At 57.2% G+C, this 56,243-nt stretch carries 60 protein-coding genes (1 of these 60 running past the window's edge); all 60 read right to left on the bottom strand.

All coding sequences use genetic code 11. The features are described from left to right. On the bottom strand, positions 1-414 hold the 5' portion of the coding sequence (rplM, locus tag HMPREF1985_RS02000; RefSeq protein ID WP_021770761.1) for a 50S ribosomal protein L13. 27 nt of this gene lie to the left of the window's left edge; the window shows 414 of its 441 coding nt (coding positions 1-414); the start codon lies at positions 412-414; its stop codon lies off the left edge, out of view. 366 nt (positions 415-780) lie between these two features. Next, positions 781-2,115 carry an AMP-binding protein gene (locus HMPREF1985_RS01995; RefSeq protein WP_021770759.1) on the bottom strand — a complete coding sequence of 445 codons (1,335 nt, stop codon included), beginning with the start codon at positions 2,113-2,115 and terminating at the stop codon, positions 781-783. Then, entirely contained in the window at positions 2,112-3,254 is a 1,143-nt protein-coding gene (locus tag HMPREF1985_RS01990; RefSeq protein ID WP_040636796.1) for a thiolase family protein, read from the bottom strand. The genes HMPREF1985_RS01995 and HMPREF1985_RS01990 overlap by 4 nt, the downstream gene beginning before the upstream one ends. Before the next feature lies 1 nt (position 3,255). After that, the gene (locus HMPREF1985_RS01985; RefSeq protein WP_021770757.1) at positions 3,256-3,804 is read right to left on the bottom strand and encodes a biotin transporter BioY; all 549 of its coding nucleotides are present in this window, start codon (positions 3,802-3,804) and stop codon (positions 3,256-3,258) included. Between the two features lie 54 nt (positions 3,805-3,858). Further along, a complete protein-coding gene (locus tag HMPREF1985_RS10740) occupies positions 3,859-4,449 on the bottom strand; it encodes a hypothetical protein (RefSeq protein WP_021770756.1) in 591 nt (196 codons plus the stop codon). Between the two features lie 151 nt (positions 4,450-4,600). Beyond that, entirely contained in the window at positions 4,601-5,644 is a 1,044-nt protein-coding gene (gene queA, locus HMPREF1985_RS01975; protein WP_021770755.1) for a tRNA preQ1(34) S-adenosylmethionine ribosyltransferase-isomerase QueA, read from the bottom strand. A 38-nt stretch (positions 5,645-5,682) separates the two neighbouring features. Continuing rightward, positions 5,683-6,864: a SpoIID/LytB domain-containing protein gene (locus HMPREF1985_RS01970; RefSeq protein WP_021770754.1), complete on the bottom strand. Its 1,182-nt coding sequence runs from the start codon at positions 6,862-6,864 to the stop codon at positions 5,683-5,685. 11 nt (positions 6,865-6,875) lie between these two features. Continuing rightward, positions 6,876-7,517, bottom strand: a complete 642-nt coding sequence (locus HMPREF1985_RS01965) for an epoxyqueuosine reductase QueH (RefSeq protein ID WP_021770753.1) — start codon at positions 7,515-7,517, stop codon at positions 6,876-6,878. A gap of 19 nt (positions 7,518-7,536) precedes the next feature. Next, positions 7,537-8,535: a Holliday junction branch migration DNA helicase RuvB gene (gene ruvB / locus HMPREF1985_RS01960; RefSeq protein WP_021770752.1), complete on the bottom strand. Its 999-nt coding sequence runs from the start codon at positions 8,533-8,535 to the stop codon at positions 7,537-7,539. A gap of 61 nt (positions 8,536-8,596) precedes the next feature. Then, complete coding sequence (gene ruvA, locus HMPREF1985_RS01955) at positions 8,597-9,193, bottom strand: Holliday junction branch migration protein RuvA (protein WP_040636795.1); 597 nt, start codon at positions 9,191-9,193, stop codon at positions 8,597-8,599. After that, the gene (gene ruvC / locus HMPREF1985_RS01950; RefSeq protein WP_021770750.1) at positions 9,190-9,684 is read right to left on the bottom strand and encodes a crossover junction endodeoxyribonuclease RuvC; all 495 of its coding nucleotides are present in this window, start codon (positions 9,682-9,684) and stop codon (positions 9,190-9,192) included. Before ruvC ends, ruvA begins: the two co-directional genes overlap by 4 nt. Before the next feature lie 91 nt (positions 9,685-9,775). Further along, positions 9,776-10,507 carry a YebC/PmpR family DNA-binding transcriptional regulator gene (locus HMPREF1985_RS01945; protein ID WP_021770749.1) on the bottom strand — a complete coding sequence of 244 codons (732 nt, stop codon included), beginning with the start codon at positions 10,505-10,507 and terminating at the stop codon, positions 9,776-9,778. 67 nt (positions 10,508-10,574) lie between these two features. Continuing rightward, complete coding sequence (gene tyrS, locus HMPREF1985_RS01940; protein WP_040636794.1) at positions 10,575-11,783, bottom strand: tyrosine--tRNA ligase; 1,209 nt, start codon at positions 11,781-11,783, stop codon at positions 10,575-10,577. Positions 11,784-11,814: 31 nt separating this feature from the next. Then, positions 11,815-13,947, bottom strand: a complete 2,133-nt coding sequence (locus HMPREF1985_RS01935; protein ID WP_021770747.1) for a transglycosylase domain-containing protein — start codon at positions 13,945-13,947, stop codon at positions 11,815-11,817. 62 nt (positions 13,948-14,009) lie between these two features. Beyond that, the gene (locus HMPREF1985_RS01930) at positions 14,010-16,382 is read right to left on the bottom strand and encodes an endonuclease MutS2 (protein WP_021770746.1); all 2,373 of its coding nucleotides are present in this window, start codon (positions 16,380-16,382) and stop codon (positions 14,010-14,012) included. 28 nt (positions 16,383-16,410) lie between these two features. Beyond that, positions 16,411-18,891: a DUF3656 domain-containing U32 family peptidase gene (locus tag HMPREF1985_RS01925; protein ID WP_040636793.1), complete on the bottom strand. Its 2,481-nt coding sequence runs from the start codon at positions 18,889-18,891 to the stop codon at positions 16,411-16,413. Positions 18,892-18,947: 56 nt separating this feature from the next. After that, positions 18,948-19,556 carry an SMC-Scp complex subunit ScpB gene (gene scpB / locus HMPREF1985_RS01920; protein WP_051349032.1) on the bottom strand — a complete coding sequence of 203 codons (609 nt, stop codon included), beginning with the start codon at positions 19,554-19,556 and terminating at the stop codon, positions 18,948-18,950. A 2-nt stretch (positions 19,557-19,558) separates the two neighbouring features. After that, entirely contained in the window at positions 19,559-20,269 is a 711-nt protein-coding gene (locus HMPREF1985_RS01915; RefSeq protein ID WP_021770743.1) for a segregation and condensation protein A, read from the bottom strand. A gap of 3 nt (positions 20,270-20,272) precedes the next feature. Then, positions 20,273-20,896 carry a site-2 protease family protein gene (locus tag HMPREF1985_RS01910; protein WP_021770742.1) on the bottom strand — a complete coding sequence of 208 codons (624 nt, stop codon included), beginning with the start codon at positions 20,894-20,896 and terminating at the stop codon, positions 20,273-20,275. 20 nt (positions 20,897-20,916) lie between these two features. Beyond that, complete coding sequence (locus HMPREF1985_RS01905) at positions 20,917-21,468, bottom strand: NUDIX domain-containing protein (protein ID WP_040636792.1); 552 nt, start codon at positions 21,466-21,468, stop codon at positions 20,917-20,919. Positions 21,469-21,489: 21 nt separating this feature from the next. Next, a complete protein-coding gene (gene aroB / locus HMPREF1985_RS01900; RefSeq protein WP_021770740.1) occupies positions 21,490-22,581 on the bottom strand; it encodes a 3-dehydroquinate synthase in 1,092 nt (363 codons plus the stop codon). Then, entirely contained in the window at positions 22,565-23,104 is a 540-nt protein-coding gene (locus HMPREF1985_RS01895; protein WP_021770739.1) for a shikimate kinase, read from the bottom strand. Before HMPREF1985_RS01895 ends, aroB begins: the two co-directional genes overlap by 17 nt. A gap of 3 nt (positions 23,105-23,107) precedes the next feature. Then, positions 23,108-24,265 (bottom strand): chorismate synthase, encoded by a 1,158-nt coding sequence (gene aroC / locus HMPREF1985_RS01890; RefSeq protein WP_021770738.1) that lies wholly within the window; start codon positions 24,263-24,265, stop codon positions 23,108-23,110. A gap of 50 nt (positions 24,266-24,315) precedes the next feature. Next, the gene (locus tag HMPREF1985_RS01885; protein ID WP_021770737.1) at positions 24,316-24,915 is read right to left on the bottom strand and encodes a type 4a pilus biogenesis protein PilO; all 600 of its coding nucleotides are present in this window, start codon (positions 24,913-24,915) and stop codon (positions 24,316-24,318) included. 10 nt (positions 24,916-24,925) lie between these two features. Beyond that, positions 24,926-26,113, bottom strand: a complete 1,188-nt coding sequence (locus tag HMPREF1985_RS01880) for a general secretion pathway protein GspL (protein WP_021770736.1) — start codon at positions 26,111-26,113, stop codon at positions 24,926-24,928. Beyond that, positions 26,079-26,546: a hypothetical protein gene (locus HMPREF1985_RS01875; RefSeq protein WP_021770735.1), complete on the bottom strand. Its 468-nt coding sequence runs from the start codon at positions 26,544-26,546 to the stop codon at positions 26,079-26,081. The genes HMPREF1985_RS01880 and HMPREF1985_RS01875 overlap by 35 nt, the downstream gene beginning before the upstream one ends. After that, positions 26,543-27,052: a hypothetical protein gene (locus tag HMPREF1985_RS01870; protein ID WP_021770734.1), complete on the bottom strand. Its 510-nt coding sequence runs from the start codon at positions 27,050-27,052 to the stop codon at positions 26,543-26,545. Before HMPREF1985_RS01870 ends, HMPREF1985_RS01875 begins: the two co-directional genes overlap by 4 nt. Next, complete coding sequence (locus HMPREF1985_RS01865; protein ID WP_040636791.1) at positions 27,042-27,440, bottom strand: hypothetical protein; 399 nt, start codon at positions 27,438-27,440, stop codon at positions 27,042-27,044. Before HMPREF1985_RS01865 ends, HMPREF1985_RS01870 begins: the two co-directional genes overlap by 11 nt. Beyond that, on the bottom strand, positions 27,421-27,942 hold the full coding sequence (locus HMPREF1985_RS01860; RefSeq protein ID WP_021770732.1) for a hypothetical protein: 522 nt from the start codon (positions 27,940-27,942) through the stop codon (positions 27,421-27,423). Before HMPREF1985_RS01860 ends, HMPREF1985_RS01865 begins: the two co-directional genes overlap by 20 nt. Further along, positions 27,939-28,505 (bottom strand): prepilin peptidase, encoded by a 567-nt coding sequence (locus HMPREF1985_RS01855; RefSeq protein WP_021770731.1) that lies wholly within the window; start codon positions 28,503-28,505, stop codon positions 27,939-27,941. Before HMPREF1985_RS01855 ends, HMPREF1985_RS01860 begins: the two co-directional genes overlap by 4 nt. Further along, the gene (locus tag HMPREF1985_RS01850) at positions 28,502-28,894 is read right to left on the bottom strand and encodes a prepilin-type N-terminal cleavage/methylation domain-containing protein (RefSeq protein ID WP_021770730.1); all 393 of its coding nucleotides are present in this window, start codon (positions 28,892-28,894) and stop codon (positions 28,502-28,504) included. Before HMPREF1985_RS01850 ends, HMPREF1985_RS01855 begins: the two co-directional genes overlap by 4 nt. 168 nt (positions 28,895-29,062) lie before the next feature. Continuing rightward, a complete protein-coding gene (locus HMPREF1985_RS01845) occupies positions 29,063-30,031 on the bottom strand; it encodes a malate dehydrogenase (RefSeq protein WP_021770729.1) in 969 nt (322 codons plus the stop codon). A 149-nt stretch (positions 30,032-30,180) separates the two neighbouring features. Then, the gene (gene cbiB, locus HMPREF1985_RS01840) at positions 30,181-31,137 is read right to left on the bottom strand and encodes an adenosylcobinamide-phosphate synthase CbiB (RefSeq protein WP_021770728.1); all 957 of its coding nucleotides are present in this window, start codon (positions 31,135-31,137) and stop codon (positions 30,181-30,183) included. Further along, complete coding sequence (locus HMPREF1985_RS01835) at positions 31,131-32,660, bottom strand: cobyric acid synthase (RefSeq protein WP_021770727.1); 1,530 nt, start codon at positions 32,658-32,660, stop codon at positions 31,131-31,133. The genes cbiB and HMPREF1985_RS01835 overlap by 7 nt, the downstream gene beginning before the upstream one ends. 15 nt (positions 32,661-32,675) lie before the next feature. Next, a complete protein-coding gene (gene cobU, locus HMPREF1985_RS01830; protein WP_021770726.1) occupies positions 32,676-33,221 on the bottom strand; it encodes a bifunctional adenosylcobinamide kinase/adenosylcobinamide-phosphate guanylyltransferase in 546 nt (181 codons plus the stop codon). Then, a complete protein-coding gene (locus tag HMPREF1985_RS01825; protein ID WP_021770725.1) occupies positions 33,209-34,570 on the bottom strand; it encodes a cobyrinate a,c-diamide synthase in 1,362 nt (453 codons plus the stop codon). The genes cobU and HMPREF1985_RS01825 overlap by 13 nt, the downstream gene beginning before the upstream one ends. A gap of 50 nt (positions 34,571-34,620) precedes the next feature. Further along, positions 34,621-35,256: a precorrin-8X methylmutase gene (locus tag HMPREF1985_RS01820; protein WP_021770724.1), complete on the bottom strand. Its 636-nt coding sequence runs from the start codon at positions 35,254-35,256 to the stop codon at positions 34,621-34,623. Continuing rightward, on the bottom strand, positions 35,256-36,020 hold the full coding sequence (gene cobK, locus HMPREF1985_RS01815) for a precorrin-6A reductase (RefSeq protein WP_021770723.1): 765 nt from the start codon (positions 36,018-36,020) through the stop codon (positions 35,256-35,258). The genes HMPREF1985_RS01820 and cobK overlap by 1 nt, the downstream gene beginning before the upstream one ends. Then, entirely contained in the window at positions 36,017-36,775 is a 759-nt protein-coding gene (cobJ, locus tag HMPREF1985_RS01810) for a precorrin-3B C(17)-methyltransferase (RefSeq protein WP_021770722.1), read from the bottom strand. The genes cobK and cobJ overlap by 4 nt, the downstream gene beginning before the upstream one ends. After that, complete coding sequence (locus HMPREF1985_RS01805; protein ID WP_021770721.1) at positions 36,763-37,854, bottom strand: cobalt-precorrin 5A hydrolase; 1,092 nt, start codon at positions 37,852-37,854, stop codon at positions 36,763-36,765. Before HMPREF1985_RS01805 ends, cobJ begins: the two co-directional genes overlap by 13 nt. A 9-nt stretch (positions 37,855-37,863) precedes the next feature. Continuing rightward, a complete protein-coding gene (gene cobM, locus HMPREF1985_RS01800; RefSeq protein WP_021770720.1) occupies positions 37,864-38,631 on the bottom strand; it encodes a precorrin-4 C(11)-methyltransferase in 768 nt (255 codons plus the stop codon). Beyond that, complete coding sequence (gene cbiT, locus HMPREF1985_RS01795) at positions 38,631-39,218, bottom strand: precorrin-6Y C5,15-methyltransferase (decarboxylating) subunit CbiT (protein ID WP_021770719.1); 588 nt, start codon at positions 39,216-39,218, stop codon at positions 38,631-38,633. Before cbiT ends, cobM begins: the two co-directional genes overlap by 1 nt. Then, positions 39,218-39,886 (bottom strand): precorrin-6y C5,15-methyltransferase (decarboxylating) subunit CbiE, encoded by a 669-nt coding sequence (cbiE, locus tag HMPREF1985_RS01790; protein ID WP_040636790.1) that lies wholly within the window; start codon positions 39,884-39,886, stop codon positions 39,218-39,220. The genes cbiT and cbiE overlap by 1 nt, the downstream gene beginning before the upstream one ends. Continuing rightward, positions 39,847-40,977, bottom strand: coding sequence for a cobalt-precorrin-5B (C(1))-methyltransferase CbiD (cbiD, locus tag HMPREF1985_RS01785; RefSeq protein ID WP_021770717.1), 1,131 nt, complete (start codon positions 40,975-40,977; stop codon positions 39,847-39,849). Before cbiD ends, cbiE begins: the two co-directional genes overlap by 40 nt. Positions 40,978-40,985: 8 nt before the next feature. Further along, positions 40,986-41,975 (bottom strand): lysylphosphatidylglycerol synthase transmembrane domain-containing protein, encoded by a 990-nt coding sequence (locus HMPREF1985_RS01780; protein ID WP_021770716.1) that lies wholly within the window; start codon positions 41,973-41,975, stop codon positions 40,986-40,988. A gap of 30 nt (positions 41,976-42,005) precedes the next feature. Then, the gene (folE2, locus tag HMPREF1985_RS01775) at positions 42,006-42,806 is read right to left on the bottom strand and encodes a GTP cyclohydrolase FolE2 (protein ID WP_040636789.1); all 801 of its coding nucleotides are present in this window, start codon (positions 42,804-42,806) and stop codon (positions 42,006-42,008) included. Beyond that, the gene (gene queC, locus HMPREF1985_RS01770; RefSeq protein ID WP_021770714.1) at positions 42,806-43,489 is read right to left on the bottom strand and encodes a 7-cyano-7-deazaguanine synthase QueC; all 684 of its coding nucleotides are present in this window, start codon (positions 43,487-43,489) and stop codon (positions 42,806-42,808) included. Before queC ends, folE2 begins: the two co-directional genes overlap by 1 nt. An 18-nt stretch (positions 43,490-43,507) precedes the next feature. Continuing rightward, the gene (gene rpe / locus HMPREF1985_RS01765) at positions 43,508-44,152 is read right to left on the bottom strand and encodes a ribulose-phosphate 3-epimerase (RefSeq protein ID WP_021770713.1); all 645 of its coding nucleotides are present in this window, start codon (positions 44,150-44,152) and stop codon (positions 43,508-43,510) included. Further along, a complete protein-coding gene (rsgA, locus tag HMPREF1985_RS01760; protein WP_021770712.1) occupies positions 44,149-45,048 on the bottom strand; it encodes a ribosome small subunit-dependent GTPase A in 900 nt (299 codons plus the stop codon). Before rsgA ends, rpe begins: the two co-directional genes overlap by 4 nt. 21 nt (positions 45,049-45,069) lie before the next feature. After that, entirely contained in the window at positions 45,070-46,836 is a 1,767-nt protein-coding gene (gene pknB / locus HMPREF1985_RS01755; protein WP_021770711.1) for a Stk1 family PASTA domain-containing Ser/Thr kinase, read from the bottom strand. Positions 46,837-46,855: 19 nt separating this feature from the next. Continuing rightward, positions 46,856-48,250 carry a peptidoglycan D,D-transpeptidase FtsI family protein gene (locus HMPREF1985_RS01750; RefSeq protein WP_021770710.1) on the bottom strand — a complete coding sequence of 465 codons (1,395 nt, stop codon included), beginning with the start codon at positions 48,248-48,250 and terminating at the stop codon, positions 46,856-46,858. After that, positions 48,243-49,511 (bottom strand): FtsW/RodA/SpoVE family cell cycle protein, encoded by a 1,269-nt coding sequence (locus HMPREF1985_RS01745; RefSeq protein WP_021770709.1) that lies wholly within the window; start codon positions 49,509-49,511, stop codon positions 48,243-48,245. The genes HMPREF1985_RS01750 and HMPREF1985_RS01745 overlap by 8 nt, the downstream gene beginning before the upstream one ends. Continuing rightward, a complete protein-coding gene (locus HMPREF1985_RS01740) occupies positions 49,508-50,218 on the bottom strand; it encodes a Stp1/IreP family PP2C-type Ser/Thr phosphatase (protein WP_040636787.1) in 711 nt (236 codons plus the stop codon). The genes HMPREF1985_RS01745 and HMPREF1985_RS01740 overlap by 4 nt, the downstream gene beginning before the upstream one ends. A gap of 5 nt (positions 50,219-50,223) precedes the next feature. Next, positions 50,224-50,676: an FHA domain-containing protein gene (locus HMPREF1985_RS01735; RefSeq protein WP_021770707.1), complete on the bottom strand. Its 453-nt coding sequence runs from the start codon at positions 50,674-50,676 to the stop codon at positions 50,224-50,226. After that, positions 50,677-51,405 (bottom strand): FhaA domain-containing protein, encoded by a 729-nt coding sequence (locus HMPREF1985_RS01730; RefSeq protein WP_021770706.1) that lies wholly within the window; start codon positions 51,403-51,405, stop codon positions 50,677-50,679. Positions 51,406-51,470: 65 nt separating this feature from the next. Then, positions 51,471-52,505, bottom strand: a complete 1,035-nt coding sequence (rlmN, locus tag HMPREF1985_RS01725) for a 23S rRNA (adenine(2503)-C(2))-methyltransferase RlmN (protein ID WP_021770705.1) — start codon at positions 52,503-52,505, stop codon at positions 51,471-51,473. A 3-nt stretch (positions 52,506-52,508) separates the two neighbouring features. Then, entirely contained in the window at positions 52,509-53,867 is a 1,359-nt protein-coding gene (rsmB, locus tag HMPREF1985_RS01720) for a 16S rRNA (cytosine(967)-C(5))-methyltransferase RsmB (protein ID WP_021770704.1), read from the bottom strand. Beyond that, on the bottom strand, positions 53,864-54,712 hold the full coding sequence (locus tag HMPREF1985_RS01715; RefSeq protein ID WP_021770703.1) for a DUF116 domain-containing protein: 849 nt from the start codon (positions 54,710-54,712) through the stop codon (positions 53,864-53,866). The genes rsmB and HMPREF1985_RS01715 overlap by 4 nt, the downstream gene beginning before the upstream one ends. A 3-nt stretch (positions 54,713-54,715) precedes the next feature. Then, positions 54,716-55,654, bottom strand: coding sequence for a methionyl-tRNA formyltransferase (gene fmt / locus HMPREF1985_RS01710; protein WP_021770702.1), 939 nt, complete (start codon positions 55,652-55,654; stop codon positions 54,716-54,718). Further along, a complete protein-coding gene (def, locus tag HMPREF1985_RS01705) occupies positions 55,651-56,118 on the bottom strand; it encodes a peptide deformylase (protein WP_021770701.1) in 468 nt (155 codons plus the stop codon). The genes fmt and def overlap by 4 nt, the downstream gene beginning before the upstream one ends. Positions 56,119-56,243 lie beyond the last annotated feature (125 nt).

Raw genomic sequence — 56,243 nt, 5'->3', positions numbered from 1 at the left:
GGGCTTCTGTGCGGCATGCGGATGCTCCGGACCGGCGTAAACGCTGAGCTTTCGGTACATCTGCGCGCCGAGACGGTTTTTCGGGAGCATGCCCTTGATCGCGTGCTCCAAAACGCGCTCTGGGAAGCGCTCCAGCATATGACCGGCCGATGTGAACGTCGTGCCGCCTTGATAGCCGGAATGACGGAAATACGTCTTGTCCGTGAGCTTCTTTCCCGTGAACCTTACCTTCTCTGCATTGATGACAATGACGTGGTCGCCCGTATCGACATGCGGAGTATAAGTCGGCTTATTTTTACCGCGAAGAACTTTAGCGACTTCGGCTGCGAGACGGCCGACCGTCTGACCTTCAGCGTCTACAACATACCACTTGCGCTCGATATTGGATGCATTTGCCATAAACGTTGTCTTCATGCGATTTTCCCCCCTAGAGTTTATGTCTCGTTGTCTTTGTAGGTAGATGCAACGCCTCATGACTCCGGGGCTAATGGAAACACAGATGCGTAACATCACATGGAACTATTCTACTGAAAAACCCGGAGTGCGTCAAGTTCTTTTTCCGCCTTTTTCATCAAGGAAGATTGGGTTCATTGTAAAATGAAATCGGAAACTGAAAAAGGATAGACAGAAGCACCTTTGGTCGAATGAATCTGTTCCATTTTTGATTCCCTTATTTCAATTGCTTTTGACTTTTTCCTTAAAGTGGAACGGAGCGGATTCCAAAATGGACCTTTTTGCATCAATCTATTTATTGCCTCCATCAGAAGTTTCCATTCCAAGCTATTTCCCGATTTTCTTCAGCAATACGTCTTTCGCCAGTTTGCCACGATCATTGAGCGGGATTTCTGCAAGAAAATACATCTTTTTCGGCATCTCAACAGGCAAAAGTGTGCTGCGCACCATGCGGCGAAGTTTCTTTTTTTCAATCCCATCAGCAGGCACAAGAAATGCGACAAGTTCCTCGCCTCGCACCTCATCCCCAACCGGAAGAACGACTGCCTCACGAATGCCTGCAACAGCCTTGATCTTCAGTTCCACATGCTCCAAACTGATCTTAAAACCGCCTTTGTTTACCCATGCCTGTTCGCGTCCTTCAAAAATTAATTCGCCTTTCTCATTCATATACCCTTTGTCATGCAAGGTAAATGGTGATGGGATTCCGCTTACATGAAAGGGCGTATCCACATAGATCCATCCATCTGCAACAGAGATGTTCACTCCTGGAAACGGGATTCCCAAATTTCTCGGATCACGCGTGCAGTCTCCGCAGTGCGCATAAGTGATGTAATTGAGTTCACTTGCTCCGTAGTAGAGGATGATGGAAGCATTCGGCAGTTTTCTCTGCAACAGGCTCAAGAGAGATGCAGGGATAATTTGCGATCCCGTAAACAAAGACCTCACACTTGAAATGTCAGATTGAATTGCTTCTGCCAAAAGACGAAGTTTTGCAGGAACAAGGTAGATGATGTCTGCTGCACATTTTTCCATTAAAGCGATCCATGATTTCACGTTCGCACGTTCACTCGTGCAAACGGAAGCACCTCTGAAGAGTGCAGCGAGAAAAGCATTGAGGTTGCCAGTAAAACTCAGGCTGCCATGAAGGAAAAGGCAAGACGTTTCTTTCAATCCAAAGATTTCATTTTGCACAGGGAAAAATCCCGCCCAACTTTCAAATGTGCGATACATGACCTTTGGTGTGCCTGTCGTTCCAGAACTCAAGACCCCAAGGCAATCTAGAGATTCATGTTGTCGGGCTTCATAGGGAAAAGGCCTGTACGATAGGCTTCCATCATTCAAGCGAAGGATTCCCTGCAAGCCATTCGCTTTTGCAATAGATTCCCTATCTGCTCCGGCAAGGCCATGGTGCAGAAGGATCGGACGAGCATGGAATTTTTGCGCAGCAAAGAATAGCAGGGCCTGGCTTAAAAAAGATTCAGCAGAAACCAGTACGTCGGCATTCTTTAGGTCGTCTTTTATCACACATGAAAGTTGTTTTGCCATCCTCTCGATTTCTGCGAAAAAAGCACGATAACTGTAGGTTTCTTCACCAACATAAAGAAATGGCTTCCCTTCATAGGAAATCGACCGATCCTTGAACAATCGATAGTAATTCATCCAAAAATCTCCACCAGGATTGCTTCTCCAACGCCTCCGGCGCCGGCAATAGAGAGAAGCCCATAGCCGCCGCCATGTTTTTTGACTGCCTCAATCAGGTGCAGGAGAAGCACCGCTCCCGATGCGCCGTAAGGATGTCCATAAGCAAGCGCACCACCAAACGTATTATACCGTCCAACAAGCTTTGGGTAGCGCCGTGCAAAGAGAACATCTATGACAGCAAACGACTCATTGAATTCAATCGCTGCCATATCCTCATAGGAAAGCCGCATCCGCTCCAAAAGCTGATCGGCAGCTTGCATGGCTCCACGCGGGCTGTAAAGCGGATCGCCGCCTGACATTTCCACCGCCAAAAGGCGAACGTCTGCCTTCCTTTCCATTTTTGTCAGATATTCTTCAGAGCAAAGAAGCGCGAGCGCCGCACCGTCGTTCATCCTGCATGATGTCCCCGCCGTCGTAAGCCCTCCCGTACCAAAGAGAGGCGGCAATCGCTTGAGAAAGCCGAGGCTCATCGTCTCTCGTATGCTATCATCTTTGGATAAGCCTGCAATAGGAACGATAAGTTTCTGCAGACTGCCCTCACGACGTGCAGCAGCGGCCCGAGCGTGACTTCTTGCAGCCCATTCTTCAAGTTCTGTACGACTGGCTTTCTCTTCCTTTGCCGTTCGTTCCGCCCCTCGCAGCATGGCATCTGCTGAAAGCTCTTTCGGCGAAAACTGTGCTGTCATATATTCGCCATGTGGAAGCAATGCATGGCGTTCATCCGCCTCAGCATAACGCCGCACAGGCTGCAAGGAGCGACTTTCCATGCCGCCCGCAACATAAAGGTGTCCTTGCCCACTGGCAAGTCTCGAAAAAGCAAAATCCAAAGAAGCAGCCGCCGAAGCGCATTGCATATCGATCGTCACAGCAGGTATGCGTTCATCTATGCCCGCCAATAATGATGCCAGCCGCGTCAGATTGCCTCCCGTTCCCACAGCGTTGCCGCAAAAAACGGCATCCAACCCATCGACGTCATATTGCTTCAACAAGGCACGCAGAAGTTCTGCCGTGAAGCATTCCGGACGCAGGGCGCGGAAGTGTCCTCCGCGCTTCGCAAGCGGAGTTCGCAAGCCGCCAAGTACGTAAACATTTTCCATATCATTCATGCTGACGGAAAAGTCTATTGAGTTTCACACCCAAAAATGCAGCAAAAGCCGCCTTCAAAATATCGCCTGGGATAAACGGGAAAACTGCCATAACGAGAGCCTGCCAAAGGCTGACGTCCATCAAGAGCATCATGGAGATCAATCCTCCGACATACGTGATGGGAATGCCGATGAAAACGGCCGCCAGCACGAAACGTTTAAACGAATTCCCCGTTCCCTTGAGCCAACTGACAATCGGATAGGCGATGACAAAGGCTATGATGAAGCCCCCCGTTGGGCCAAGAAGTTTGCCCAGCCCCGACGTACCGCCGACAAAGACCGGGAGGCCAATGCACCCAAGCAGAGTGTAGACGCAAAGCACCGTAAACGTTTCTCGCGGGGTCAAGATAAATGCTGTAAGATTCATCGCAAGCGTCAACGCCGTGATCATCGCCGTAGTGAACGGCAACGGAATGGAAATATATGCGGTGACACAGCAAAGTGCCACGCAAAGCGCCATCTTTGTCATGTTTCGCACCGGCATCGTATTTTCTTGTTTCATGCGTTTTAAACCTCGATTCTTTTTCCTCGTTCCTTGCAATCGGAAACACGGCCTTCAATAATGTCTCGAATATCTCGTATCGGAACATTCCCTTTTCCAGATGCAATAGAAGAATTTCCTTTCGCCCTTCGCCATCGCCGAATATCCCGCCTTATCAGGCAAAAGATGAACCACCTCCTCACAATAAAGCGGCTGAAAAAAACGGATTTCCATCCGCTGTGCCATAGGATGCTCTCCCAAAAGCTCCTGCAAGATTAGCATCCCTGGCACAATGGCAGGCTCTTGGCGATGTATACTGTTTGCATCACCCGCTGCAGCAACAAAAGCAAGGACTTCTGCATACGAGAAGCATCGCCACGTTGTACCAGTTTGTTTCAATATCCTTTCCTCTTTCGGTACGCTTTGCGATTTTCCGACACCTCCTTTTCCAAGCATGAGACTCGCGGAGATTTCTCCCATCAAAGGTTGCTTTGTTTCGCAGCACACTATCCTCAAAAAACGGGTTCCATGTTTTTGAAAGCGTACTCCATATCCCATCCCTGGACGAGGCTCTTTCCTCCAAGAAATTTTGGCGATCCTTGCACCTTCATACTCGGCAAGGCGCATCTCTGCCATCATGCGTGCAAGATGCAGGACTTGTTCCATCCGTTCACCTCCCAAAGTTCAGCAAATTCATTGTCGATAACGCATTCCTTTCCGTCGGCATTTTATAAACATCGGTTAGCCAAAGAAAAGATAGCGGCAATTAAATTTACGGCTTAACGCGTTTTCACGCTTTTTCATGGATCTGCATCACCTATTGGGGGTTCGCCGCTTTTGATCGGATCAGCATCGCATCGCCGAAGGAAAAGAATCGGTATTTCATTTCGACTGCCATCTTATAGGCGTGCAGGACGAGCTCGCGTCCCGCAAAAGCACTGATGAGCATGATAAGCGTCGACTTGGGCAGATGAAAGTTCGTGATAATCGCATCCACGATTTTGAAGTCATAGCCCGGATAGATGAAGATGTTCGTCCATCCCGTCTTGCCCGAAATCCCATGTTTTGCGTCGGCAGCGGATTCGAGGGTGCGGATGCTCGTCGTGCCGACAGCGATAACACGATGCCCTGCCGCTTTCGTATTCATGATGAGCTGCGCCGTCTCATCCGATATACTGTAATATTCACTGTGCATTTCGTGCTCTTCGATCGTATCGACATGCACAGGGCGGAATGTGCCGAGCCCGACATGAAGCGTGACAAATCCGATATGGACGCCCATCGCGCGAATCTCTTTGAGCTGCTCCTTCGTAAAGTGGAGCCCAGCCGTCGGTGCAGCAGCAGAGCCTTCCTCGCGGTTGTAGACGGTCTGATAGCGTTCCTTGTCCGCAAGCTTTTCATGTATATACGGCGGCAGCGGCATCTCACCGAGCCGATCAAGGATTTCTTCGAAGATGCCTTCGTATTCAAATTCGACGATGCGCCCACCAAAGTCGGTATGGGCTTTGACCACGCAGGAGAGTTCCGCTCCAAATCGTATCCGCGTGCCATCTTTCGCCTTTTTCCCAGGCTTTACGAGCGACTCCCAACGGTTTCCGTCAAGACGGCGCAGGAGAAACACTTCGACTTTTCCCCCCGTTTGGTCGCGATGCCCGACTAATCGCGCCGGCATGACGCGCGTATCGTTCAAAATCAGCGTATCGCCCGGCATTAGGTACTCTTTCAGATCGTAAAAATGGCGATGTTCGATCTGCCAGGAAGCAGGGTCGAGCACCATGAGGCGCGAAGCGTTCCGCGGCTCGATCGGCGTCTGCGCGATGCGCTCCTCCGGCAAGTCGTAATCAAATTCCGATAGTTGCATGTTTCTCCTTCTATGCGCAGGGATCCCTAGCGATCCCTTTAGTACAGCTTCTTCAGCGTGATCCCCTTGTAGTAGTGCTGCAGGATCTCCACACTGCTCCATCCCTTTGCCGCCCAAGCGCGTGCGCCCCACTGTGAAAGCCCAAGCCCATGTCCCCAGCCGTATCCGTCAATCTGCACCGTATCGCCCGCTAGCCTCATCTGAAAAAGCGTGCTGCGCAGGCCGAGCAGACTGCGAAGCATATTGCCGCTGAGCGTCACCGTTCCCTTGCTTCCAACGAAGCGCACGGTCTTGACGCGCCCCGATGCGCTCCGATCCATCGCCCCCTTTCCGACTCGAAGCGGCGACAGTTCGATTTTTTTTAGATCGCCGATCGGCTTGCCCTCCTTTGCGAGAAGCGACGTGAGCGTCTTTTCATGGACTTCCTTCTTCCACGGCTGTGTTTCCGTCTGCGCTTCGGTGGCGGCTTTTAGATAGGGCACGTACGTCCCCCATACGTTCTCGCTGTTTTCCGTCATGCCGCCTGAATCCGTGTGGAAGAGCGCATCGACGAGCGCGCCGTTATAAAGCATGACCTCGCCCTTCGTCGCTTTGACCGCACGTGTCGATGCAGCCTTTTCTGCCCCTGTGCCGCCGTAGGCTTGGCAATGCGTCGTCGCGCAGAGGTCGAATCCCTCGCTCGCATGGCGTTTACGATTCTTCAGTGCGAACGTGCGCGCTGCAATGGCCTGTGCCTCGAGTGCCGCAGCCGGCCAGTCGGCAGGCATCTCTTCCGGCACGACACCTGCGAGGTAATCCTCCATCTGCACTTCATTGACGGCAGTGATCGCCCCGCCCTTCATCTGGAGCAGAAACGCGCCTCGATACGTATGTCCTTCGATAGAAAGGCGGAGATTCTCCATTTCCGTCGGATTCTCGCTCTCCACGCGAAGCATTTTATTTCCGATTGCTTTCCCATCGACAAGAAATTCGCTGCCCTTCGCTGTTACGATGATGGTGCTGCCGACGGGAAGCCGTCTGAGTGCCTTCTTTTCGCCTTCTTGCCGCAGCACGGCTGCCGTACCCTGCACCTGCAAGGAAGCGGAGCTCGCTCCCTGCACGATGCCGACGCGAAGCGCAGGCTGCCAGTTCGCACTTGCTGCCGGCGCGAAGCATAGGCTGGAACATGCCATGCCGATTGCCGCCGCCATGATTTTCCATCCAAACGGTTTCCTGTTCATGGTGACTCCTCCTAAGCCCTTGTTTTTGTCCGTCCTGCCTCTTCCTGTTCCTTCTGCAGTGCAGCGAGACGCGCGCGTTTTTTTGCGCGATTATCCTTCTTCTGCTGCTTTCGCAGCGCGCGGCTATAGCGTTCCTCTTCGCTGAAAATGCAGCCGCAGTACGGCTGGCGGTAAAGCCCAAGTGCATGGCTGATGTCAATGCCTTCCTGCCAGCCCGGACGGAAATCTTCGTAATGGAACGCAATGCCGTAGCGTACTGCAAAATGCTCCGCCGTTTTTTTCATGAGGTCATGTTGCTGGTAAATGCTGTAAAAGAGCGTAGAAGCAAACGCATCGAATCCCTGCTCTGCCGCATACCTTGCCGTCTGCTCCAAACGCCACGTATAGCACATCGTGCAACGCCCGTTCGGCAGGGATTCGGCTGGAAGCGCCTTTTTCAAGAAATCCCGCATCTGATAGGTCTCTTCCGCACGTATCTCCATGCTGGCCTTGCGCGCAAACTCCTTTGCCGTCTGGAGGCGCGCCTCCCATTCCTGATAGGGATGTATGTTTGGATTAAAAAAATATCCTGTCGGCTCTATGCCTTCCGCACGAAGTTTCTTGACGGGATAGCAGGCACACGGGCCGCAACACATGTGAAGCAAGAGCTTCATCGAAATCCCTCCCAGTAAATCAATTCTGCGGATATGGCACTCCCATGTGACGATAGCCCATTTCCGTGACGACACGTCCCTTTGGCGTGCGGTTCAAAAATCCGAGCTGCAAAAGATATGGCTCGTAGATATCCTCGATCGTATCGGTCGCCTCGCTGATGGATGCCGCGAGCGTTTCGAGACCGACCGGCCCTCCTGCGAATTTCCGTATCATCGTATCGAGCATGCGGCGGTCGGTGTGGTCCAGCCCCACTTTGTCGACTTCGAGCATCTGGAGTGCCTTGTCGGCGATGGCATCCGTGATGACACCATCGCCCTCAATCTGCGCGACGTCGCGCACGCGCTTCAGGAGGCGATTGGCTATGCGCGGCGTGCCGCGGCTGCGGCGGGCAATCTCGATCGCCCCTCGCTCCTCAATCGTAATGGAGAGGATTTCGGCAACGCGCTCGATGATATGCACGAGTGCCTCCGGCGTGTAATACTCCAATCGCTCGATAACGCCGAAGCGGTCGCGAAGCGGCGCGGATAGTGCCCCCGCCTTTGTCGTCGCGCCGATGAGCGTAAAGGGCGCAAGGTCAAGGCGAATGGAGCGCGCGCTCGGTCCCTTGCCGATGATAATGTCGAGCGCGAAGTCCTCCATGGCGGAGTAAAGCACTTCTTCGACGCTGCGCGAAAGGCGATGAATCTCATCGATGAAGAGAACGTCGTGTTCCTGCAGGTTCGTCAAGAGTGCCGCGAGGTCGCCCGTGCGCTCGATGGCAGGGCCGGACGTCTGGCGGAAGTTTACGCCCATCTCGTTGGCGATAATGCCTGCGAGCGTCGTCTTGCCGAGTCCCGGCGGCCCGTAGAGCAATACGTGGTCGAGCGCATCGCCGCGCGACCGTGCCGCCTGCACGAAGATGGAGAGATTGCTCTTCACCTTGTCCTGCCCGATGTAGGCGGCGAGCTTGCGCGGACGGAGGCTGTACTGCCAATCGTCCGCCCGCTGCTCGTCCATCGAGACGATCCGATCCTCCATGGATTCAAATTCGTCCAATGCGATTCCTCCTTCCTACGACGATAGCGGAACGTTTGCTGCGTCAGGCGCGGCCAAGCGATTGGAGCACGGCCTTGATGATCGCTTCCGTCGTCATGCCTTTCCTTGCCTCGCGCCGGATGGCGGGCGCGATTTCCGCTTGTGCATAGCCGAGCGAGAGAAGCGCGGCGACTGCCTCTGCCGTTGCCTCCTCGCCTATCTCGATATTCGGTACAAGTCCGTCCTCTGATTCACCTCCTGCAAAGGCGAGCTTGTCCTTGAGTTCCAAGATGAGGCGTTCTGCCGACTTTTTCCCGATACCGGGAAGTTTCGTAAGCACGGAGGACTGTTTCTGCTGAATCGCACGGCAGAGGCTCTCGACCGTAATGGAAGAGAGAATGCCGAGCGCGACTTTCGGACCAATGCCCGAAACGGCAATGAGCTGCAGAAACAGATCGTGTTCCTCCTCGGTCGCAAAACCATAGAGCAGGATCGCATCCTCGCGTACGCTCATGTAGGTGAAGAGCTGGGCATCCTCACCGCGGCGAAGCTTCTGCCGCGTGGCGCCCGCGATGAAGAGACGATAGCCTACGCCATGCACGTCGAGCAAGCAAGAATCCGCATAAAGGCAGGCGACCTTGCCGCGCAAATAGCCAATCATAGCCCATTCCTCCATGCGATGCTGTCCACGCAATGCGTCGTGCAGATCGCGATGGCAAGCGCGTCTGCCGTATCGTCAGGCTTCGGAGGCTCCGCGAGGTGCAGAAGCTTCGTCACCATGTAGATGACCTGTGCCTTCGTTGCCTTTCCGTATCCCGTCACATCCTGCTTAATTTGGATCGGTGTCCGTTCGACGAGGCGCAGGCTGTTCTTCGCTGCGCAGAGGAGCACGATGCCTCGCGCCTGTCCGACGGGGATTGCCGTCGTGACATTGCGGTTAAAAAAAAGCTTTTCGACGCCCATGACGTCAGGACGATGTTCTTTGATGAGCGTATCGAGCGCATCGTAAATCTTCGCGAGCCGATCTTCCATCCGCATCTTCGGCGAGGTGAAAATGGATCCGTATGCGCGTGGCACAAGCCGGCTTCCGACCATCTCGACAAATCCATAGCCGCATATCGCCGTCCCCGGATCAATCCCTAATGCTATCATGCCGTTTCCTCAAATTCCTCATAAGGAAGAAACCGGTCTCTATCCCCCAAAGAAACTCGGAGCGTAAAGACCGGTCGCTTGCTGCTATGAATCACGCATCGTCCGATTCGTAATTGCTGTAGACGTTCTGAACGTCATCGTTCTCGTCGAGCGCATCGATGAGCCTCTGCATCTTCTCCGCGTCCGCGCCTTCAAGGCGGACCATCGTGTCCGGCACCATCGTGATTTCCGCCGATGCCGTCTCGATGCCCTTCTCGCCGAGTGCCGCTTCGATTGCATCGTAGGCGTCTGGATCCGCCGTGATCTCGAAGACCTCGTCATCGCCCTTCATATCGTCTGCACCCGCGTCGAGCACGGTCTCGAGAAGCGCGTCCTCGTCATCGAACGTCTCCTTCTCAACGATAAAGACGGCTTTCTTTTGAAACATCCACGCGACACAGCCATCCTGTCCGAGGTTGCCGCCGTGCTTCGAGAAGAGGTGACGCACATCCGCTGCCGTGCGGTTGCGGTTATCCGTCAGGATGTCGAGCATGACAGCCGTACCGCCGGGGCCGTAGCCTTCGTACATGAGCTCTTCGTAGCTGTTTCCCTCGGATGCGCCCATGCCCTTCTGAATCGCACGGTTGATGTTATCCTTCGGGATGTTGTTCGCTTTCGCCTTGGAAAGCGCGAGCTTCAGACGCATGTTGCCCGTCGGATCGCTGCCGCCCATGCGGACGGCAATCGTGATCTCACGACCAATTTTCGTCGTGATCTTGCCGCGAATCGCATCATTTGCCCCTTTTTTTCGCTTTATATTTGCCCATTTGGAATGACCTGACATAAAAAAACACCGCTCCTTCGTACGTAATAACTTTTTTAGTGTATCATAGATTCCACGAAGTCTCAACTCATTTCACGAGTCGGAAATACTTCTTTTTCCCTTTCCTCAGAATTGCTTCGCCGCCCGCAAGATCTTCTTCTTTGACGAGATAATCGACGTCCGTGACCTTCGCATCATTGAGCGCAATGCCGTTTTGCTGGATGAGGCGGCGCGCCTCGCTTTTCGAGGCAACAATTTTGCCTGCAAAAAGCACGTCGAGCAGTTTCGTTCCGGCAGCCGCCTTTACGGTCGGCATGTCCTCCGCCTTGCTTCCACCGCCGAAGAGCGCCGCTGCCGCCTGCTTTGCCTTTTCCGCTTCCTGATCGCCGTGCACAATCTTGGTGATTTCGTAGGCAAGCACGGTCTTGGCTTCGTTGATTGCCGCATCCTTCAATGCGCTGAGACGATGCACTTCCTCCATCGGAAGGAACGTCAGAAGCGCGAGGCATTTCCCGACATCCGCGTCATCGATGTTGCGCCAATACTGGTAAAATTCGTAAGGACTCGTCTTCTCCGCGTCGAGCCAAAGCGCACCACCAGCCGTCTTGCCCATCTTCTTGCCGTCGCTCTTCGTGAGCAGCCGATTCGTCATGCCATAGACGGGAACGCCCGCTTTGCGGCGCGTGAGTTCGACGCCGGCGATGATGTTCGACCACTGATCGTCACCGCCCATCTGCAACTTGCAGCCATAGCGGCGATTGAGTTCCAGGAAGTCGTACGCTTGCATGATCATGTAGTTGAATTCGAGGAAGGTCAGCCCTTTCTCCCAACGCTGCTTGTAGCACTCTGCCGCAAGCATGCGGTTGACGGTGAAATGCGCGCCGACCTCACGCAGCAGCTCGATGTAGTTGAGTTTCCGCAGCCAGTCTCCGTTATTGACCATGAGTGCCCTGCCGTCCGAAAAGTCGATGAAGCGTGCGATCTGCTTCTTGAAGCACTCGCAGTTGTGTTCGATGTCTGCATCGGTGAGCATCTTGCGCATGTCGGTGCGCCCCGTCGGATCGCCGACCGTTCCCGTACCGCCGCCGACAAGGCAGATCGGACGATGCCCTGCGCGCTGCATGTGCGCCATCGCCATGAGTGCAATAAAGTGGCCTGCATGAAGGCTGTCTGCCGTCGGGTCAAAGCCGATATAAAACGTCACGCTTTCCTTGTCAAAGAGTCCGCGCAGCTCTTCCTCATTCGTGCACTGCGCGAGGAAGCCGCGCTCCTTCAAAATATCGATTACGTTTGCCAACAAACTCTCTCTCCTCTGTCGGACCCATGCATCAGTTTCGGCTCTTCGGTACGTCACCGCCCGGTGCGGGCGCATCTTCCGCAGGTGTGGAAGGCGCAGCAGGAGCAGCATTGCTCTCTGGGGCAGGCGCATTTGCAGGCGGCACGCTGCCCGTCGCTCTCGGTGCGTTCAGGCCTTGCGGATTCTTTTTGTCATCTTTCTTTTTCCGTTCATCCCGTTTGCGGGAAGGAGACGTGTTCGCATCTTTGAGCTCGCCCATGCCGCCGCCCGATACCACTGAGCCGTCAAAGTTCTTCGGCGGCGTCTCTTCGAGCGCCTTTTCCATAAAGGCATGCCATATCTCCGCAGGCAGCAGGCCGCCGCTCATGCCGTCCAGTGGCGTATTGTTGTCATTTCCAACCCAAACGCCTGCGACGAGATCCGGCGTATAGCCGACAAACCACGCATCATGGTAATCACTCGTCGTGCCCGTCTTGCCTGCCGCAGGACGATTGAGCCTTGCACGCGTGCCCGTACCCTTCTGCACGACATCCTGCAGCATGCTCGTGAGGTTCGCCGCGCTCGGCTCGCTGATAACGCTGCGCTGATTCGGTGCGGCCTGCTCGAGGACCTTGCCATCGCGATCGAGTACCTTGACGATGACGACAGGGTCGACATGGACGCCCTTATTCGCAAACGTGCCATAGGCACTGACGAGCTCAAACGGCGTCACGCCTTTCGTGAGGCCGCCGAGCGCCGTCGAAAAATTGCGGTCATTGCGCGCACCGTCGAGCACGAATGTCGAGATGCCCATCTCCTGCGCATAGTAGATGGGCTTGTCGATGCCGACCTTTTGCGCGATCTTGACCGTCGGAACGTTGAGCGAATGGATCGCGACTTCACGCAAGGTAACCTTGCCGCGGAACGTGCGCTCATAGTTCTGCGGTTCCCAGTTTCCGATTTTGACGGGACTGTCATCGATGACCGTCGAAGGCGTGAAGTTGTCTTCCAGCGCTGCTGCAAAGACAAACGGCTTAAATGCCGAGCCAGGCTGACGCTCCGCCATCGTCGCGCGGTTGAACTGATCCGTGCCGCGACCGCCGACCATTGCCTTGACATAACCGTTATGGGGATCAATCGCAACGAGTGCGCCCTGAGGCTGCTGGATCCCGTTGCCGTCGACTGTGATATTTGGCAGCTTCTTCATCGCCGCTTCCGCTGCGCGCTGCATGTCCATATCGACCGTCGTGTATATCTTCAGGCCTTCCTTGTAGACGGCATCCGCACCGTACTTTTCGATCATGCGCTGCGTCACGTATTCGATGAAGTAAGCTGCCTCCTGCGTATCCGTCTTTTTCTTCGGCTTGACGATATGAAGTTCTTCCTTTTTCGCCTTCGCCGCCTCAGAGCTTGTTATGTACCCGTACTTCGCCATCTGATCGAGGACGGTAGCCTTGCGTTCCCGTACCGCTTCCATGTTGCTCATCGGCGAGTAGTAGTTTGGGCTCTTCGGTATGCCTGCGAGCATTGCGCACTCGTTTAGCGTAAGCTCCGATACGTCCTTGCCAAAGTACGTATGTGCTGCCGCCTCGACGCCGTACGCACCCTCGCCAAAGTAAATCTGATTGAGATATAATTCCAAGATTTCCTGCTTCGTATACTGACGCTCGAGCTGCAGTGCAAGGAAGACTTCCTGTACCTTGCGCTTGAGCGTGCGATCCTGCGTCAGATACGCATTCTTGGCGAGCTGCTGCGTAATGGTCGAACCGCCTTCTGAGACGGTGCGTCCACGCAGATTCGCCCAAATGGCGCGCGCGATGCCGCGCGGATCGATGCCCGCGTGTTCGTAGAAGCGATTGTCCTCAACCGCTACGAATGCGTTCTGCAAAGCCTTCGGCACCTGCTCGATTTTGACCGGCCGACGATTCTCTGCCGCATGGACATTCGCAATCTCGTTGCCGTTGATGTCGTAGATCTGGGAAGATGCAGGGGGGCGGATATCGTCCGAAAGATTCGGCTTCGTATTCATGCTTGCCGTCAAAAAGCCGCAGCCAACGCCTATGAGCATGACGAGAAATACGATCACAAAGCCTAAGAACACGCGTGCTAGCGTACTGCCGCCGCTGCGCTTCCGCTTCGTGTTTCCCGCACGCTTCGCGTGGCTTGCACCGGGACGCTTTTCCATGAGTTGCCTCCTTAAAGTAAATACTCTTATAGTTTACCACAACTGCAATAAAAAGCGCAGATTTATTTTAAGTCGACGATGGTCGCCCCCGTTCCGCCGTCCGTCATATCAGCAAAAGCGTAGCGAAGCACATTCCTATGATGCTTCAAATAAGCCTGCACGCCTTTCCGAAGTGCGCCCGTTCCTTTCCCATGAATGATGAGGATCTTAGAAAGCCCCGCCATGACAGCATCATCGATGAACTTGCCGAGCGTGGCCTCCGCCTCATCGACCATCATGCCGCGAATATCGATCTCGCGATGCGCTTCCTTTGTCTTCTGCAAAAAAGCTGTCGTCTGTCGCTTCTCGCGTGCGGCTGCTTTCGGCTTCTCTGCCGCTGCGTGACGGATAAACGTACAGCCAGATGCTTTGACCTTCGTATGAATGCCGCCGACCTGCACGGTAAGTTCTTTTCCATGCACGCTCGTCACGACCCCCTTTTGATCCAGCTTCTTGATGTAGACGGCATCCCCTTCGACGATTGTCTTGAGGTCAATGGGCGTTCCGATTCCCTTCTGCGCCATGATGCCGGGATTTGCTTTCTCAAGCGCCGCATCGAGGCGTGCGCGCGCGTCGGCAATCGCCTGCTGGCGCTTCTTGATGCCTTGATCGTCAAACTGGTCTTTGAGTTCTTTGATGACCGCTTCGCTCTCGCGGCGCGCACGGCGGATCATCGCCGCGCTCTGTTCCTTCGCCTTGCGGATGTACTCGCCCTTTGTGCGCGCAAGCGCTTCCTTCATCGCTTCGAGCTTCTGCTCGAGCTGCGTAACGCGTCGCTGGCGCTCTGCGATATCGGCATTGCGCTGTTCGTAGAGGAGCTTTTCCGTTTCAAGCTGATGGATGACCTGCTCGAACTGTGCATGATCCGCCTTGATGAGCTGCTCGGCACGCAAGATGAGCGATTCCGACAGGCCAAGCCGCTGGCTGATGGCAAACGCATTGCTCGCCCCCGGCATGCCGATGCGCAGGCGATACGTCGGCTGAAGCGTCTGCACGTCGAATTCGACGCAGGCGTTTTCAATGCCATCCTGCCTGTAGGCAAACGTCTTGAGCTCCGAGTAATGTGTCGTCGCAATCGTCGTGGCGCGAACCGTCAAAAGCCGCTCCAAAATACTCATCGCCAGCGCTGCACCCTCTTCGGGGTCCGTGCCTGCGCCGAGCTCATCCAGAAGCAGCAAATCTCCCGACTCCACCTGATCCAAAATGCGAACGATATGCGTCATGTGCGCGGAGAATGTCGAAAGGCTCTGCTCGATGCTCTGCTCATCGCCGATGTCTGCATAGATATTTTGGTAAACGGCAATCTCCGAGCCTGCTGCTGTCGGCAAGTAGCAGCCCGACTGCGCCATGAGCACAAGAAGACCGACTGTCTTCATGCTGACCGTCTTGCCCCCCGTATTCGGTCCCGTGATAAGCAGCATGCGGTTTGGTGCACCGATACGCATATCGATTGGCACGACGCGGTCGGCGGGGATGAGCGGATGTCGTGCCGCATGGAGTTCCGTCCGCCCTTCCGTGTTGAAAACAGGGCGTTCGGCTCGCATGTCCTTCGCAAGTTTTGCCTTGGCAAAAGTGAAGTCGATCCTGCCGAGCCGCTCACAGTTTTCGGTGAGGATTGCCCCGTTCTTGCGAATCTCTTCCGAGAGGCGGCGCATGATGCGCTGTATCTCCTGCTGCTCGGCCAGCATGAGCTGTTTGACGTCGTTGTTGAGCTCGACGACAGCAAGCGGCTCGATGAACAGCGTCGCGCCCGTTGCCGAACGGTCATGCACGACGCCGGGGAAATGCGCGCGGTACTCCTGCTTGACGGGAATGACGTAGCGGTCATCGCGCACCGTCACGATGGCGTCCTGAAAGTATTTTTGATTTTCAGCCGCACGCAGGATCCCGGACATGTGCTCCTTGATACGTCCCTGTGACGATTTGAGCTGACGCCGTATCCGCCGCAGTTCAACGCTCGCGTCTTCGCGGATCGCGCCGTGCTCGTCGATCGAATTGCCGAGCGTGCGCTCAAGCTGGCCGAGGATCTCCATGCTGTGCGCCCACTCTTTGAGGACGGGCGCTTCTGTCTCAAGATCGCGGAAGAAATACTTGACATTCCGCATCGCGTACATCGTGTTCTTGACAGCGGAAAGATCCTCAAGCTCAAGCACGGCGCCGAGTCCAGCCTTTTTCAGGATGGCGCAGAGATCGTATATGCCGCCGAGCGGCGGCATGGCCGATGCGAGGACCGATGCCGCCTCCGCCGTCTCCGCCATGCGCGTTTCGACTTCCTCATAATCGCTGCTTGGCAAAAGCGCACGTGCCTTGCGCTTGCCGAGCATCGAACCCGCTCGCTCGGCGAGCATTTCCGTGATCTTTTCGTATTCGAGTATCTGAAATGCGTCTTGTTCCATGCCTACCCCCTTATGGCTTTCCTACGTCCTACAGCACGCCGCGGAAATAATGGCCGCGCGTGATGTCCTTGCCTTCCTGCTCATGCACCCATGCGAGCTGCGTTGCATCGAGCTCCTCAGGCAGCCTTTCCGCATGACGATACGCGCGCACGAGGCGCGTGATCTCCGCCTCGGAAAGCGCCTTGCCCTCAATGCGAAGCGTGCGGATGCCGAGATGGCGAAGTTTCCGCACAAAAGGAAGCATCGAAAGGCATTTGCTGTTCAGTATATGCATGTGGCAGAACTGATCCATCGCAAGCGGAAAGAGCATGTCCTTCCGATCTTTCAGCGCGTAGCGCCCTCTCGTACACGGCTGGCTGCACGCACGATTTCCTGCGCCGCCGAGGAAGCTTCCCGTCACGCAGTACTCGGACACCATGAGCTCAAGCCGTCCATGTACGATGGCGGTAAGCGGAATCGGCGACTTGTCGGCAAGCTCCCCGATCTGCACAAGCGTCAGTTCCGGTGAAAGTGTCGCCTCCGCTGCCCCGTACTCTTTTAAGAACTGAAGTGTTTTCTGATTGTAGCTGATGAGGCTGTAATCTGCATGAATCGGCATGTCTGTCATGCGGCGTACAAGTGACAGCGTCCCGATATTGTGTACGTGGATCGCCGCAGGAGGGAATGCCGCAAAGGCATGCAGGAGGTTTTCAAGTGCCTTTTGATGACAGTCGCGTACGATGCGCGGCGTGTTGAAATCGATGCGCGCGCCATGCTCCTGCGCGAATTTCCAAGCGCTGCGGTAGGCCTCTTCCGTGATGACGTGATGCGAATACGACTCGCCGCCAAAGAGGATGCCGTCCGCCCCTGCGTCCAAAGCGGCCTTTGCCGCATCGAGCGTCGCGACGGCGACCATGAAGTGCGGCGGGTTTTCGGGCTTGCGCCGCGCATGGGGCACGCTCTCGCTGTAGTGCCCTTCTGCCGGCTTCATCCGTGCAATCCGCGCCGCCTCAAGTGCGGCTACGGCTCTTCGTCGTGCCTCGTTGATCTCGCTCATCGGCACCATGACAGCTTCGCCGAGCGTACAGGAAAACGAGCGGAGCGAAAAGATCGTCGTGCCGAGCCGCTCGACCTGCCTGCGCACCGTTTCCTCCGTGAGCGGCCGCTTGCGCGCTGCCTCGGCGATGAAAGCCGTCCTGCCCTCGCCCACATTGCCATCCGCATCAACCATGCGAATCGTGAGGGGTTCGCCGAGCCGTGCGCTCACTTCGCAGTCGACTGCGACGCGGCGGATCGGCGATCCGGACGCATAGCGCTGTTTCGCCTCCGCCATGAGTTTCGCGTCGTAGACTTTGAACACGCGGTCATGCTCGCGCACAGCAGAGGGGATTTCAAAGGTGACCACGTCGCCTGCCATGCCTTCCGCAAGTGTTTCCCCGCGAGTTCCCGTGAGTTTCGTGACCGTCACCGCAACGCGCCCGCCGACCTTGACCCAAAAGTCAACTTGGTCGCCCACGAAAAGCGGTTTTGCCAGCTTCACTGAGACGAGGCAGCTTGCCCTGTCGTAGGCGGTAACGCGCCCGACGAGAAGCCCGCGGTTGTTCGGCCGCCTGTCACTCATCATCGCCTTGCCGGGACGCGATACAAGGTACGCCGTTGTAAAATCGCGGTTGAAAACCTGTGCGAGCCTATCATGCGCTTTTCCATCGGCGCGATACGCCTTTCCCGCCTCGTATGCATCAAGCGCCTTGCGGTAAGTGCTGACGACCGTCGCAACGTACTCAGGACGTTTCATGCGCCCTTCGATTTTGAGCGATGCCACGCCCGCATCAATGAGTTCGGGCAGGACATCAATCGTATTAAGATCGCGTGGGGACAGCAGGAAGTCGCCTGCTCCATCGCCGAGCACGTCTTTCCCATGCTCGTCTACGAGCGTGTAGGGCAGGCGGCACGGCTGCGCGCAGCGGCCGCGATTGCCGCTGCGTCCGCCGATCATGCTGCTCATGAGACATTGGCCGGAATAGCAGACACAGAGTGCGCCATGCATGAAAATCTCGATTTCAACATCCGTATTTGCGCAGATATGGCGGATCTCTTTGATCGAGAGTTCCCGCGCGAGCACGACGCGAGAAAAACCGAGACGCGCGAGCGCCTGCACCCCTTCGAGACTGTGCACCGTCATCTGCGTGCTCGCGTGAAGCGGCAAATGCGGCACGATTTCACGCGCGACGCGCGCGACGCCGAGGTCCTGTACGAGTACGGCATCGACATCCAGCGAATCGAGGAACTGCAGATAGGCTGCGAGCTCTGCAAGCTCGCCGTCCTCTAGGATCGTATTGACCGCCACATGGATTCGCACGTGGCGAATATGCGCCTCGCGAACCGTCTCCCTTAGCCCATCCTCATCGAAGTTGCTCGCATAGGCGCGTGCGCCGAACTTATTCCCTGCCAAATACACGGCGTTCGCGCCGCTCTCCACAGCGGCGATAAACGCCTCACGGCTTCCCGCCGGTGCCAGTAACTCTACCAAGCCACTCTCTCCCATTCGTCCAAAAAGCAGCACGGGCAAACACCCATGCTGCATCCTTATGCGTTTCCGTCCGGCTCCCCCGTCGCATCGCGGTCCGCAAACTCGTTCAAAAGTTCCAGCTGCTCCGCATCGAGCCCGTCCGCCGCCTCTTCCGTGCTCGGCAGTGCAGGAAGCTCTTCCAACGACCGAATCCCAAAGCAGCGGAGAAAGACATCGGTCGTGCCGTACAAAATGGGGCGGCCGAGCACCTGTTTGCGTCCGACCTCGGCGATGAGCTCGAGCTCCAAGAGCTTCGCGAGCGCACGTTCGATGCGCACGCCGCGCACGTGCTCGATTTCCTGTTTCGTGATCGGCTGCTTGAACGCGATGATCGAAAGCGTCTCCATCACAGGCGCGGAAAGCCTGCGATCGACAACTTGGCTGAGCCGCTCCACGATGGGGTAGAGTTCCTGCCGCGTCATGAGCTGGCAGCCTCCTTCGCCCCACTTGAGCGTGATGCCACTGCCGCGCACATCGAGTTCCTGCTGCAGGCGCGTCAAAAGATTTTTGATATCGATCGGTTCCCGTTCGAGAATATGCGACAGCTCGGCAACGGAAACAGGCTTTCCCGCCGCAAAGAGGACGGCCTCGATTGCCCCCGTATCGGGTATCTGCTCGAAATCCACCGTCACTTCTCCTTTCGCACCGAAATGATGAGCTCCGCAAAATGACCCGCTTGCCTTGCGCGTACCGCCTTGCGCTTGATAAGCTCCAAAAGCGCCAAAAACGTCGTGATGAGCGCACTGCGCGTGCTGCTCTGAAACGCCTCCAGAAAGCGGATCGTACCATCGTGGCGCATGAGAAGCGACAGGATTTCTTCCATCTTGTCCTGCACGCTGTACGCTTCGGGCGCGACGAGCGCCTTGGGGATGCGAAGCTCCTTTTTGACCGCGAGTACCGTTCGAAATGCGTCGACAAGCTGCTGCAGGCTCATATTGCCGGGCGGCAGGTGATGAACGGGAAGCGGCATTGGCGCGCGCGCAACAAAGCGTCCTTCCATCTCCGCCATATCCCCAAGCACTGCACTGACCTGCTTGAACTTCCGATATTCCAGAATGCGCATGACAAGCTCGAGCCGCGGGTCGCCTTCCGCTTTTTCCTTCTCCGGCTTCGGCAGCATCATGCGCGATTTGATCTGAAGGAGCGTCGCCGCCATAACGAGAAACGCGCTCGTGACCTCCATGTTGAACTCGCGCATCTGATCGAGGTAAAGAAGGTACTGCCGCGTAAGATCCGCTATCGGAATGTCGTAGATGTCAATCTTATCCCGCTCAATGAGGTGCATCAAGAGATCCATTGGTCCTTCAAAGACGGGAATCCGTACCGTATAGTCTGCCATTTCTTACATGAGCGGTGAGAGAATTGTCAGGAAAATGCCCCAAACGAGATTTTGAAGTGGGATGAAAATGAGGCTGAGCACCGGCGTCATAACGAGTATGATCAGGATCAAGAAACTGTAGCGCTCAAGTGCCGCAAAGCGATAGCCGTACTTCGGTGGAAGGATCTGTCGAAGGATATGCGAGCCGTCGAGCGGCGGCAGCGGAATCATATTGAAGATCGCGAAGTTGATATTGTAAACAACGATGAGCTTCAGCACGAGGTAAACGCCCGGCGACGTCATCTCTCCCATCCTGCCCAGCAGTACGAAGAGCGATAGTGCCAAAAATGCCAAAACGAGATTTGCCGCCGGACCTGCCAACGAGACGAGAATATCGTCACGTCTCGGATTCTTGAAGTTGTTCGGATTGATCATGACGGGCTTCGCCCAGCCGAATCGCACGAGAAACAGCATGATGAGACCGATTGGATCCACGTGCGCCCTTGGGTTCAGCGTAATACGCCCCATCATGCGCGGCGTAAAGTCACCAAGCGCATCGGCTGTGCGGGCATGCGCGTACTCGTGGATGACCATCGCGATGATGAGTCCAGGGATGCCGGCGATGAGGTTTAGGATATAGCCTGACATAGATTCCTCCTAGATGGGATTCACTTTTGGCGCATGCGCATGAGCATCAGAATGGAGATGATCGATTTCGCATCGACGATGCGCCCGTCCTGTGTCATCGCGACAGCCTCTTCAAGCGGCACGAGGGAAACATGGATGAATTCATCCGAATCCGTGTGCTGCTTCCCCGCTTTCAGCTCCTCTGCCGCGTAAAGATGAATGACTTCGTTGGAAAAGCCGACCGTCGTCGCGATCGTCGTGATCTTTCGGATCTTGCCTGCCGTGTAGCCTGTCTCCTCTGACAGCTCACGTGTCGCGCAGACCAGCGGATCCTCATCGGCCGAATCGAGTTTTCCCGCGGGCACCTCAAGCGTAATCGCGCCAATCGGATAGCGGTACTGTCGGACGAGGACGATGCGCCCGTCAGGCAGGATCGGAATGACAGCCGACGCGCCCGGATGCTTGATCCATTCGCGCGCCGCCGTCGCGCCGTTCGGCAGCTTTACCGTATCGCGCCTGACGTGCAAAAGCGTGCCATCAAAGATATCCTCACTACGGATCTTTGTCTCAATCAAATCGGAATCAAAACGCATTCTTATCCTCCTGTCCATCCATCAAAGGCAAGCCTGCATAGCAGCTCGCACTGTATGTTCTGGCACATCATTCCGGCAGGCGACGCGGCCGATGCCTTCCATAAGGATCCATGCGACCTTGCCGTTTACCGTCTTCTTATCATGAAAAATATCCGCGTACAGCGCGTCAACCGTGCAGCCTTCTGCCTTCGTCGGCAGGTGCAGTGCCTCGATGAGCGCACGCATGCGGGAAACTTCTTCCATAGGGACGAGTCCCATATCACGACTGATATGCGCCGCGCCGATCATGCCGATCGCAACGGCTTCTCCGTGATTGTAGCGCGTGTAGCCTGTCTCCTTTTCAATGGCGTGCGCGATCGTATGACCGAAGTTCAAAATGCGGCGAAGCCCGGATTCACACTCGTCCTTTGCAACGACATCCGCCTTGATCTCGCAGGAGCGCGCGATGATATGCGTCGCCGCTTCCGGCGCCAATGCCAGCACGTCTTTTTGATTCGATTCGAGATATCCGAAAAATGCCGCATCACAAATGATGCCGTACTTGACGATCTCGCCAAGCCCCGTGTATATCTCGCGTTGCGGCAGCGTCTTCAACATGGCGAGATCCATGAAGACCGCCTTCGGCTGGTAAAATGAACCGATGAGATTCTTGCCGAGCACGTGATTGACGGCGACCTTGCCGCCGACACTCGAATCGACCTGTGCGAGGAGGCTCGTCGGAATCTGCACAAAGGGGACACCGCGCATGTACGTCGCAGCGATAAATCCCGCGAGATCGCCGACGACCCCGCCGCCTAGTGCAAAGATCGGCGACTTTCGATCCAGCCCAGCCTCTATCGCTTTCGTGTAGAGCGTTTCTGCCACCGCGAGGCACTTCGCGCTCTCGCCCGCCTTGATCTCCACGTAAGACGCGTCCAGGCCTGCCGATTCAAGAACGGAGCGGACATGTGCCCCGTAAAGCGGGCCGACATTCGTATCCGTGATGAGGAGTGCTTTTCTCGAAAGGCCTGCCGTCTCCGCGAACGCTTCCAGCTCCGCCTCGATCCCATGACCGATATGGATATCGTAGCTATGCGTGCCGAGATCAACGTGTACCCTACGCCATTCCGACATCGTATTCACCTCGTGTTTTTAATGTTTCGATGATGGCATCTGCCACTTCCTGCGCCGAACGGTCACTCGTATCGACGGAAAAGTCCGCCTGCGCGTAGAGGCCGCGCCGCTCGAAGAGCAATTTTTCAATGGCTTTTTTTCGATTCCCTCCATCTTCGCCATCGAGGATAGGGCGCACGCCCTTGGTTCCCGTCCGCTGCAGAATCGTATTGACGTTTGCCGTGAGCGCGACGATAATGCCCGTCTCGCGAAGTGCCCGGACATTTTCCTCATCTTTGACCGTCCCGCCGCCCGTCGCGATGACGGCACGATCCATCGCAGCCGCCTTTTTGACCATCTGCTTTTCGCAGGCGCGGAAGTATGGCTCGCCCTTTTCGGCAAAGATCTGCGGAATTGTCATGCCGGATTCCGTCTCGACAGCTTCATCCAAATCATGAAACGAAAATCCGATCGTCTTCGCGAGTGCTGTTCCCGTAGTCGTCTTGCCCGTCCCCATGAAGCCGATGAGCACCACATTTCGCATCGCTTACCAATCCCTTTCGATCCGTGCCTTGTAGAAATGGATCGCCTTCCTTAGGTCGACCATCGCATCGGCGCCGAACTTCTCGCAAATCGCCTGTGCGATGACGAATGCCGTCATCGCTTCACCGACGACTGAAGCGGCAGGAACAGCGCACGTATCGCTGCGCTCCCTGCTGGCGAGCACCTCTTCGTGCGAGGCGACATCGACGGAATGAAGCGGCGTCATGAGCGTCGGAATCGGCTTCATCGCCGCGCGAACGACGATCTCCTCCCCGTTCGTCATGCCGCCCTCGAAGCCTCCTGCACGATTCGTCTTGCGATAGACCATGCCGTCCTTCAGGAACATCTCATCGTGGACCGCACTGCCCGGCAAAAAACCGCACGCAAATCCCGCGCCGATTTCGACGCCCTTGATTGCCTGGATCGACATGAGTGCGCCCGCTAGTTTCCCATCGAGGCGTCTGTCCCACTGGATATGGCTGCCGAGGCCTGCGGGAACCCCGCGCACGATGACTTCAAAGACGCCGCCAAGCGTATCGCCTGCCTTCTTTGCCTCATCGATCTTCTGTTTCATCCTCACTTCGGCATCGCGGTCGTAGCAGTTGAGCTCCGAGCACGTCTCCGTGCCGATTGCCGCCCGGTCGATCTTCGCCGCATCAACCGATACGCCGCCGACCGTCACGACGTGCGAGACGACTTCCATGCCGAGCACATGCAAAAATTCCTTGCAGATCGCGCCGACTGCGACGCGCATCGTCGTCTCCCGCGCGCTCGAACGCTCCAAGATATCCCGCACGTCCTTGCGTGCATACTTGCAGGCACCCGTAAAATCCGCGTGGCCGGGGCGCGCCGCCGTGACCATCGGTCCGGTCTGCGCGCCAAATGCCGCCATGCGCGCCCCCCAATTGGCAAAGTCACGATTGACGACGCGAAGTGCGATGGGACCGCCCAGTGTCTCGTTGAAGCGTACGCCCGAAAGTACGTCTGCTTTGTCCGTCTCGATCTTCATGCGACCGCCGCGTCCATATCCCTGCTGACGGCGCGCGAGATCACGGTTGATCGCGTCCGCATTCAAGGAAAGCCCCGCCGGAAGCCCTTCGATGATCGCCGTCAGGCAAGGTCCATGCGATTCCCCCGCCGTCATAAAACGCAATTCACTCATACGATCCTACTCCATTGCATTCGATTGATAGACTTATCCCTTAGTTTATGCTATTCATGCGGATAAATCAACCCTGTATCCCCTTCATCTTCCTGTGGCGCATCCCCTTCCATGGCGTAGATAACGAGCTGCACTTCGCAGTCGAGCCCGCTGTCTTTCTTTGAAAGCTTCATTTCCTTCACACAGATGAAGCGATCGGTTCCCTGCAGCGACTGCAAAAAATCCAGAAGTGTAAAATAATCGCAGTGAAATGTAACCTCAACGGGAAGCGCACGAATCCCATCCTCCGTTTTGATTTCCTTCGGTGTCACCTGTCTGAGCGTAATGTTGCTTTCGATTGCGGCGCGATGCAGCGTGCGCAAAAAAGCGCCCTCCTCAAGCTCAGACGGCAGAGCCTTTTCGCCTTGTGCCTCATGATCCGAAAGCGTCTTTTCGTAAGATGCCATATCGAGATGCGCATTCCTGAAATTGGCAACCCGTATGTATTCCGCCTTTGCTTCTTCCGCATCCGTCCTCGCATGGTAGGTCGCTTCGCGCAGCGGAAGGTGGACAAGCAGGAAAAAGAGCACACCGAAAAGGGCGCAGATGCCTGCCGTCACGTAAAGAACGCTCGCACCGGAAAGCGCAGGGAACCATGTCTTTCGCTCCATAGCGATCACCTCATAGCTTCAACGTCAACCGGAAATGAATGATATCCTGCGCCGCCTTGTTCTTTCTGTCCGTCACACCAGACTCCGTCAGGACCGCCCCATTGGGAAAGAAGTCGAGATCGCGTTCAAACGCCATGACGTACGCGGAAAGCGCATCGTAGCTTACCGCATTGCCCTGAAGTTCGAGCGTTCGTTCATCGCGCAGCACCATGCCATCAAGCCAGACACCGTCCAAGCACATCGCTGGTGTTCCAAGATGGACCAGCACGCTGTACCATGGGAATGAGCGATCCGTGAGGTCAGCGAGCATGGCATCTTTTCGCTGCAGGCTGTTTTGCTTTTCGGTTAAAAGCTGCATCGCTTTTCGGTCATGTGCGACAGCGGCAAGCTGCGCTTCCTGCGCCGCTGCTTCCTGCTTTGCCTCATAGAGCTGCCATCCATCGACAGCCGCTATGCCGAGCAAGAGCGTAAGCGTAACCCCGACTATAAGGCGCGAGATGCGCCCGACGCGCCAGGCGGAACGCGAAATCGCCTCTCCCCATACGCGAATGGCAAGTGCGCTTCCCGCTCCGACAGCCGCGAGAGCTGCAGCCAGTGCCGTTCCCATGCACGCGGCGGATTTTGCATCGGCATCGTGCGCAAGGACGACCACGTCCTCGCCGACGCGAAGTCCGTCCGAAGATGCCGCGATCCCCCTTCCCTCCGGCGCGAGAACCGAAATGCTGCATAGCGACAAGGCTGCCGCTTCACACGCCTTCGCCCACGCTTCCAGCCGCTTCTTCTGCACGGCAGCCACGGTGCATGCGCTGTCTGGTTCTTCCACGCGCGGTTCGATCCGAAAGGATTCCGCATCGTAGCCGCGTTCGCTGAGCCATGCGTCCATCTCCCATGCCGCGGCTTCCATGCACTCCGTCCCTGCCATGCCCTGCGGCAAATCGAGCGGATAGAGGAATGCGTCTTCCCCCGCAAGCCCCACCGCGATCGGAAGGTGCTCAAGCCCTCGCTTCGCTAAGTGGACGCGTACCTGCTCCGCGATGTCGGCCACCTCATGTACCGTGCAGGGTTCTTTTCCAAGAGACTCGATGCGAAGCGAATCCGATCGCGCGCTCAGCCGGATGTAACATAGCTCTGCCTCTCGGCAGGCAATGCCAATAACTTCCGCGCTATCGGAGCGAAAAAGCCTTTCCCATCCAAACATAGCCCGTCTCCTTTCGCTCCAATATGCCGCGTACTGCCTTGCGCCGTTTCCACTTGTCATCTTTTCGCTCTTTGCCTGCGGCATCCGTCTCCCGTGCGACGGCGACACAGTAAAGGCACGGGCCTTGCCGCCGCACGGCAATGCGCGTCTCAATTGGGATTGCCGCTGCAAAAATCTTGCGCTGATCCGTCCGTTCTTGCTGCTCCTTACCGACAATCGCATCGCCGCCCGCCGTATCGCGCTCCATAGCTGCGGCAAATGCTTCCAATCGGCTTTCCGCCATGAGCTCAAGTCTCGTCTCGCGCTCGTATTCAAGCGTCGTGCTCTGTACGCCATAGCAGATGGCAGCGAGGCTCATGCCCATCAACAAAACAAAAAAAAGAAGGCACAGCGCCCAAGCCGAAGCGAACCCCCGCTCCCCATTTCTTCTCATGGCGATCCCCTGCCTTCCTGCCGCAATCCGTAAACGCGCGTCGAAAGCGTGTAGCTGTGTCCCGTCATGCGGCTCTTTCCCGTCAGACGAAACTCCTGCAGGAACGGCGCAACCTCCCGCCATGAAAACTCCGTAATCGTGACGCCCGCGAGATACGAATCTCCCGTGAGCGGCTCACGCGCGTTTCCATAGACGAGTTTCGTTGCCCGATCCTTCTCCGAAACAAAGTATGTCGTTTGGCTGTCACCTCTCCCAAGGGATCGCTTCCGAAACGAAACGCCTCCTCCCGTCACCGAGCGCTGCACGCTGTACGCTTCCGAAGCATCGCCTATGACGCGGACAAATGCGCTTTGGACTTCCTGCCGCAACTCCATATCCGCATAAAGGGAAGACGCCATTCGCGCTACGAAGATCGACAGAACGCCGACTGTACCGATGAGCAAGACCAACATGGGCATCGAGATAAGAAAGTCGAGCAGGATAAATCCGCCTTCCCTATCGTGCATGGCGATACACCTCGCGTTCCAAGGAAAGGCTCCCTGCCCCACTGGCATTTTGCCAAGCAGCTGAAACGGCAGCACGATAAGCTCCTGCGATTTCGAGCGGAAAAACGCGTGCCGATACGGAGAACTGCCCCTGCTCGGTGACGAGCTGATCTCTCTCGCCAAGCCATCCCCATTCTCCTGCATGAAGCGCTCCCACATCCGCTCGCTCCGCAAGGCACGCGAGTTCCTCCCGCGCCAAAAAGATTGCCTGCATGCGGCACGCATCCTGTGCTTCCACATGCACCATCTTTGCATAGGCAAGAAACGCACCTGCCATGAACAGCAGAAGCGCACCGAGCAGGATCGTCTCCTGCAGAAAAAATCCCGCCTCATCGCTTCGCATCCGCATCGCTCACTTCCCCCATCCTGCTGCGCCCGCTCTTATGCAGGACAATCTGCTTATAGATTCGCTTTTCCCCTTCAATCATAAAATAGATTCTAAGCGGAACCGTTTCAAGATAGCCGTTTCTTGCATACCGGATCACCCGCAAATCACCGACTTCCTTTCGCAAAGGAACGAGTGCAATTCGGATATGCGGCAGGAAGCGATGCAGTTCGCTCGGTACGCGATAGTCGCCGTCAATCCGATAGCCATACGGGAAAAGCTGAATCTCCGGCACGGCCTGCACCTTATCGATATCGTCTCCTACGAGCATGTCCTGCGTCGTTCGCGTGAGCATCTGCACATGCCGTATGTCGCGCAAAAGCGCATTTGCCTCATAGTCGACCTCCCATTTCGCAATGAGCGAAGCGGCATGCGGAAAAATGATGACAGAAGCGACTGCGATCACACAGATCCCGAGAATCCATTCGACTGCGAGGAATCCGTCTTCCCATCTGCGGCATCTCATAGAAGCGCCCAATACCATGTGAGGATTTCCGCTCGGCACAGAAAGCCGATGTAGGCGCCTATCGATAAGAACGGGCCAAAGGGAAGATGAGCCTTCCAGTGGATCTGTCGCCGCGCGATGAGCACGGCAGCAAACAGTCCGCCCAATACGAACGCGATGAGCACCGAAGCATAAAACAAAAGCGGGCCGAGCCAAAAGCCGAGCACCATGCCATACTTCACATCGCCAAGCCCCAACCCGCCGTGCGACATGAGCCGAAGCCCGTATAGGAAAAGCCCTCCAAGTCCGCATCCCGCAAGGTGCATGGGAAACGAAAGCCCTTCCATGTAGAGGAAAACCATGCCTGCCACAAAGAAAAGGATATTGAGCTTATCAAACAGCAAGCCCCAACGGATATCGGTAAAGGCCATGACGACAAGTCCGAACGAGAAGCAAATCCCCGAAACTACGCGCACTTCCGTTACGGCATGCATGGCATTTCCAAAGGCAAGCGCAAGCCATATGCAAATCACGAACAAGATATCGGACTTTTTCGGAGCGGCAAGCCCGTCTCGCCCCATCATTTGCCAAACTCCTCTGCCGTATGCCCCGCACAAACTGCCCGCGTCCGCGCGTCGACCTTCCGAATCGAATACGTCTCCCCTTCCGCGAGTTCCTGCGGCGCCGTCCCCTGCCGCAGATTATACCTGCCCTTCGGCGGCTTCGTATTCGCCGTATCGATGTATGCATCAAGGCTCTCAAACGAGGCTGGCGCGTGCCCATGATCGATTTCGTAGACCGCAATCGCCGAATCAATCGCGCTGAGATCTGCTTGTATCTTTGCCGTATTTGCGGATGCCAAAACCGAATTGAATTTTGGCACGGCAATCGTCGCGATAATTCCAATGATCGCAACGACAATGAGCATCGAAAGGAGCGTAAAACCAGCCTCTCGATCGTATTTCGCAACCATAAGCCAACCTCCTTTGCATCTCGTACAAACAATTCTACAGGATTTGAATTCTACAAAAACATGAGAAAACCTTTTTGGAATGCGCATAAAATAAAATCTCTCCTTTTGCAGCAGAAGCTGCAAAAGGAGAGATTTTATTTCTTTTCTATGGGCAGACGAACCTTGCGCTTACTTCAGTGCATCGCCGAGCTTTGCGTTCGTCGCACGAGCCGCTCCGACACTCTCTTGGAACTTCGCCTTTTCGTCGCCTTCGAGCTGGATCTCAACGATCTTCTCAAGACCATTCTTACCGAGGATGCATGGAACGCCGATGCAGAGATCCTTCTCATCATACTCGCCTTCGAGGTAGACGCAGCACGGGATGAGTTTCTTTGCGTCGAGCGCGATTGCCTCGACCATGGAAGCTGCCGCAGCACCTGGAGCCATCCAAGCGGACGTGCCGAGGAGCTTCGTCAGCGTAGCACCGCCGACCTTCGTATTTGCGACGACATCGTCGATCTGCTCCTTCGAGAGCAACGACGTCACGGGAATGCCGCGAAGCGTAGCACGGCTGACGAGCGGAACCATCGTCTTGTCGCTGTGGCCGCCGATGACCATGCCGTCAACATCCGTCGGCGTAGCAGGATAGCCAGCCTTCGTGAGCGCATTAGCAAGGAAATAACGGAAACGGCTGCTGTCAAGTGCGCCGCCCTGTCCAAGAACGCGATTGCGCGGAAGCTTTGTGTCCTTGAGCGTCAGGAACGTCATAGCGTCCATCGGGTTGGAGATGATGATAAAGTAAGCATTCGGCGAGAACTTGAGTGCCTGGTCAACGACGCTCTTGACGATCTTCGCATTGACGCCGATGAGATCCTCACGGCTCATGCCTGGCTTGCGCGGCATGCCGGACGTGATGACGACCACTTCCGAACCCGCCGTCGGCGCATAGCCGTTCGGATCCCCCGGCTCTGCCGTGACAGCCGTTACCGTCGTGTCGAAGTTCAGCAGATGCGCCGTCTGCATGATATCCATTGCCTTGCCTTGCGGAACGCCGTCCTTGATATCGACGAGGACGATCTCGCTGCAGAATGCCTTCGTAGCAAGGACGTTTGCGACTGTTGCACCAACATTGCCTGCACCAACTACTGTTACCTTCATGATAAATAGCCTCCTTGAAACTTGAACCCGCCTTGCTATGCAAAGACGACTTCGGAATGCCACCTTGCCAGGAATCATAAAGTATGAATGGAACTTATGATTCACTACGTGTAAATTATAACAAAGGCGTATGCAAAATGCAATCCTTTTTATTGCCCAATCGGCACCGCTTTTAAAATAATATAGGCAAAAATAAGAAATAGAACCGTCGCCGTGTACATCATGCGCGTCGCCTCCATGATATGCCTCGGCGCAATTTTCTCGATGGCATCGCCCATGTAGGCGCGAAACGTCTTTTTCCCGAAGTACGAGTTGACCCCGCCGAGACGGATGTGCAGTGCGCCCGCGACGGGCGCCTCCGCATAGCCGCCATTCGGGCTCGGATGCTTCGCCGCATCGCGCCCCATGATGCGAAAGGCATGGCGATAATCAAAGCCTAGGATCCATGCGGACAGGACGAAGAGCAGCCCCGTCATGCGTGCTGGAATGAGGTTGAGCACATCGTCAAGATGCGCGGCGGCGCAGCCAAAGCAGCGGTATCTGTCGTTTTTGTAGCCGATCATGGAATCCATTGTGTTTGCCGCGCGGTAGAGCACGGCAAGCGGGACGCCGCCGATCGCGAAGAAAAAGAGCGGCGCGATGATGCCGTCGCTCGTGTTCTCCGCAATCGTCTCGATCGTCGCGCGCGAAATCCCTGCCGCATCCAAATCCTTCGTGTCTCGTCCGACGATCCAGCCGACCTTCTCGCGCGCCTCCGCCAGTTTTCCTGCGATCAGCAGCGCGTATATGCCGCGTCCGGCCTGCGCAAGGCTCTTCGGCGAAATCGTAAACGAGAGCATGCCTGCACCAACGAGGATCGAGCCCCACACCGTCGGGATCCGATACGAAAGGCTCAGGATCGATGCCGCGACCATATAGCTGATGAAGAGGACGAGCAGGACAAGAACCGCTCCCACCGTGAACTTCCTGCCGTCCGAGTCGTTTTCGCGATACAAGAGGCGCTCCAGAAATGCGATGAGCCTGCCCATGAGGGCGACGGGATGGAATTTCGTATGGGGATCGCCAATCACGGAGTCGACGAAAAACGCGAGGATTGCCGTCAGCATCGGTCTTCCTCCCCCATGATTGCGGCGAGCTTCTTCATGTCAAGGCTGCTGCGCACGATCTGCGCGAGGCGATCATAGGCGCGTTCTTTCTCACAGCGCACGCTGCGCTGAATCGCAAGCGGTGCAAGCCCTTTTTTCGCGCGAAGCGCATTCAGCAGATCACGCCGGAATCCGTCGTGATCAAACAGCCCGTGGACGTACGTGCCGAACACGAGTCCGTCCGCGCGCGCGGCACCGTCTTCCGTGCGCACCTTTCCCGTCGTCTCGACAAGGGAGAAGGGATGCTGCACCGCTTCCGTAAAAACAGTCTCCCCCATGTGGATCTCATAGCCCGGCATATTCGCTGCTGAAAGACACGTCCCGAGAAACGGAAGCGCACGGCACGTTGCTGTGACCTGCGTCGTGCGCTTCCGCTCGGCAAACGTCGTCTTCATCGGGAGGTAGCCCATGGCGGCGACTGCATCGTGATCCGATTCCGTATGGCGTGGGTCGGCGATCGACGTGCCAAGCATTTGATAGCCCCCGCAGATGCCGATGAGGGGCGTGCCCTTTTCATGGCATTGCCGGATGGCTGACTCCATGCCGGACGCGCGCAGATAGAGCAGGTCCTCCGTCGTATTCTTCGAGCCAGGCAGGAGGATGAGATCGGCATTTTCCAGTTCGTCCGGCATCCGTGCGTACGACAGCCCGACGTCCGGCTCCGCTGCGAGCGCATCGAAATCGGTAAAGTTCGAGAGCTTCGGCGTTTCGATGACCGCAATCCGAATATCGCCGGTCTTCTTCTCCACCTGCTTATCCTCAAGCGAGACGGAATCCTCTTCATCGATGCCGAGGCTTTCGATATGCGGCACGACACCGAGGACGGGCTTTCCCGTCTTTTTCTCCAAAAAGTCGACCGCCGGTGTCAGGAGCGAAATGTCGCCGCGGAATTTATTGATGACGAGTCCCTTGACAAGCGCGCGTTCCTCATCATCGAGCAGTTCGAGCGTGCCGACGAGAGAGGCGAGCGCACCGCCTCGATCGATGTCTGCGATGAGGAGCACGGGCGCGTTCAGATATCTTGCAACGCGCATATTGACGATATCGTTTGCCTTGAGATTGACTTCCGCTGGGCTTCCCGCCCCCTCAATGACGAGCGTGTCGTATTCTGATGCCAGGCGTCTTAGCGCCGCCTTCACGGCATCGAACGCCTTCAGCGAGTAGACTTGATGGTACTCCTTCGCGCTCATGTTGCCGATGGGCTTTCCCTCTAAGACGACCTGTGATCGGGAGTTGCCCGTCGGCTTGAGCAGGACGGGATTCATATCAACCATGGGGCGAAGCCCTGCTGCTTCTGCCTGCGCAACCTGTGCCCGTCCCATTTCCAGCCCTTCGAGCGTCACATAGGAATTGAGTGCCATGTTCTGCGCCTTGAACGGCACGACGCGGCGACCCTGCTGATAAAAAATGCGGCAGAGTGCCGTCGTCAGAATGCTCTTGCCGACATGGGAACTCGTCCCCATCAGCATAATCGCGTTTGCCATGAACGATCCTTTCTTTTACTTGATCTTTACCGGAATGCCGCAGAGGACGGCGTAGACCGATGAAGCGAAAGCGGCGAGCTGCTGGTTTGCGAGGCCCGCGAGGTCGCGGTAATGGCGGGCGAGGCGGTTCTCCGGCACGATGCCCGCACCGACTTCATTCGTCACGAACACGGCTGTGAGATCGACCTCCTGCACCGCCTCGATAAGTGCTCCAATGGCGCGCTTCGTGTGACCGTAAAGTACTTCTTCCTCGGTGAGTTCTTCTTCTGTCGCTTGGCAGAGTATATTGCTCAAGTACATCGTAACACAGTCGAAGAGCAGCATGTCGTGGGCTGCGCTCGCCTCACGGATTGCACGCTCCGCGTGAAACGGTGCTTCGTACGTCTGCCATGAGGCAGGACGGCGTGCGCGGTGAAGAGCGATGCGATACTGCATTTCCGCATCGTATGCCTGCGCTGTCGCGATGTAAGCGACCGATGTGCCGTGCGCTGCGGCAAGATGCTCTGCAAACGAGGACTTGCCGCTTCGCGCACCTCCCGTGACGAGAATCAATGCGCCCATTTCCTGCACGCCTCCACGAAGTGATCCGCCGCCTCCGGACAGCCTGCAAAATGCAGGTGCAGATAACTGCCGAGGACATTTCCCGCCCGCGATCCTGCCGCATACGACTGTCCATTGCGAAGCTTTGTGAAACGAAGCGGCCGATCCTTTTCTTCCCCCGTTTCCTCCGAGAAGTGAAACTCATGACCGTGCAGCTTCAAGCCTTTTTCGCCCAAAACCGTTTCGGTGAGCAGCTCCGCTTCGACGTAGCCGACCATCTGCAGATTCTCTGTCATTCTCGCGGTGCCGGGCAGCACGCCTGCCATCGCATGACACGTGCCGGAAAAATCGATCAGCTCTTCCTTTAAGTACATGTAGCCGCCGCACTCCGCGTAGATCGGCATGCCGGAAGTGGCTGCTTCTCGGATCGACGCGCGCATCGTATAATTGGTGGCGAGTTTCTCAGCGAACATCTCGGGAAAGCCGCCGCCTAAAATGAGTCCATCGGCTTTTGGCAGATGCGCGTCGTGAAGCGGCCGAAATGGGACGAGCTCCGCACCGCGCCGCTGCAGTTCGCGCAAGCTCGCAGGATAGTAAAAGGAAAATGCCTCATCGTGTGCAACGGCGATGCGGCACGTCATCTCAGCGGAGGACTTCACCGGCTCTTTCTCCGTCTCAAGGTCATCCGCCATACATGCAAGACGGAGAATGGACTCGAGGTCGAGCTGCCGTGCGACCTCGGCTCCCATGAGTTCAAGCGCATCGCTCTTTGCATTCTCCGCTGCGGGAACGAGTCCCAAATGGCGCTCCGGCATGTGGAGCGAATCATTGCGCCGCATCGCACCGAGTACGGGAATGCCGACCTTTTTCATCGCTCCGCGAATCATTTTCTCATGTGTCTCTGATCCGAGGCGGTTCAATATGACACCCGCAAGGTTGACCTCCGGGTCGTAGTCGCGAAATCCCTGTGCAATCGCCGCTGCCGATTCTCCCATCGACTTGACGTCGAGCACGAGCACGACCGGTGCACGGAGGAGCTTCGCGATCTCTGCCGTCGAGCTCACGCCGCCCTTGCCACCATCAAACAGCCCCATGACGCCCTCGATGATCGCGATATCCGCATCGCCTGCGTCGTAAGCAAAGAGTTCCTCCACCTTCTCCTTCGGCACGAGCCACGTATCAAGATTATGCCCTGCGCGTCCGCTCGCAAGTGTATGATAGCCCGGATCGATGTAGTCCGGTCCGACCTTAAAGGACTGTACGACGATACCGCGCTGCCGAAGTGCTGTAAGCAGCCCCGTCACAATCGTCGTCTTGCCCGCTCCCGATTGCGTTGCCGCAATCACAATGCGTGGAATCGCCTGCGCCATATCCGCTCTCCATCCCTTTCTGCCATAAAAGTCCTTCGATTTGCTGCAATTTATCCCCTGTCGTTGTCGATGAGGTACATCATTGCATTGACGGCAGCCGCTGCAATCGGGCTTCCGCCTTTCGTTCCCTCGACGGTGATAAAGGGCACTTTTCCATTTGCCGCAAGCGCTGCCTTCGAATCCGCCGCACCGACAAATCCGACCGGGATGCCGACGATACAGGCAGGACGGATCCCTTCCTCTTCGATAAGGCGCAGCACTTCAAAGAGTGCCGTCGGCGCATTTCCGATCGCGACGATGCTGCCCGTGAGGGCCTTGCCAAACGAGCGCATTGCCGCCATCGAACGCGTGATGCCCGCTTTCTTCGCCTCTGCCGCAATCTTCGGATCGGAAACGAGGCAGTGCGCCGCTCCGCCGAACGAGGCAAGCTTCCGCTTGTTGATTCCTGTGCGCACCATCTCGACGTCCGTGTAGATATCCGCACCGCCGCGAAGTGCCTCCATCGCCTTTTCGATCACACCGTCCGACAGGCGGATGATCGGTGCGTACCCGACGTCGCCTGCCGCATGGATCATGCGCGAATACACTTTCGTTTCCACTTCATCGAGGCCAAGCCCCACCAAATGCGGTGCGATAATCTCCATGCTGCGGTTTTCAATTTCCATTGGCTGCTTGATAAAATCCATCAGACTTCCTCCACGAATCGTATCACTTCTTCATATGTCTGCGCGAGCGTATCGTAGGCGAGCACGGGGCGATCGATCATGACGACGGGAAGGGAAAGCTCCCGCGCCGCCTCGATCTTCGTGTCCGTCCCGCCGATCGCGCCGCTGTTCTTCGTCACGATGACATCGGCTTCATACTTCTCGAAAAGCTCCCTATTGAGCCGGGTCGAAAAGGGTCCCTGCAGCGCGACGATCTGCCCCGGGGTGAGCGAAAGGCTCTCGCAGAGTGCGAGCACCTCCGCCGTCGGCAGCACGCGTGCCGTGATTTGGCACGCATGTAAGGCCTTTGCCTGCGTGAATCGCGCAAGATTTCGGCTGCCCGTCGTCAAAAAGACGTTTTGCCCAAAAGACGCCGCCTTTTCTGCCGCTTCCTCATAGCTGTGCACGAGGTGAATATCCGCATAACCGAGCGCAGACAGGGCACGCTCGTATCGGATATATGGCACGCCAGTTTGATGGCACGCCGCCATCGCATTCTTGGAAACGTTTACGGCATACGGATGACTCGCGTCGACAAAGGCGCGAATCCCATGCAACTTGATATAGCGAACGAGTCCCGCCTCGTCGAGCGGTTCGTCATTGACTGTGAGCCTCTCGCTCCCGCAGGCGGCAAGAAGCTGTTCCCCGTATCGGCTCACGACGGAGGCAATGACCTCATGTCCACGCCTCGTGAGTGCCGCCGCCAGCTCGCGTCCGTCCTGTGTTCCTGCCGCGACGAATATCATAGCCCCGCCTCTTTATTTTCGTAGCCGCGTGGCGTAATCATAAAGCCTTCCTTGATGCGCGTCTGCGAATTGCCGATGATGACGAGCGACGTCATCGTGATTTCCTCCTTCGTGAAATCCGCAAGCGTCGAGAGTCTCTTGCACTCCTTCTCGCGCGCCGCATCGGTCACGATGCCAACCGGCGTCGCGCCGTCACGGTGACGCAGAACGATCTCGCGCACTTCCTCGATGTTCCTGACGCGCTTCTTGCTCTTCGGATTGTAGAGTGCGATGACAAAATCGCCTTCCGCCGCCATTTCGACGCGCTTCTTGATGCGCGCCCAAGGCGTCAGCAGATCCGAAAGGCTGATGACGGCAAAGTCGTGCATGAGCGGCGCGCCGAGTACGGACGCCGCTGCGCTCACCGCCGAAACGCCCGCGATGACGCCGCCGAATACAGGACGTGCTCCCGTCTCGCGCTGAAGGACGAGTTCCAGAACGAGTCCTGCCATGCCGTAAATGCCCGAATCCCCGCTCGATACCACGACCGTATCACGGCCTTCCACTGCTTCGCCAACTGCCATGCGGCAGCGATCGATCTCCTGCATCATGCCAGTCCCAATGACTTTCTGATCGTGGCGAATGAGCGATTCGATGAGGCGAATATAGGTATGATAGCCAACGACGGTCTCCGCCGCCTCGATCGCCTCCTTTGCGCGCAGCGTCATATCCAAAAGGCTGCCGGGTCCAATCCCTACGACCGTTATTTTTCCCATAAGAGTGCCACCGTCACTTTCTCAAACTTCGTCTTTCCAAGGGCAAACCGTCCGCCATGTGTTCCCGCACAGCACAGCGCCGCCGCTTCGCAGACATTCCCGATCCCAATCGTCCGCTTGACGAAAGGGGACTCCATGAGACCGTATGCCTCGATCATTTCCCGCATGGGCTGATTTTCGTAAAACTGAATCGTGCACCCGCATTCTTCTGCTGCCGCAAGAAGCCCTTGCTCCGCCCTTTTTGCCGCGGTGCTCGCGAATGCGTCAACGCGCGAGAGCGGAACATCGATGCGCGCGCACGACGCAGTGAGCGCAGAAAGGATTTCGTGCTTGCTCGTGCCGCTCCGGCAGCCAATGCCTGCAATGAGGCGGCGCGGCACAAGGTAAAGCGTCCGCGCTGCGCCGTGCGCTTTGTTTGCCAATACGACGCGCAGCGCGCCATCGGACGATTTGCCTTTCGCATCTTGCACCCCAATGCCGCATGCCGTCAATCGTGCGCGGTAGAAAGCCCTATGCAAAAGCCCTTCCTCGATTTGGTAAGGGAACGAAGCACCTGCGAGCAGCGCGCCGTTTGTCTCCTGTATCATTGCCTTTGGCATAGGGCGCAGACCGAGCTTTGCAGCGAGCGCATCGGGAGCAGTGATCCCTTGTGCATCGGTTGCCGTCGTGATGACGGGATCGGCGCCAATCGCCGCCGCCAGCCGGCGCGTCAGCGCATTTGCCCCGCCGACGTGCCCCGAAAGCAAGCTGATCGCATGCTTTCCTCGTTCGTCGAAGACGAGGATGGCGGGATCCGACAGCTTGCTCGTCACGAGCGGCGCAATCGTCCGCACGACGATCCCAGTCGCCATAATGAACAGGAGCGCGTCATACCGGGAAAACGCCTCTCGCACGGCGGCAGAAAGCCGCACAAAATAGTGTATCGGATCTTGGCAGTCCACCGCATTCAGCCGTTCCTCCTGTGGCTTCAAGTGCGCCGTGAAAAAGCGTGCTGTCCCCGCGCCTTCATCCATGCAGGCAGCAAGACGATTCGCGAGCGCAGCGGCAGGCGGCGTCAGGGCAAAAATCGCCGTTCGCATCGCCGTTCCTTATTCCTTTCCCGGCTTTCTCGCCTTGCGGAAGCCATGCGAGAATTCCGGCGCGTAGAGGCGAGAAAGCTCATAGTCCGCGCCGAGGCATCGGCTCACGACGATCATCGCCGTGCGGTCGATGTTCATCCCCTCGATTTCCTTGCTGATCGTCGCAAGCGTCGCGCGGACGATCTTCTGTTCCGGCCATGAGGCACGCTGCACGATGGCAATCGGCGTCGTCTCCTCGTAGCCGCCCGCGATGAGTTCCTGCACGACGGTATCGAGCATCGTGATCGAGAGGAAAATGCACATCGTCGCTTGATGTGCGGCGAGGCTCCTGAGCCTCTCTCGGTCGGGAACGGGCGTGCGCCCTTCGTTTCGCGTGATGATGACCGTCTGGCTGATGCCGGGGAGCGTGTACTCCTGCTTGAGTGCCGCTGCTGTCGCAAGGAAAGAGCTGACGCCCGGAATGACATCGTAGCCTATGCCGCGCTTTTCAAGCGCATCCATCTGTTCCTGTATCGCGCCGTAAATCGCGGGATCGCCCGTATGAAGGCGAACGGTCATCTCGCCTTTCCGTTCGGCCGCCTCGATCATGGCAATCACTTCGTCCAGCGTCATCTTCGCCGAATTGTGAATTGCCGCGCCTTTCTTGCAGAGTGAGAGGAGTGCCGGATTGACGAGAGAACCAGCGTAGATGACAACGTCCGCCTCCGCAAGATAGCGGCTTCCCTTGACCGTGATCAGCTCCGGATCACCGGGGCCCGCACCTACAATATGAACCATTACACCCATTCTCCTTTCGTACCCGTCAAAATGTAAATCGGATTGATCGCCTTTGCCATGTCGTAACGGCCGACTTGCTCCAAACGATTGATTTGAACTTGAAATGCCTCGTAGTGATACGTCCTCGCATGTGCGCGCATATAGGTGATCGCCTGCATGAGCGACTGCATCGTGATTGCGCTCACGACGACGCGGCCGCCCAGCGAAAGCTTCGCCGTGACGACATCCAGGATCGCAGCGAGGTTCCCGCCGCTCCCGCCGATGAGCACGGCGTCCGCCGCAGGGAGACCGACAAGCCCGTCCGGTGCCTCTGCTTGCATCGGCGTGATGTTCGATACAGCGAACTTCTCCATATTGGCACGCAGCAAGGATATTCCCTCCGTCTTTCGTTCGATGGCGAAAACATGCCCCTGCGGCGCGAGCCGCGCCGCCTCAATCGAAAGCGAGCCCGTTCCCGCGCCGATGTCGTAGACGACAGCATTCGGCGCAATATGCGCTTTGGCGAGCATCAGGATGCGAACTTCCTGCTTCGTCATCGGCACATTGCCGCGAATGAATGCTTCATCCTCGATCCCAAGCCATCCCATCACCGCACCTCCTCATCCGTAACGATCAAGATCCCGCTTGCGACTTCGTCCAGCTTCGCCGCCTCTCCGAGCGTCGTCCGCACGATCCGCTCGTCCTCATACGAGAGACGCGCGCAGACATAAAGCCGCGCATCCCGTTTCCATCCCGCCTCCATGAGCAGTGCGGGAATCGTATGCGAAGTGTGCTTCGCATCGGTGAGCATGCCGAGAACGCGCCCCGTTTCATAAGCGTACGCCGCCCGCTCCGGTACACGTCCGTGAAAACTCAAAAGGTGCGCCCCATGCCACGGGAGCGCGATACGCGAGAACGCGAGCTGCATCGCGCTGATGCCTGGTATGACACGGATGCGTTCGGTGGGAAAGGTGCGCCTAAGCGCATCGAGCATCGAGTAATAGCCGGGATCGCCCGATACCATGACGACGACGTCTTCCGAATCAAGCGATTCGCGAATAAATGCAAGCACGCCATCGATGTCACGCGTGATCGCCATCTGCTTCCGTCCATCATCGCGCGCAAACTGCGCGAGCGCACGCCTGCCGCCAACGAGAACGCCAGCATCCCGTATCGCCGCCGCTGCCGCCGGCACAATGTAGGCGGGATTGCCCGGTCCGATGCCGACGACGCGGATCACATGGTTTTGTCCTTCTTCATTTCCTGCTCGTCCCATCCAAAATCCTCCCCGATATGCCGTGCCGTCTCATCCATGCCGAGACGCTCGCCCGCTAATGTCACCATGAGCGTTCCGACCTTCATGCGTCCAAAGAGATATCGTTCCGCACGGGCGCTCGCGCGCGCGGCAAGGATATCACATACGCGTGCCTGCAGTCCTGCCCGCTGCAGGACGAGCAGGGCATCTTCCGTCGTATTCGCATGGAGAAGTTCCTTGACGCCTCCTGCGGGAAGTCCCTCTGCCGCCGCGTACGCCGCCATCGTCTCAAGGCGTGCGTCAGCAATGCGGTTATGCGTGTAGAACACGCCTGCCGCCACTTTTGCGAGCTTGCCGATATGACCAAAGAGGAGGACGCGCGCAATGCCGCGCTTTTCTGCCGCCTCAAGCATAAATCCAATAAAATTGCTTGTCTCGACGATAGCCTCCCGTGGAAGGCCGTAGCGGAGCGCCACGCGTTCTCCAATTTTGCCGGGCACGAAAACGAGCGTCGAAAAACCAGCTTCCTTTGCCACGTCGATCTGCGGCACGAGCGAGTTCTTGAACCCTTCTTCGCTCATGGGGCGCAGGACACCCGTCGTGCCGATGACGGAAATGCCGCCTTCGACGCCGAGGATGGGATTGAGGGTTTGTTTTGCGAGCTTCACGCCTGCCGGAATCGAAATCGTGACCTCCAGTGCGGCGTCCGCGCCGAGCATATCCTCGACCACCTTGCCGATGAGCCTGCGCGGTCCTGGATTGATGGCAGGCTCGCCGACGGGAACCGAAAGCCCCCGCTTCGTCACGTGCCCGATTCCCTCACCTGCGCGAAACACGATGCCATCCCCAGCAGCAAGATGGCGAATCGTCGTGTATACGGAAACGCCATCCGTGATGTCCGGGTCGTCGCCTGAAAACTTCACGACCTCCGCCGTAATGCCCCCCGCCGTTCGCCAGACCGCCTTGACAGGAATATGAAGCGGTGTCCCGTCGAGTGCGAGAAGCATGACCTCCTGCCACGGTTCGCCCGACTCGAAGAGGAGCGCCGCACGGACGCCTGCCGCCGCGCACGCCCCCGTCGTATAGCCTGACCGCATCGATTCCGTTTCCATAGCACTCCCTACTTTCCGAGCTGGCGATGAAGGAAATCGCGTCCAAACACCGTCAGCGTGTAGTAAAAACCAATCAAGAACGGAATGTACTCCGCGATGAGCCGCCAGCTCACGGCAATGATGCCGACGGTGCCTGCGGGAACCGTCTCAGAAAAGAGCAGGACAAAGCCGCCCTCTGCGATGCCGGAGCCTCCCGGCGTCGGAGTGAAGTAAAGCAGCATGTTCAGGAAAATCATGCGCCCCATGACCGTGTACCAGTCGATATCTGTCACGCCTAGCCCAAGCAAAAGGCATGGCACGATCGCGTAGATGCAGAGGAGATTCAGCCCCGATTCCGCAAATACGACGAGCATTTGAAGTGGCGCGGAGGACAGGAGCGCGACGGCGCTCTTCGTATCGCGGAAAAACGCGAAAACCTTGCGCCTACGCTCATTTTTCATGCGCTTCGCCAGGCGAATGACGATGTAGTCGAGATAGCCGCGCCGCGCCCCGATGACGAGCAGGATGAGGACAAGAAAAGCCGTCACCGTGACCGCCATGAGCACGTCGTTGGAGACGCCGGGCACGATTCCTGCATCATGCAGGAAGATAAACGGCATGCAAAGTATGAGGAAAAAGATCGACAGGATCGTGCGCACGATGACGAGCACTGCCGCCTTTCCCGTCGGCACGCCTGCATGGCGCAGGAACATGAGCTGCGCGACTGCGCCGCCCGTCGCGCCCGGCGTCAGAAGCGCAAGAAAGTAATTGCCGAAAATAACCTGCACCGCTTGATAGAGCGTGATTTTCTCATGCGATATCCGAACGAGGTGCATGAGCCGGCTGCCATCGAAAAAAAGACCAAGCCCCACGGAAAAGACGGCGAGCGCCACCGACCACGGCTGAAAGTGATCGAGATTCCGCAGCGTATGGATATCGACTGTCGTATAGATGACGACGCCCGATATGACGGATACGAGCAGGATCAGCACGACGAACCGCTTGTATATCTTATTCATGAAAACTCCATGCTGCCGTTCGACCGAAATTCAGCGGTTCCCTGCCGGAACCGTTTCTTCATGTGCGGCAAACGCGTTATGATTATGAATGGACTCATCGTTCTCACATTCGACAAAAAAATAGGAAATTCCTTCGAGTGAGCGCAGTGCGAGCACTGTATCGCGGAGAATATCCTCAACGAATTTCGGATTTTCGTAGGCGTGCTCCGTTACAAATTTTTCATCTTCGCGTTTCAGGAGTGGATAAATGGGCGCAGAACCCTGTGCCTCGACGAGCGCCGCGAGATCCTCGATGAAGATACACGGCTTGCCTTCATGAAAGCGCACGGCGACGCGGCAGATCGAGCGCTGGTTATGCGCTCCGTAGCGCGAGATCGCTTTGCTGCACGGGCAAAGCGAAGTAAAGGGAACATCGACGCCAAGTGTAAATTCCATGGGAGCGCCGACCCGTTTCTTGCCGCGAAACGTACAGCCCAAATCGAGCAAGGATTCACGTCTGCTTACGGGCGCCTTCTTCCCGATAAAATACTTGAAACGCAGTTCGACCTCAGCCGACTGTGCGCTAAGACGTGCGAGCGCCTCCTCCAGCATCGCCTCCATCTCATGCTCCGCAAGCGGCTTTTCGCTCCAAGGCATGAGGATCTCGAGGAAGCGGCTCATGTGTGTTCCCTTGTATTCCTGTGGCAATGCGACCGTGAATCGAATGCGGGCGAGCACCTGCTGAAAACCACCGTCCTTCGTCTTGATGAGGAATGGCAAGTGCACATCGCTCACACCGACGCACTGTATCGCTATGCCACGCACATCGCACTGGCTCTGCACGTCTTCCATCATGCTTCCCTCGTTTCATAGGCAATCGGGTCTTTGACGCCCGCCTCTCCGAATCCCCGCAGGCGCAGCTTGCAGCTATCGCAAACGCCGCATGCCTTTTCCCCGCCGCGATAGCAGCTATGCGTGAACTGCAGCGGCGCACCGAGCTTCGTCGCGAGCAGCACGATATCCTTCTTGGAGCGATTCTGAAGCGGCGTCTCAACGGTGATCTTCCTGCCCTTGACCGCCGTTGCCGTCGTCGCGTAATCCGAAAGCGCCTGAAACTTCTCGATAAACGCCGGCCGGCAGTCCGGATAGCCGGAGTAATCAACCGAGTTCACGCCGATGTAGACATGGCTCGCACCGAGCACCTCCGCATAGCCGACGGCATACGAGAGGAAAATGAGGTTGCGCGCAGGCACGTACGTCGGCGGCACATCACCGCGCCCGACATCGCCGTCGGGCACTTTGATACGGCTGTCCGTGAGAGCCGATCCGCCGATCGCCTCCATATTCGTCTCGATGATGAGATGCTTTTCCACGCCGTAGAAATCCGCAATTTTCTTTGCGCCTTCAAGCTCAATGCCATGGCGCTGATGATAGTTGAAGCTAATCGGGTACAGCGCATATCCTTTGCTCTTCGCAACTGCCATGCAAGTGCAGCTATCGAGTCCGCCCGATAGCAGCACGACCGCCTTTTCCATATGATTTTCCCCTTTCCGTCAGCCGCGAATCGCTGCGATTGCCGCCTTTACATCGTCCGCGCCGTAAATGGCAGATCCCGCGACGAGGATATTCGCGCCTGCATCGCGGACGCGCTCGCTCGTCTTCGCATTGATGCCGCCGTCGACCTCGATGTCGCAGTCAAATCCCATCTCTTTGATCGTATGGAAGAGCATGTGGATCTTGTCGAGCTGGGACTCGATAAAACGCTGCCCGCCAAAGCCGGGATTGACCGTCATGATGAGCACCATATCGAGATCTTGGAGGAGTTCCTCGATCATCGCAAGGCTCGTTCCTGGGTTGAGCGCAATGCCCGCCTTGCAGCCTGACGCCTTGATCTGCTGTACGATGCGGTGGCTGTGGCGCACCGCCTCGGCGTGGAATGTAAGGATATCTGCGCCCGCTTCAGCAAACGACTCGACCTGTGTCTCAGGATGCTCAACCATGAGATGCACGTCAAAGACGGCATCCGACGTCTTTCTAAGGCTTTTGACGACGGGCGATCCAATCGTGATATCGGGCACGAACGTGCCGTCCATAACATCGATGTGAACGTAATCCGCGCCCGCATCGGTCACGCGTTTCACCTCATCCGCAAGATGTGAAAAATCAGCGGAAAGAATCGATGGTGCTATCTTCGTCATTTATATGCCTTCCTTCTAAGGAGCTTCTGCCCCTCTTCGATTTCCTGATAAATCGTCCGATACGCGTCATAACGCTCTGACAAAATCTCACCTTTCTCTGCTGCCGCCTTGACGGCGCAGTCCGGCTCATGCGTATGGCTGCACGGCGCAAAGCGGCATGCACCTAGGTACGGGCGAAACTCAGGAAAGCACGCCGCAAGCTTTGCGAGTTCAAGCCCTTCGAGCTCCATCGCGCTGAATCCCGGCGTATCCACGAGGTATCCCGCTCCGCATGGAATGAGTTCGGCAACGCGCGTCGTATGACGCCCGCGCTTGATTTTCTCGCTGACGGCTCCCGCCTTGAGCGAAAGGCCGGGCACGGCAGCATTCAAGAGCGAGGATTTGCCGACGCCAGATGGACCGGCAAAGACCGTGACTTCCCCTGCCAGCGCTTCGCGAAGCGCATCGACCCCTACGCCCTCCTGCGCAGAGGTGTGCAGAACGGAGTAGCCGATGCGCTCATAGTCCGCTAAAAGTGTGTCGGCATTCTCTCTGGCAAGATCGATCTTATTGATGCAAATGCGCACCTTGGGAATACACGACCATTCTGCGAGAACGAGAAAACGGTTTACGAGAAGCAGGTGCAGGTCCGGCTGCGCCGCCGCGAAAGTCAGCACGACCTGCGTGACATTGGCAACAGCAGGGCGGCGCAGGAGCGTCTCGCGCGGCAGGACTTCCTCAATGACTCCCGTTTTATCGGGCAGAAGCTCGATGCGAACGCAATCCCCCGGCACAACGCAGCATTCTTTACGGCTCTTCTTGAACCGTCCGCGCAGCTTGCAGCTCACAAGTTCTTCTGCACCAGTATCCACGTAGAAAAAGCTGTTGTATGCCTTTCGGACTCGGCCTTGTCGCATAACCCCTCCTCATTTCCTGTTTTATCGGCTCTTTGCGGCATCCCCCTGCCGTACCGGCACCCTTTCATCGGGCTGCGTCTTGGCAGGATCTTTCTTGCCGCCCTTGCTGCTTCCAGCTTTTTCTTCCTCAGCGACGACGAGATCGACGCTCGCGCCTTCCTCTGCCTCACCGCCTGACGGCGACTGGCTTATGATCGTACCCGAAGTTTGGCGGCTTGCCTTCTTCGTGATCGAGCCGACCGTAAGCCCGTTTGCCTTGATGCTCGCTTCCGCTGCCTCAAGCGTTCCGCCCGTGACATTCGGCACGCGCACCTTCTTGCTCTCCTTGCCCTTGCTGATCGTAATATCGACGCTCTGTCCTTTCTTGAGCTTGGCTCCCGCACGCGGATCTTGCCCAATGACCGTGCCGGCCGGCTCATCCGAATACTTCTCGTAGACAGAGGCAAGCTTCAATCCCATCTTTTGCAGTTTCGCTTCGGCATCTCGCTTTGAGAGGCCTTGCACGTCCGGCATTTCAAGCTCCTCACCGCCCTTGCTGACGTAGATCGTGACGAGGCGCTCCTCCTTGACGCGCGAACCGGCTTCCGGCGTTTGCGACACGACTTCGCCAGCGGGGACGTCCGCGTCGTACGTCTCCGCGACATTGACGCGCAGCTTCTTGTCTTCCAATATCTGGCGGGCAAGCGTCATCTGCTTGCCGACCACATTCGGAACCTCGATTTCCGCCGCGCTCCAAAACTTGCCATAGCTCATGAACGCGCCGACAAAGAAGCCCAGCATGAGGATAAATACGAGGCCTGCGATAAACTTCTTCGACTTGAATACGGAGCGGTCGTGCGCCGTCTCCTCCTCGTAATACGGATCTTTTTCGCGTGCCCCGCGTCGTGACAGCAGCGGTTCCTGAACACGCGGCATGACGCGCGTCGCATAGGGATCTTCTTCCTGCGCCTCAAGCGAGGCATCTCCTGCGAGCAACATGCGTTCCGCCTGCTGCACGTCCTGCACGAACTCCGAGCTCGAAGGACGTGCAGCGGGATCCTTGCTCATCGCGCGCGTGACGATCGCCTCCACCACGGGCGGTATCGCGGGATCGAGCTGACGTACGGGAACGGGATCGTCCTGCAGGTGCTTCATCGCAATGCTCACAGGCGTCTCTCCCGTAAACGGAAGCTTTCCCGTCAGCATCTCGTAGAGCACAACGCCGAGAGAGTAAACGTCGGACTTGGGCGTGATCATCGTTCCCTTCGCCTGTTCCGGCGAGAAGTAATGCACGGAGCCGACTACGTTGCCGCTGTACGTCATCGTCGATTCCGTAACGGCGCGCGCGATGCCGAAGTCCGCGACTTTCACATGTCCGTCTGCCATCATCAGGATGTTGTGCGGCTTGATATCACAGTGCACGAGGTTATTCGCATGTGCATGGGCAAGGGCCTCGGCAATCTCTCGCGCAACCTTCAACGCCTCGCGCGGCTCTAAATGCCCTTCCTGCCGGATTTTGTCCTTCAGCGTGCGTCCCGGCACGTACTCCATGACGATATAGTGGTCGCCGTCCGCGATGCCGACATCGTAAATATTGACGATGTTCGGATGCGAAAGGCGCGCCGCGGCTTGTGCCTCGCGCTGGAATTTTTCGATGAACTCCCGATCCTGCTTGAATTGCTCATGCAGGATCTTGACTGCAACGGGGCGGTGCAGGAGCATATCCTCCGCCTTGTAGACATCGGCCATGCCGCCGCCGCCAATCTGCTCCTGCAGCTTGTAGCGCCCATCTAAGACACGCTCTATCATATCAGTTCCCCCCACTGTTTCATGCAAGGCTTTCAATTATCCTTCGCGCAATCGGCGCAGCCTCTGTGCCGCCCCCACCGCCGTTCTCTACCAAAACGGCAAAAACGATTTTGCGCTTTGGCAGATCGGCAGAGCCGATAAACCAGGCGTGATCCGCGCCTGCCGGATTTTCCGCAGTGCCCGTCTTGCCCGTCACGCGCACGCCGAAGACGTGCGCTGCGCGCCCCGTCCCCTTCTCTACGACGCGTTCCATGTAGCTGTCGATGATTGCTGCCATCTCAGGCGACGTCGCCGTGCGCCAAACGGAAGGCTGTGTCTCGGATACGACCATGCCGTTTGGCGACACGACCTGCTGCACGAGATACGGCTTCATGATGCGGCCACCGTTTGCGAATGCGTCAGCGAGCAATGCCATGTGCATCGGCGTGACGAGAAGCGTACCCTGCCCGATCGCGACCTGTGCCTGATCTCCATTCGACAGCTTGCCGAAATCCGGCAGATGCGACTGCTCCATGACGATATCCTCACCAATTCCCTCAGCAAAGCCGAAACGCTCATACGCTTTCTTGAGCTTTGCATCGCCGAGGCGCATGCCGAGCGTGCCGAATGTCACGTTGCACGACTCCGTCACCGCGTCGCGCAGGGTGACTTTCCCGTGCACCTCGCCATGGCTCTCGCCGATCGTATGCCCGCCTCCCACATCGAGCGTGCCCGTGCAGTCGAAAACTTCCTTCTCGTCCGTCGCCCCCTCGGTGAGAGCAGCATCCGCGATCATCGGCTTGATCGTCGATCCCGGCGGGTACAGACCTTGAACGCATCGATTGAGCAATGCACCGTCCGCCTGCTTTGAGAGCACCTTCCAGTTCGTTTCGATGTCGTTCGGATCGTAGGCAGGCGTGCTCACCATTGCGAGCACCGCGCCCGTCTCCGCATCGAGCACGACGACGGCGCCGCGCCTGCCAGCAAGCCCTTCGTACGCCGCTTTCTGCGCGTTCGCATCAACGGTGAGCCTTACATCGTTGCCGCGGCCCGTCTGCAAAAGCTGCGCCAAAGGACCCATGCGCTGCATGTCGTCCGTGAGGCCCAAGAGCGCGCGGTTCGCGTGCCCCTCAACGCCCGTACTGCCGATATTCTCTCCGTTGTAGCCCGTCACCGCAGCCATCATCTTGCCGAACGGGTAGCGACGCGTGCCGTCATCCGCCGTCTCAGCAAGGACGGTACCAGACGCATCGTATATCGTGCCTCGCCATATATCGGCGCGCGCCGCCGCGCTCCGCATATTGAGCGGGTTCGACGAAAGATCCTCCGCTGCCCAGGTCGTGAGGTAAACGATGTAAAGCGCGAGCACGCCAAAGAGCGCCATGCAGGCAGATGCCGCCTGCAAGATCTGTTTTCGCAGTTTCCGATCAGCCATGTTTCTGCTCCTTTGAAAGGGATAAGAGCATGCCGAGCAGGATGAAGCCCGACAGCATGGAACTGCCGCCGTAGCTCACGAATGGAAGCGTGATGCCCGTCAGCGGAAGGAACTTCGTGACGCCGGCGATGATGATAAATGCCTGCATCAGATTGAGCACACTGATGCCCGCACCGAGCAGCATTTCCCTCTCCCTTGAACAGGCGAGCGTGATCTGCAAGGCACGCCAAAAGATCATGATATAGCACGCCATAATCATAAGCGCTGCAATAAGCCCCATCTCCTCCGCGATGGCGGAAAAAATAAAGTCCGTGTGCACCTCAGGGATAAAGCCCGGATGCCCGAATCCGAACCCCGTTCCCCATACGCCGCCAGCCGCAAACGCGAAGAGCGATTGAACGACTTGGTACGCCTGCCCGTTCGGATCCTGCCAAGGATCGAGCCATATATCGAAACGCACGCGCACGTGTCCAAACGCCGTGTAGCTGATCGCTGCTGCGGCAGCGATAAACACAATGGCGATAAACGCGTAGGATCGGCTTCCCGTCGCCATGTACGTCATGATGACGGCGATGCCAAAAAAGAGGAGTGCAGAGCCGAGATCGCGCTCGACGACGAACATCAGAACCGCCATGCTCCAAATGCAGATGAGCGGTGCAATGAAGCGGACGGGCGGAAGGCGCAGAAAGAGGATCCGCCGCGACGGAAGCGTAAGGACGCGGCGATGATCCGAAAGGTACGCTGCGAGGAAGAGCACGATGAGGATCTTGCCAAACTCCGACGGCTGAATCGACATCGGCCCGAGGACAAGCCAATTTCGGCTTCCGCCGATCTCCGTGCCGAAGAGGAGCGGCAGACCGAGCAGGCCGACGCAGGCGATGCCGAGCAAATACGGATAGTCGAGCGCTCGCTTGATGCACGAGTCCAGCCGCAGGACGACGAGAAGCGCAACCATCGCGATGCAGAGCCAGCGAAGCTGCGGCGCAAGAAGTGCCGGCTTCAGGCGCGCGATCTCGACAATGCCGACGCTCGCGAGCAGCAGGACAGTCGGGAAAATCAAATGATCCATGCCCCGATGAATGAGCACGCCCTGCACAAAAAAGGCGATTAGGATAGCCGCTGCAAGCCATGGAAAATACGACAATCCTAAAAAAAGTTCGGGGCGTACGGCACCAATCGTCGGATGCGCCTTGAGGTACAAGACCATCAGCCCCGCGATGAGGATGCCGATCGGGGCAAGCATAAGCGTCCATTTTCTCATGGTGCATACTCCGCTACGACGGCCGTCACATTGTCGATTCCGCCATTTTCCACGGCACGCGAAACAAGGGTTTTCGCAGGATCTTCGCGCGCCTCGCACAGCATCGTGCAGATCGCCTCATCCGTCACCATATTGGTAAGGCCATCGGTCGAAAGCAAAAGCACGTCACCCATTTGAAGGTTCACGCATCCCGTGTCAACTTCGACCAGTTCTTCGACGCCGACTGCCCGCGTGAGCATATTGCGCTGCGGATGGCGGCGCGCCTCCTCCTCTGTGATCTCGCCCTGTGCGACGAGGTCCTCAACATAGGAATGGTCCCGCGTGATTTGGGTGAGCACACCCGCGCGCATGAGGTAAAGGCGGCTGTCGCCGACATGTGCCCAGTACCCCGCGCCTTTTTCCGCATCGACGTGGAGAAGCGTCGCCGTCGTCCCCATGCCGGAGAGCGCAGCCGATGCCTTTGCCGTCTCACAGATGCGTCGGTTTGCCTCGATGACCGCCTGCCTCAGCTCTTCTTCGCCGAGTCCTGAGCGCCCCTCCAAACACGTGCGCACCGTATCGAGCAGCATGCCGCTGGCAACCTCACCCGCGGCATGGCCGCCCATGCCGTCCGCGACGACGTAGCACGCCGGCGCAAAGATGCCGCAGCAGTCTTCGTTATGCGAGCGCACGCGTCCCGTATCGGTCGCCTGAAATTCCTTGCTCAAACCGCTCACCTCTCAAATCGGAACGTGACCATGCCGATGCGCAGGACGTCGCCGGGACGAAGGTACGCGCGCCCTTTCAACGGGTGATCGTTCACGTACGTCGGATTGACACTTCCGAGATCCTCGACAACGTATTGATTGGCATGACGGAAAAGCACGGCATGGTGATGCGATACGAAGCTCTCTGGGATGACAATGTCGTTATCCGCCCCGCGTCCGATCGCAATCTGCTCGCCAAAGGCGAACCGCCTTCCCGCCAGGGACGGCTCCCCCTCGCCAAGGACGCAAAGCACCGCCTCGGACGCTGCCGTCTCTGCTGCCCTGCTCTTTCGCATCTCGCGACGCACTGCACCGAAGATCTGTCTCGACAGCCGTACGGAAAACCAAAGCAGCCAAAAGAGCATGCCGTACTCCAGCACCACGCGAAATACTTTCAAAAACACTGCCGTAACAGGCAATTATATCACCTCATAAACGAATATCGTCTCCCCCGTCCGAATGCGGTCCCCAGCGCGCAGACGGCACGACGTGATGCGGCGTCCGTTGACGAACGTGCCGTTCGTGCTCTTAGCGTCGTGCAGTTCGTGACGATGCGCCTCATACGAAATCCAAGCATGCAGGCGCGACGCATTCGCGTCCGTCAGAATGAATTCATTCTTGTCGCGCCGTCCGATGTAGACGGGGTGCTCACCGATGGCGAGATAAGCATCCGCATCAGGGCCTTCTATGACCGTCAGCGATGCGACCTGTCTATCAAGCGGGAGGTTGAGCGGCATATCGCGCGTAAGTTCCGTGCGCTCCAAGACGAGTGTGTCGTCCTTCTGCGGCACCGTTCCGCCCATCGTCGCCTGCAGGCGGAAGCGTCCGCGCGTGAGTGCCTCGTTCTCCTCCATGTGAACCGACAGGTCGCCTTCCATGACACCGTCTAGCACGATTACCTGCCGCATGGCAGTGAGGCATAGCTCCTCGATGACGCGCTTCGAACAGAGGCGATGGTAGTCCTCGGCGGAGAGCGAGAACCGAAACGCATTGGTAAGTGCGCAGTCCGCTTTTCCATCCGCCTGTCTTTGCATTTCCTTTTCCATGCCGTTCATAAGTTCGACCGGCTCCAGATCACTGTCGAATCGCTTATTGAAAAACCCTTCGATATGATCGGATAAAAAAGACTCCCACTTCCCAAGTCCCATTCGAATGCCTCCTTCGGAAATGGTCGATAAAGACGCGATATATTATATCGAACCAAGATTAGAATTCAGAGATGCTTGTTGCGAAGCTGTCCGCATGCGGCTTGAATGTCCGCCCCCATCTCGCGCCGCACCGTGACCGCGATGCGGCGTCTCGCCAAATAGCGTTCGAAACGCGCGATGCGCTCCGGCGAAGGGCGCAGGAAGCCGCGCTGCGCTACGGGATTGATCGGGATGAGATTGACGCTCGCGAGCTGACCGTGCAGGAGATCCGCCAGCTCCCGCATCTGCTCTTCGCCGTCCGTTACGCCGTCAATCAAGATGTACTCGTATGTCAGACGCCGCTTCGTCACTGCAGCGTAGTGCTTCGCCGCCGCAATCACATCCGCAAGCGGATAGCGGCGCGCGATCGGCATGATGCGCTCTCGCAGCGATTGATTCGGCGCATGGAGCGAAACGGAAAGCGATAGGGGGATCCCCTCCTCCGCTAGGCGGCGCATGCCCTCGACGATCCCTGACGTCGAGAGCGTGATGCTCCGATAGCTCATGCCAAGCGTATACTCCTCATGCATGAGGTGAATGAATTCCAGCACATTGTCGTAGTTCATCAGCGGCTCGCCTGAACCCATGATGACAACCGTATCGACCTTGCCTTCATCCGCCTCGCGCAGCATGTCGTTGATGACGATAGCCTGTGCGAGTATTTCCCCGCTCGTCAGATTGCGCGAAAGTCCTTTGAGCGTTGACGCACAAAATGCACAGCCCATATTGCACCCCGCCTGCGTTGAGACGCATACGCTGTTGCCATACGGCTGGCGCATCAAGACCGTCTCGACTGCAATGCCGTCCGCGAGCCCGAGCAGGAACTTCTGCGTGCGCCCGTCTGCCGAAATGAGGCGATCCTTCACATGCGGTCTTCCAATCGCAAGGGATTGGGAAAGCACTGCGCGAAGCGCCTTGGAAAGGTCCGTCATCACATCAAACGATCCCGCGCCTTTCTGATACATCCACGCGGCGATCTGCCGCGCACGGTATGCGGGCACACGATATGGCGCGAGCGCTGCCCGGATCCCCGAAAGGCCTAGCCCGAATAACTGCGTCACGTTTCACTCCTTCTTCATGCGCGCGATAAAAAAGCCATCCGTGCCGTCCACGTGCGGCATAAGCTGTACCATCTTTTCCGTGCGGTGACGGGCGTTTCCGTTCCCGTCCGGAAGATACGCGCCCGTCACCTCAAGCGAAAAGGCAGGATCCGACTGCAAAAACGTGCTGACGACTTCTTGATTTTCCGCAAGCTCAATTGTGCAAGTGCTGTAGACAAGAGTTCCGCCTGCCTTCACCGCACGGCCTGCGCTCTTTAAGATGGCGAGCTGCAGGGCGGGAAGTCCTGCGAGCTCCGCCTCCGTCTTGCGCCATCTTGCGTCGGGCTTCCGTCTGAGAACGCCGAGTCCCGAACACGGCGCATCGACGAGCACGCAGTCCGCAACGCCGGGGTACTTCCCGCCAGCTTCCCGCGCATCGAGAAGCTGCGTCTCGATGGAGCGGATGCCGAGCCGATCTGCGTTCTCACGAATGCGTGCGAGCTTGTGCTCGTAGATATCGCCCGCGATGATGCGCCCTGCGTCGCCCATGAGCGCAGCGAGATGCGTTGTCTTCCCGCCGGGCGCCGCACAGCAATCGATGACCGTCGCGCCCGGTCTCGGACGCACGACATGTGCGACGAGCATCGAACTCTCATCCTGTACCTGAGCGCGCCCGTCCTGCAGTGGTGTGAGCGCGTCGAGCGAGCCGTGACGCAGAAGGCGGATGCCCTCCGGCGTCCAATGCGACGCTTCTGGCTCCGCGCCCTCTGCCTTCAGTGACGCAAGGAGTTGCTCGCGATCACCGCGCAGCGTATTCGTGCGCAGGGAAAGCGGCGGTTCCGTGTTGTCAAAAGAGCAGAGCGCCTCCGCCTCCGCAAAGCCGAACGTACGCACCCATCGGCGCACGAGCCATTCCGGGTGCTGGCTCGCAAGTGCAAGTCCCTCTATGGCATGTCCTTTCCCCTTGGGGAACGCCGCCTTTTTAGGATCGCGTGCCATCGTCCGAAGGACGCCGTTCACAAATCCCGAAAGCGAGCGAACCCCCATCTTCTTCGCGATCTCCACCGAAGTATTGCAGACGGCGGACGCCGGCACGCGATCCAAGTAAAAAAGCTGGTATGCGCCAAGACGCAGGATCGCGCGAATCATCGGCTGCAATCTCCTTACGGGGCGCGTCGTGTAGCGGCGGATGATCCAATCGATCGTACCCCCTGCCTTCACCGAGCCGTAGACAAGCTCCGTCACGAAGCGGCGATCCTGATCGGAAAGATTCGAGCGTCGAAGTGCCTGCGCAAGTGCCACATTGGCATAAGCGCAGTTTTCATGCACCTCGTAGAGGATGCGCACAGCCGTCTCGCGCGCTGCATCAGCTTTCATCGTCATGCTTCGTTTCCTTTTTCCATATTGGTTTCGTCCTTCGATGCCTTAGGGCTTTTTAGCATGATGATCTTCTCAAGCTGCGCCCGCACTTCATCGATATTGACATGCGTATTGAAGCAAGGACCATTGGGGCGAATGTTCAAAACCCCGACTGCGGGAAGCGGATAGACATCCTGTATCCCACTCATGAGATCGCGCTCGCAGGCAATCGCGAGCACCGCTTTGGGGCGCGTCTCGTAGACGATCTGCCGTGCAAGCGTGCCGCCTGTCGCAACGAAGAAATGGAACCCCATCTCATGCGCGAGCGTGACGAGCGCACCGATATCGCAGCCGCCGCAGCGTCTGCAATTATCAGGATCGCGTGTGATCTTGTGCGGGCACGTCGCGAGCTGCAGACAATGCGGTGTCACGACGAGCAGGCGATCCGCTGGAACGCGAATGCCCATGCGATGAAAGAGCAGATTGCTCACCGCGATAAACGACCCCTCAAGCTTTCTTCGTCCAATGCCAAAAATCTTCCCCACGCGCACGGCTACGGGGAAAAGAATATTGATAAGCTCATACGTCTGCCGCTGCAGGAGTGGCAGATAGGGAAGTCCCGCGACGGCGAGAATCATATTGAAAATGCCGAGGAATGACACGGCGACGAACACCGTAAATGCACTGCCTAAAAAGACGGGCAACAGAGGCTGCACGCGCGCGAGCCCCGGTACGCCAATATACCAAATGATGTACAGAAACGCAGCCATAAGCGCCGTCGTCAAAAGGAGTATGCCAATGAAGAGGCGCTTCTTCGGACGTCCCGGCAATTTGAATTCACTCTTGCCTTTCGTGCGTTCTTCTTCCATAAATCAGCCCTCAAATCGAGCGGGAAGCGGAAAATCGTGTCCATTGAGGTAATCGACGGCGCGCATGCGCTTCTTGCCTGGCGCTTGCAGCTCCAAGATCTCGAGCTCCGCATCGCCGGCTGCAACGAAAAGTCCCTTCTTTTTGTCCGCAGCGAGCACCGTACCGGGCTCAGCCGTCGTATCACGCGCTGTCAGGCACGTGCGCCAAATCTTATACGTCTTGCCCGCGAGCATCGTATACGCCCCCGGCCACGAGTCAAGTCCGCGCACGAGATTGTGAATCTCCTGCGCCGATTTTTGCCAGTCGATACGCCCCGTCTCCTTCGTGAGCATCGGCGCGTAATTCGATTCTCCCGTCTGCGGCGTGCGTACGAGCCTTCCGTCCGACATCTGCTCAAGCGTCTCAATGAGAAGCCCTGCGCCGAGGTTCATAAGCCCGTCGTGCACCTCTTCAAACGTCGTATCCGTCCCGATCGGGAACTCTGCCTTCAGCAGCATATCGCCTGTATCGAGTCCCGCGTCCATGAACATCGTCGTGACGCCCGTCTTCTCCTCGCCGTTTATGACACACCACTGCATCGGTGCCGCACCGCGATAACGCGGCAGAAGCGACGCATGGACATTGATGCAGCCATACCGTGGAATATCGAGGATGCGCTGCGGCAAAATCTGCCCAAACGCAACGACGACAATGACGTCCGGCTTTTGCTCCTCAAGGCATGCGATAAAGTCTTCCCGCTTTGCCTTTTCCGGCTGCCATACGGGAATCCCATGCTTGCCAGCCCATGATTTGACGGGCGATGGAACGAGCTTCTGCCCACGTCCGCGCGGCTTGTCCGGCTGCGTCACAACGCCGATGACATCGCACGCCGCATGGAGTGCCGCGAGACACGGAACGGCGAAATCCGGCGTTCCCATGAAGATGGCGCGATACGATCTCATTCCTTTTTCCCCCTATGCAGGCTTTTGGCGATATCGATGAAAAGCTGCCCTTCCAAATGATCGAGCTCGTGCTGAATGCAGCGCGCCAAAAGCCCTTCCGCCGTGATGTGCTGCTTCTTGCCGCGGCGATTGAGAAACTCGACCTTGACCTTCGCCGCACGCTCCACCTCGCCGTAGAGATCGGGCACGGAAAGGCACCCTTCCGTATCCTCGGCCGTCCCCTCGCGATACGTGATAACGGGATTGATGAGCTCGATCAGCCCATGCTCCTCCTGGCAGTCGATGACGACAGCGCGAATCACCTGCCCGACCTGCGGCGCGGCAAGCCCGACGCCGTCATTCCCGTACATCGTATCCGCCATGTCATCCAAGAGGCGGCGAAGCTTCTTGTCGATCCTTTCCACCGGTGCACAAACTTCCTTCAGCACAGGTGCGCCGGCTTTCTTTATGTCAAGTATTGCCATTGATGCGTAATCTCCTTATTTCCTAAACCATCATATAATTATAGCAAAGGAATGAAAGTATGACAAGAAAAAGCCACCCATTACGACCGGAGGGTGTAGGTTTACAATACATGTGTTACAAAATC

The organism is Mitsuokella sp. oral taxon 131 str. W9106, from assembly GCF_000469545.1.
Lineage (GTDB): Bacteria > Bacillota > Negativicutes > Selenomonadales > Selenomonadaceae > AWVT01.
The sequence above is the reverse complement of the archived record's forward strand: the minus strand, read 5'-3'. Positions and strand labels throughout refer to the sequence as shown.

Coding starts and splice junctions, on each gene's coding strand:
- HMPREF1985_RS01995 (WP_021770759.1), bottom strand. CDS start 2,115: ATGAATTACTATCGATTGTTCAAGGATCGGTCGATTTCCTATGAAGGG.
- HMPREF1985_RS01990 (WP_040636796.1), bottom strand. CDS start 3,254: ATGGAAAATGTTTACGTACTTGGCGGCTTGCGAACTCCGCTTGCGAAG.
- HMPREF1985_RS01985 (WP_021770757.1), bottom strand. CDS start 3,804: ATGAAACAAGAAAATACGATGCCGGTGCGAAACATGACAAAGATGGCG.
- HMPREF1985_RS10740 (WP_021770756.1), bottom strand. CDS start 4,449: ATGGAACAAGTCCTGCATCTTGCACGCATGATGGCAGAGATGCGCCTT.
- queA (WP_021770755.1), bottom strand. CDS start 5,644: ATGCAACTATCGGAATTTGATTACGACTTGCCGGAGGAGCGCATCGCG.
- HMPREF1985_RS01970 (WP_021770754.1), bottom strand. CDS start 6,864: ATGAACAGGAAACCGTTTGGATGGAAAATCATGGCGGCGGCAATCGGC.
- HMPREF1985_RS01965 (WP_021770753.1), bottom strand. CDS start 7,517: ATGAAGCTCTTGCTTCACATGTGTTGCGGCCCGTGTGCCTGCTATCCC.
- ruvB (WP_021770752.1), bottom strand. CDS start 8,535: ATGGAGGATCGGATCGTCTCGATGGACGAGCAGCGGGCGGACGATTGG.
- ruvA (WP_040636795.1), bottom strand. CDS start 9,193: ATGATTGGCTATTTGCGCGGCAAGGTCGCCTGCCTTTATGCGGATTCT.
- ruvC (WP_021770750.1), bottom strand. CDS start 9,684: ATGATAGCATTAGGGATTGATCCGGGGACGGCGATATGCGGCTATGGA.
- HMPREF1985_RS01945 (WP_021770749.1), bottom strand. CDS start 10,507: ATGTCAGGTCATTCCAAATGGGCAAATATAAAGCGAAAAAAAGGGGCA.
- HMPREF1985_RS01935 (WP_021770747.1), bottom strand. CDS start 13,947: ATGGAAAAGCGTCCCGGTGCAAGCCACGCGAAGCGTGCGGGAAACACG.
- HMPREF1985_RS01930 (WP_021770746.1), bottom strand. CDS start 16,382: ATGGAACAAGACGCATTTCAGATACTCGAATACGAAAAGATCACGGAA.
- HMPREF1985_RS01915 (WP_021770743.1), bottom strand. CDS start 20,269: ATGGCAGACTATACGGTACGGATTCCCGTCTTTGAAGGACCAATGGAT.
- HMPREF1985_RS01910 (WP_021770742.1), bottom strand. CDS start 20,896: ATGTCAGGCTATATCCTAAACCTCATCGCCGGCATCCCTGGACTCATC.
- HMPREF1985_RS01905 (WP_040636792.1), bottom strand. CDS start 21,468: ATGCGTTTTGATTCCGATTTGATTGAGACAAAGATCCGTAGTGAGGAT.
- aroB (WP_021770740.1), bottom strand. CDS start 22,581: ATGTCGGAATGGCGTAGGGTACACGTTGATCTCGGCACGCATAGCTAC.
- HMPREF1985_RS01895 (WP_021770739.1), bottom strand. CDS start 23,104: ATGCGAAATGTGGTGCTCATCGGCTTCATGGGGACGGGCAAGACGACT.
- aroC (WP_021770738.1), bottom strand. CDS start 24,265: ATGAGTGAATTGCGTTTTATGACGGCGGGGGAATCGCATGGACCTTGC.
- HMPREF1985_RS01885 (WP_021770737.1), bottom strand. CDS start 24,915: ATGGAGCGAAAGACATGGTTCCCTGCGCTTTCCGGTGCGAGCGTTCTT.
- HMPREF1985_RS01880 (WP_021770736.1), bottom strand. CDS start 26,113: ATGTTTGGATGGGAAAGGCTTTTTCGCTCCGATAGCGCGGAAGTTATT.
- HMPREF1985_RS01875 (WP_021770735.1), bottom strand. CDS start 26,546: ATGAGAAGAAATGGGGAGCGGGGGTTCGCTTCGGCTTGGGCGCTGTGC.
- HMPREF1985_RS01870 (WP_021770734.1), bottom strand. CDS start 27,052: ATGCACGATAGGGAAGGCGGATTTATCCTGCTCGACTTTCTTATCTCG.
- HMPREF1985_RS01865 (WP_040636791.1), bottom strand. CDS start 27,440: ATGCGGATGCGAAGCGATGAGGCGGGATTTTTTCTGCAGGAGACGATC.
- HMPREF1985_RS01860 (WP_021770732.1), bottom strand. CDS start 27,942: ATGAGATGCCGCAGATGGGAAGACGGATTCCTCGCAGTCGAATGGATT.
- HMPREF1985_RS01855 (WP_021770731.1), bottom strand. CDS start 28,505: ATGATGGGGCGAGACGGGCTTGCCGCTCCGAAAAAGTCCGATATCTTG.
- HMPREF1985_RS01850 (WP_021770730.1), bottom strand. CDS start 28,894: ATGGTTGCGAAATACGATCGAGAGGCTGGTTTTACGCTCCTTTCGATG.
- HMPREF1985_RS01845 (WP_021770729.1), bottom strand. CDS start 30,031: ATGAAGGTAACAGTAGTTGGTGCAGGCAATGTTGGTGCAACAGTCGCA.
- cbiB (WP_021770728.1), bottom strand. CDS start 31,137: ATGCTGACGGCAATCCTCGCGTTTTTCGTCGACTCCGTGATTGGCGAT.
- HMPREF1985_RS01835 (WP_021770727.1), bottom strand. CDS start 32,660: ATGGCAAACGCGATTATGCTGATGGGGACGAGTTCCCATGTCGGCAAG.
- cobU (WP_021770726.1), bottom strand. CDS start 33,221: ATGGGCGCATTGATTCTCGTCACGGGAGGTGCGCGAAGCGGCAAGTCC.
- HMPREF1985_RS01825 (WP_021770725.1), bottom strand. CDS start 34,570: ATGGCGCAGGCGATTCCACGCATTGTGATTGCGGCAACGCAATCGGGA.
- HMPREF1985_RS01820 (WP_021770724.1), bottom strand. CDS start 35,256: ATGGATTTTATCAAGCAGCCAATGGAAATTGAAAACCGCAGCATGGAG.
- cobK (WP_021770723.1), bottom strand. CDS start 36,020: ATGATATTCGTCGCGGCAGGAACACAGGACGGACGCGAGCTGGCGGCG.
- cobJ (WP_021770722.1), bottom strand. CDS start 36,775: ATGGGAAAAATAACGGTCGTAGGGATTGGACCCGGCAGCCTTTTGGAT.
- HMPREF1985_RS01805 (WP_021770721.1), bottom strand. CDS start 37,854: ATGCGAACGGCGATTTTTGCCCTGACGCCGCCTGCCGCTGCGCTCGCG.
- cobM (WP_021770720.1), bottom strand. CDS start 38,631: ATGGTTCATATTGTAGGTGCGGGCCCCGGTGATCCGGAGCTGATCACG.
- cbiT (WP_021770719.1), bottom strand. CDS start 39,218: ATGGGATGGCTTGGGATCGAGGATGAAGCATTCATTCGCGGCAATGTG.
- cbiE (WP_040636790.1), bottom strand. CDS start 39,886: ATGGGACGAGCAGGAAATGAAGAAGGACAAAACCATGTGATCCGCGTC.
- cbiD (WP_021770717.1), bottom strand. CDS start 40,977: ATGGAAACGGAATCGATGCGGTCAGGCTATACGACGGGGGCGTGCGCG.
- HMPREF1985_RS01780 (WP_021770716.1), bottom strand. CDS start 41,975: ATGAATAAGATATACAAGCGGTTCGTCGTGCTGATCCTGCTCGTATCC.
- folE2 (WP_040636789.1), bottom strand. CDS start 42,806: ATGGAAGACGTGCAGAGCCAGTGCGATGTGCGTGGCATAGCGATACAG.
- queC (WP_021770714.1), bottom strand. CDS start 43,489: ATGGAAAAGGCGGTCGTGCTGCTATCGGGCGGACTCGATAGCTGCACT.
- rpe (WP_021770713.1), bottom strand. CDS start 44,152: ATGACGAAGATAGCACCATCGATTCTTTCCGCTGATTTTTCACATCTT.
- rsgA (WP_021770712.1), bottom strand. CDS start 45,048: ATGCGACAAGGCCGAGTCCGAAAGGCATACAACAGCTTTTTCTACGTG.
- pknB (WP_021770711.1), bottom strand. CDS start 46,836: ATGATAGAGCGTGTCTTAGATGGGCGCTACAAGCTGCAGGAGCAGATT.
- HMPREF1985_RS01750 (WP_021770710.1), bottom strand. CDS start 48,250: ATGGCTGATCGGAAACTGCGAAAACAGATCTTGCAGGCGGCATCTGCC.
- HMPREF1985_RS01745 (WP_021770709.1), bottom strand. CDS start 49,511: ATGAGAAAATGGACGCTTATGCTTGCCCCGATCGGCATCCTCATCGCG.
- HMPREF1985_RS01730 (WP_021770706.1), bottom strand. CDS start 51,405: ATGGGACTTGGGAAGTGGGAGTCTTTTTTATCCGATCATATCGAAGGG.
- rsmB (WP_021770704.1), bottom strand. CDS start 53,867: ATGACGATGAAAGCTGATGCAGCGCGCGAGACGGCTGTGCGCATCCTC.
- HMPREF1985_RS01715 (WP_021770703.1), bottom strand. CDS start 54,712: ATGGAAGAAGAACGCACGAAAGGCAAGAGTGAATTCAAATTGCCGGGA.
- fmt (WP_021770702.1), bottom strand. CDS start 55,654: ATGAGATCGTATCGCGCCATCTTCATGGGAACGCCGGATTTCGCCGTT.
- def (WP_021770701.1), bottom strand. CDS start 56,118: ATGGCAATACTTGACATAAAGAAAGCCGGCGCACCTGTGCTGAAGGAA.